This is a genomic window from Paenibacillus filicis, assembly GCF_038070315.1.
Taxonomy (GTDB): Bacteria; Bacillota; Bacilli; order Paenibacillales; family NBRC-103111; genus Paenibacillus_G; species Paenibacillus_G filicis.
Genome location: NZ_JBBPCC010000020.1, coordinates 1 through 56723, shown reverse-complemented (window position 1 = coordinate 56723; position 56723 = coordinate 1). Strand labels below are relative to the sequence as shown.

Genomic DNA, 56723 nt, shown 5'->3' with positions numbered 1-56723 from the left:
GTCGACCTGTGGCTGCGCCACTATAAGGTATCCGTTCGCTAAGCTGGTGGGATGAGGAGTCGCAGCGCAGCACAAATAGCGTAAACCGGGCTTATCCGGTTACGCTATTTGTGCTGCCAATTTAAAATGATGCATCCATTTATAGAGACTGGAGCTGCGCAGAAACTTTAAACCCGCTCCGCCTCTTCCAGCTCCGCCCAAAGCTTGCGAAGTGCTTGTCCGCGGTGGCTGATCGCATTTTTTTCTTCCATCGTCAGCTCGGCCATCGATCGTCCAAGCTGCGGCACATAGAACAATGGGTCGTACCCGAACCCCCCTGCTCCGCGCGGCCCGTCCAGCACCTCACCTGGGCATTCGCCCTGCACCAGGGCAATCTGCTTGCCCTCGGCATCGACGAAGGCGATCGAGCATATGAACTGAGCACCGCTGAGCCGGACCGGCTCTCCGCTCCCGCCCGCTGCGCCGCGGTCAGGACCTGCCTCACCTTCGGAGTCCGTGCTTGCCGGGCCCAGCCGCCGCAGCTCTTCGAGCAGCTTGCGGTTATTGGCCGTGTCATCGCAAGGCTCGCCTGCATAACGGGCGGAGTACACGCCCGGAGCGCCGCCGAGACGATCTACCGCGAGACCCGAATCATCGGCGATCACCGGAGCGCCCAGTATGGCCGCCACGGCTCTCGCCTTGATCAGGGCATTGGCGGCGAAGGTATCTCCATCCTCCGGAATATCCGCGATGTCCGGGTAATCCCTGAGGCTGCGCACGACGATTCCCTGCGCACCGAACAACGCTTCGAACTCCTTGACCTTGCCCGCATTTTTAGTCGCGATGACGACCTCCGTCACCTTAGGATCGTGCAGACGCATGAGATCCCCTCCTGATCCGCTCCGCAATCGGACCTAGCGCCTTCTCCTGCTCGGCAATCATGGAGCGAATGCCGGTTTCCGCGAGCGCCAGCAGCGAATCCAGCTCCTCACGGGAGAACGGCGCGTCCTCTCCGGTTCCCTGAACCTCGACGAACTTCCCTTCCCCGGTCATCACCACGTTCATGTCGACCTTGGCCTTGGAGTCCTCCTCATAGTTCAGATCCAGACAAGCGGCCTCCTGCACGATGCCTACGCTGACCGAGCCCAGAAAGTCGTGAATCGGGAAGCGGCTCAAATTTTTCTCCCGGGCCACCTTGTCGATGGCAATCGCCATCGCTACAAAAGCGCCCGTGATGGACGTCGTCCGTGTGCCTCCGTCGGCCTGAATGACATCGCAGTCCAGTGTGATCGACCGCTCTCCCAGAGCATCCAGATGCACAACGGACCTAAGCGCCCGTCCGATCAGACGCTGGATCTCCATCGTCCGTCCGCCGAGCTTGCCCTTGGCGGATTCCCGCTGATTGCGCACAGCTGTTGCCCGCGGCAGCATCGAATACTCCGCCGTGACCCAGCCCTTGCCCTGCCCCTTCATAAAGGGAGGAACCCGCTCCTCAACCGTGGCCGTACAGATCACCTTGGTCTCTCCGACCTCAATCAGTACGGAACCTTCAGCATGCTTCGTATAATTCGTCGTAATGCGGATCTCTCGGGTCTGATCGGCACTTCTCCCGTCGCTTCTCATATGAGTCATTCGTCCTCCTTTTACCTCATCCGTACCTCATTGTACCAAAGGGCCTGTGGAAAACCAAACCTTTGTTCAGACTTTGCCCGCGCAAGAAGGAGCTGGCGTGGTCCGCCAGCTCCTCTCGCTTTGCCGCCTATAATTTATTGGGGTTAACCATGGATGGACGGGAGACGGGCTTCGCGTAGCTTACATTGTCCGTCGCGCTGACCTTGGAGTCCCCATTGACAAGAATCTGCACTTTTTTACCGGTTCCGGCATTTTCGGTAATCGACAGGACGACGGCCTTCAGCGCCTCTGCGGGAGCCTTGTGGTCGGGACCGAGCATTTTATCCGAGAAATTCACGGTGATCACTTCATCCGAACTTGTAATATTCAGCAGCTCGCTGCCTGCATTCAGCACGGCCGCCAGCCCCTTGTGCTGGTCCGGACCGACGATCAATTGCTGAATCACCGCCTCGGCCACTTGATCGGTCCGTTTAATGAGCCGGGTCACCGGCACATAATATTGATAGTCCTCCTGATTGTGGCTCAGGAAGTACAGGGTCACCGGGGTAGCCTGGCCGTACTCGACGCTCTCTGGCTTCTCCAGGTTGATACCCATCGTCCGGGACAGCGGCTCGTCGAGCGGAGTTCCGTCGACAGGCATTTCCTTGATGGCCGCGCCCTCGACGCGGATTTGCACCTTCTCCACGGTCGGATAGCCGGTCAGCGTCCAGGTGACAGCTTCCAGAATCTTGCGCTCATCCTGCGCGTTGTAATCGTTGAATGCCTTGGAGAAATCGACGATTGCCAGCTTTTGATCCGAGATGACGTTGATGCCCTTCACCTCCGTGCCTTTAGGCAGCAGAGCCGTGAAGCCTGCCGGCATCCGTCCTTCCGACGGTCCGCCACTGACCATGTATTCCAGCGCTTTCTTGGCCGTGTCGACCGCCTTCTCAATCTGGACAGTCACCGGAGCGACGAAGCCACGCTCGTCCTTCGCGTACACCGTCAGAGACATCGGATTGACCAGCTCCGGGACGGTCACCCGGGCCCCTGTCGCTTTGGCTTCCACACCACCCTGCGGAGGATCGATTTGCTTCGATTGTTCCTTCGTTTCCAGGATGGAGCAGCCCGTCGTCATTACCATGATCAGGCCCGTAACGGCGGCCCACCGGATCGGCTTATTCAGTTTCATATGCTTGTTCCTCCTTGGTTTGGGAAGTTGTCCGTTTACTCCTATGTATACGGCAGCCAGACAAGTTTATGCCTGCTGTTTGTCCATTTCCGGCAAGAAATGAATTTGGTTCTGGAGATACAGATTTTCTTGATTTCACCAGTACCAACAGCCTATAATAAAGAGGTGTTTTTCCAAAAAGAGGTGATTGCCAGTGGAAAACCGTATGCACGACTTTTTCCCCGACCGAGTGTATCGAGCCGTCGTACGGCAATCGCCCGATTGGCTTTGGATTCTGAACGACGCCGGCGTTCCGCTAGGCGTATCCCCCGCTCATCAAACCGGACAAACTCTATTCGCCATCGTACACGAGAGCGACCTGCCTGACGTGCAGGAAGCCTGGTTTGCCCTTTGGCGTGAGCGGCGCCCTTTCATCTTAATGTTTCGCTCTGTCATGCCTGACGGCTCCCTCCTATGGCTCGAAGCCAAGGGGTATCCCGTTCATTCCGATGAAGACGGTGTCCATGCCGCCATATCCGCACGCGAGATCACCCATTACAAGCAACAGGAAGAAAGGCTGACCCGTCTAGCCTATTACGATCCGCTGACAGGCCTGCCCAACCGGCGGCTATTCCAGGACCGCTTCATGCAAGCCATGCATATCGCCAAGCGATACCATCATAAGCTCGGGGTCATTTATCTGGATCTCGATGACTTCAAGCGCATCAACGACCAGTACGGCCATTCCATCGGCGATGAGCTGCTGAACGCAGCTGCCTCCAGGCTGTCGCATTCCGTCCGCGACCCGGACACGGTATGCCGGATGGGCGGAGACGAATTTGTCGTACTGGTCCAACAGTTCGACCAGCCGGAGGACGTGGCCAAGATCGGGAGGCGGATCAGCGATGCGCTGAGACAGCCCTTCGATATCGGCGGTAACCAGATTCGGATTTCAAGCAGCATTGGAGCGGCCTTCTACCCGGATGACGGCATGGACGGGGAGGCATTGCTTCAATGCGCGGACAATGCCATGTATGCTTCCAAGCAGCTCGGCAAAAACCAGTTCCGGTTCTTCGCGAACCTGGAAGGAGGACCCTTATGAAATATAGCCTGAACAGCAAGAAAGTCGCAGATGCAGCCCATGAATGGCTCATCAACCGGGGCGTTCGGACCCTGGATATCGCCGAGATCACGTATACGCTGCAGCGTGAATATTACGACTCCCTGACCATCGAGGAGTGCCTGGCGAGCGTCGAGCAAGTCCTCTCGAAGCGTGAGGTGCAGAACGCGATTCTGACTGGTATTCAGCTCGATCTGCTGGCCGAGGAAGGCAAGCTGCTCTCCCCGCTGCAGGAGATGATCGAGAACGATGAGGGACTCTACGGCTGCGACGAAATTCTTGCCCTCTCCATCGTGAACGTATATGGAAGCATCGGACTGACGAACTTCGGCTATATCGACAAGCTCAAGCCGGGTATCGTCAATAAGCTGAACGATAAGTCCGGACCGCATAAGCACACGTTTCTGGACGACATTGTAGGCGCCATCGCCGCGTCGGCCAGCAGCCGCATCGCCCACCGGAAGCAGGAAGAGATCGAGAAGAAGGGCCTGATTCCCCCTTCCTCCTGACATCCCTTTCCTCATGATGAGGGATGCCTTTCCATCCACCGGGGTCCATCCAAAAACGGCCTGGCTGCGGACATCATCGTCCACGGCCAGGCCGTTTTGGGTGCTAGGTTCTTCTCACTCTTCTATCCAGGCATCTAGGCATAAGCAGTGCCGTAATCTCAGCGCTGCCGCTGTAGGCAGGCTCGACAGTGCGCAGCTTCTTACAGCGCCCCGAGCGAGTCCGCAATCGCCTCAATGTCCGAGTCCGTCAGCTTCTGCAGCGAACGAAGCGCCAGGTACGTATCCCCCCGCTTCATATACAAGGCGGTTTGACCGCCTGCAGTCACCCACTGCCCATTCCCGTTCTTGAGCTTCACCTGCTTCTCATTTTCTACCTGTCCGGATGGCTTAATCTCCTGTGACGATTCGATCAGTTCCATGTTCAGATATTGAAGAGTGAAGGCCTTCTCCATGCCTTGTATTTGCGAGATCCGGTCGTCCTGCGCCCCCAGCTTGGGGACGTAGACGGTTTTAATCCCTTGAGCCTTGGCCGAGTCCAGCAAGGTTTGTCTGTACATTTCCGTGAATTCCAGCGGTACAAGTTTCACGGGCTCTGCTGGCTTCGCGGCGTCTCCACCCGGCGCGGGCTGACCTGCAGGAGACGATTGCCCGTTGCCCGAAGGTGTCTGCGGGTTATTGTCCCCTGTGGAAGCAGACGGGGGCGCCGGATTGCCCGGCTCGGCGGGCGCTTTTTTCGAGCAGGCGGTTGCGAGCAGCGCGGCAGCCAGCATAGCGGCTGCGGAGAGCAGCAGCTTTCGTTTCCAGTTCGGATGAGGTGCAGTTGTCATGATCGTTTTACCTCCACAAGATGAGTGTCAATATTCCATTCGATATCAGCTCTGGTCCAGGAGCTTCGCCACCTGTCGGCACTCCAGTATCCCGGGAATTGAGCTCGGGTTGCTTCGCCCCAGCGCAGCGGATCGACTCCGAGCTGCTGCAGCCGGCCGATCAGGGCTATTGCCTGTCCTTTCAGCCTTTCCTGGTACAGGGCAGCCACCGGCTTATCCGAACCGGGAGGCGCCGTATAACGGCCCTTGACGTGCAGGGATATTTTCAAGCGTGGACGTTTCCAGTCGCCATTGGCAGCAACTCCGGTCCGGCAGGAAACAGCCTGCCAGGTGACCGCCCCTGTATCTGCATCGGCCCCGGCAGCATACAGCGAATCCTGCCTCATATCTCCTCCCCGTAGGCAGGCGAGCACAATCGTTTCTTCCGCGGTCAGTCGTCCGACAAGCTCCTGTTTCTTAAACAGTATCGTTTGCACCGAAACAGGGGAATTTTTCCCATCCGCCGTCATCGACAATCCGGCCGGAAACAGCGGCAGCGCCTGGTCCGCCTCATAATCCGTTCTTGCCTCACGCAGCGAGTCCCGGACCATACCGTGCCGCTCAACCGTGTAGCTGCCGATCATCCCCGCGTCCGGGCGGCGGATAAAATCTTCCGCCGCGCCCTCCACGACGGCCACGGCAGGCGGCGTCCCCCCGCGCAGACCCAGCCGCCGTAGCTCAGCCGCCCAGGATGCGGGAAAGCCGTGCCGGGCCACCCAGCTCTCGCCGATCACGACGAGCCGAGGAGGCTGCTGATTCCGCCATGGCGCAGAAGCATCAGCCAGCGAGACGAAGGAGCGGGAATCCACCGTGCCTGCAGCAAGCATACGAATGCCGGAGCCTGGCCGGGCGGACGCCGCTCTCAGTGCGGTAACGCGGATGCCTCCCGGGCCTTCATCGATTCCCGCCATAGCCAGCTCCCTTCCGTCCAGGTTTATGGACAGGGAACGCTCCCCAGGCCCCCCCTCCGTGCAGCCCGCACTGCCCCATGCGATCAGGACTACCAGTCCGATCAAGACACGTTTCCTGCTTCTCGCTTGCCATCTATGCATGCTCCGTCCTCCTCGCTGCATCCTGCCTGGATCAGGCCGGCATGTAAAAACCATCTGAAATTATCCTTGAATTCCTACTATTTCCACACGAACCCGCCATTATGCACACGCAAAAAACGCGCCGCTCCGGTTCATCTCCCGGAATGGCGCGCATGGGGACGGCTGATGGCCGCCGCTTATCTATTTTTCACGTAATAAAGAATGTCCTGCCGCTCCTGCTGCACCGCCCGGCCCGCCTTTTGCAGCCAGACCAGATGAGCCAGCGTCTCGGCCAGAGCGAATCTGAGCTGATGGAAGCTCAGACGGTCGCCGAACACCGCCCGGCATACCTCATAAGCGGACAATGGCTCCGCGAGCAAAGCCTCCATCGCCGAGAGCCGCTCCTCATGATGCCCAATCAGCTCGCGGGCGCGGTCTGCGAACCGGGAGAACGGCTCCCGGTGACCGGGATAAGCGAAGCTCACCTCGTACCGGCTGACCTCCTCCAGACTATGCAGATAGCTGGATAGCGGATTCGCATCGATGTCCTCGGACAGATAGCTTACGTTGGGCGAGATTTGCGGCAGCACATGGTCGCCGCAGAACATAACCTTCGTCTCCGGCTGATAGAAGCAGAGATGACCGGATGCATGGCCGGGCGTATGGATCGTCCGGTAGGATTTTCCACCGAGCGGTACCATCTCTCCTGCTTCCACCAGCGTCACCTCGGGCTGAGGCGACACAGCCTCGACGAAGCCGTCCATATGCTCGCGCATGGGAGTGGTCAACTCCTCCGGCAACCCGTGCCGGCGGAACAGCGTGAGCAGCCGCTCCGTGAGCGGCGTATGCTCGCCCCAGAGCAGGCGGGCCTGATTCAGACCTGCCTGCGACAGCAGCACCGGGGCATCTATCAGCTCCTGCAGCCAACCTGCCAGTCCATAATGATCCGGATGATGATGCGTCAGCACGATCCGCTCGATCCGACTAGGGTGCAGGCTCAACTCAGCGAAGACATGCTGCCATACTCCCTCCGCTTCGGCTGTGCGCAGTCCCGGATCCACGATCGTCCACCCTTCCGGTCCTTCCACGACGTAGGCGTTCACCCAGCGCAGCGGGAAAGGGAGCGGTACCTTGATCTGGAACGCATCTGGATGCTTCGTGATCACCGCCGGTGGTCCGGGCCTGTTGCTATTCAAGAGCCTCACCCCGTCGGCCTACGAAAATCATCCGCTTGGACTCAGCAGCGGAATACCCCGAGGCGTCGTACCCTCCATAAACGGCATCCACAGTCAGCCCGGACCGCTCCAGCATCCCGCGGAATGACTCTAGGTCGATCAGCTTGACCTTCTCCTCATAGATACGTTTATCTTCTGAGCCCGCCTCCTGTAAGACGATCGTTTTACAGACGTAGCCGTTCTCGATGCGACGTGTCTCTTCGATCTGCAGCCCATCCTCCATCCGCACGGAATGAGGAACGAGATGACGGCACACATAGTCCGGGTTCAGGAAATCAATAATGAACTTGCCGCCCTCACGCAGCATACGTCTAATCTCGCCCAGCACCCGCTCATGCTCCGCATCCTCGTCGAAATAGCCGAAGGATGTGAACAAATTGACAACGGCGTCAAAAGGTCCCTCTAGCGGCACCTGCCGCATGTCGCCCCGAACCCAGACCACCTCTTCCTTGGCGTCTAGCCTGCGGGCCTCTGCCAGCAGCACCTCCGATAAGTCGACACCGGTCACATGAAAGCCGAAGTCCGTGAGCGCCATCGAATGACGTCCCATCCCACAGCACAGGTCAAGCACATCGGAGCCCTCCGCCAGCTCCAGCCACTCCATCATACGCCTGACTTCCTCATAGGCCCCTTGCATATCACGATGCTTATAGACGATCAGATAATCGTCTCCGAAACTTTTGGTATACCAACCCGACATACGATTCTCTGCTCCTTTATCCTGTAACAAACTATGCTTATTCTACCAGATTGCGGCTCGCAAAATCTATGGTGAACCTTGTCCCGCTGTAGTATAATAAATGATTGATAAAAGCCCTTCCTGATGATGGAGGAATTCCCATGAACCGAATAAGCGTCGAGCAACGGATTAACGGACGCAAAGCCAAAGAAATTTATGAACATATCCGCAAGCACGGCGTTGTGTCGAAAATCGACCTTCTCGACCGCAGCGGTCTGACGGGCAGCACCTTGACCCGTACATTAGAGGAACTGACCGGGCAGCAGCTGATCCTGGAGGCCGGATTCGGCGAGTCCACGGGCGGAAGGCGGCCGATTCTCTATACGATTAATTCCGATTATGCCTATGTGTTCGGATTGGATATATCCCGAATGCACTCCAGACTGATGCTCTTCGATCTGAAGATGAACCCGCTCGAAGCGAAGCGATGGGTGATGGATGAGGAGATGACGCCGCAGAAGCTGCTAGAGGAAATTGCTGCGGAAGCGGAGACGATGCTGGCACAGCGCGGGCTGGACAGCTCCCGGGTGCTGGGGATCGGGATCGGCGCCGTCGGGCCGCTGGACCGCAGCTCCGGGGTCCTGCTGGAGCCGCTGCACTTTCCCGCACCGGGTTGGACCCAGGTGCCACTCACCGCATGGCTTGAGGAGCGGCTCGGGATTCCGTGCACGCTGGACAACGGCGCCAATGCGGCGCTGATCGCCGAATCCTGGTCGGTGCGGGAGCAAGATTACCGCCATCTGCTGTATGTACACGTGGGTGTCGGGCTGCGCTCCGCTATGATGACAGGCGGCCAGGTCGTCTACGGGGCGGTTGATATGGAAGGCTCGCTCGGTCAGATGATCATCCAGACCGACGGTCCGCGGATGTGGGGACAAGGCAACTTCGGGGCCTTGGAATCTTATGTATCGATCCATGCTCTGGAGCAGCAAGCCCAGGCACGCCTCAAGCAGGGCCGGGACAGTGTGCTGCTGCGGCTGGAGCCGGACCCGGAGAAAATCCAGTTCGCTCATCTCCAGCAGGCCCTGCAGGAGAATGATCCGCTAACCGTGGAGCTATTTACCCAAGCGGCCACCTACTTCGGGATCGGCCTTGCCAATCTGCTGAACATTCTTCATCCCGAGAAGGTCATTCTCGGCGGAGCCCTGATCAGCAGCCATCCGGGCTTTTTCCATACGGCGACCCGGACCGCGATTCAGCGGGCCTATCACTACCCGAAATACCAGGTCGTTTTCAGCCAAGGCACACTGGGCGAGGATGCGCTGGCAGCGGGTGCAGCCCTGATGGTCATCAATCGGCTGACCGCACAATAAGGCCAGGCGCAAGTGCACTAAGCGTAGGGCGTCCGAGTGGACTTCCCCCGGTTCGTTCGGTTCGATCAGTCCGGTCACTAGACTTAGCGCCGGGCTGCGTCTCACACCAAAGAACCTCCCACTCCACAGAATCGTGGAATGGGAGGTTCTTGGCGTTCCGACCGCTTGGCGGGGAGACCGGATTCACCATCGTGCAGGCAGACGGTTCCCTCCGCTCTGCGCGTCAGGCCGTCGCTTCATCCTCTGCTGCCCCCGACCCGCCATGCAGCTCCTGGAACAGCTGCACGAGACGTCCGTGCTTGCGCAGCGACTTCTCGTGAATCAGGTTCAGCTTGCCGTTGTCGAGCAGGCCAAACCGCTCCACCAGCAGCACGTTCTCCTGTGTCCAGTCGAAGCCCTCGAAGATCTTCAGGCAGGACGTCCAGTTCTTCGTATATTGTCCATCGGTGAACAGATAGCGGTTAGCGAACAGCCCGATACTCTCCTGCATCGCCCGGGCCGAAGAGCTGTACTGAGGCAGTCCCGGCTGCTCCGGCATAAGCGGCAGCAGCGTCGTATAGAACTGGTGCAGAATTTCGATATAGGCGCTCGGGTCCTTCCTGATCTTGCGGGCCAGCTCGTAGGACGGCTGCATTTTGCCCGTGAACAGCATCGTCGCTGTCGAGTACAGCCAGCTGAACGAGGTGAAGTTCTTGTTGTAAGCCGTCAGATTCGCCCGGCGCTCCACCCCGGCTCCCTTGAGGAAGACATTATGATCGACCACCTGCTGAATGACCAGATTGAGCGGATCGATCGAATCGAATGAATGGCCGAGCTCCTTGCTGACGAGCTGTACCTTAGAGTTGATATCTCCGAACAATTGCTTTTCCTCTTCCTCGCTGAGGCCGATGTAGATCTGGACCCCGAGCTCGCTCTCCATCAGCTCCAGCCTTCTGCGCTCCAGCGCCTCCAGCTGTCCGCTCAGCAGCTCCAGCTCAGTGGCCGCCTCGCTGTTGCCTGGCTCCTTGCGCATCACGACCTTCAGGGAAGCGAGCTTGCGCTCCAGCCGCCGGGATTCCTTCAGCAGCTGCTCGTTCACATAACCGAGCGCCAATATCCGGTGCTGCCCGTCGAGAATGCTGAGCTTGGAGCCGGGACGCAGCGCAACGCCTTCGCCCGACTTAGCCAGACTGACCACATCGCGCAGGGACAGCGTTACCGGTCCGAAGAACACTCGGTCGAGATCGCGTTCCTGCAAGTAGTTCGCAATCTTGCGGCGCTGCCCCCCGCTCAGCTTGCGCTGGACCATCGGATCGATCGTCGTGTAATTCAACAGATCCTGTACCTGAATCGGTACCGTTGCTAGTCCATAGCTGTCACAGAACGGGTGAATCGTCATCTTTAGCCGTAAGCCTTCCATTACCCGACATCCTCCTTCGCATCCAGCTCTTCCAGCATCGCATCCATCATATCCGACTCCCGGATGAGGAACAGATGATGCTCTTCATAGAAGCTTTTCACATACGTATAAGCTTTCATAATCCGGGAGCGTCTCGGCAGGCGATCCTTCTCGTCTCCGCTGTAGATCCCGTTCCAGTCCAGATGGGGCAAGATGTTCAGCGCATAATCCAGCGCATATTTATTGAAGCTGGCACTCTTGGTCGCCTCGCCGTGGAAGAACATGGCTAGCGCGATCTGCAAATTCTCGGACCAGCTCAGTTCGCCCTTCTCTGGAGGCGGGAGATGCCGCAGCAGCCCCTCCAGGTAATGCTCAGCCACCTTCATCTGTTCCTCAACATTATGATCCTCGAAGTAGTAACCGTTTCCGCGCGAAGCGGATTTGAGGCGTCCCTCGAACAAGCCGATCAATATCTCGATCAGCAGATGGTACGAGAATAGAAACTCCGGTCCCTTGCCTCGCTCTGTGTACATGTCTACAGGTAGCCGCTTCATGACCGGCGATTCGTCGACCAGCTTGGTGGCGAGCACATGATAGAACCGCCGCTGCTCGCGCAGCACGGCCAGATTGCCACCGATCTTGCGGGGAAGCTTGTTGATGTCCGAGAAAAGCTGCCGTTCCTGTCTGGCATTAATGTCCAGATAAATCATCGTAGACATCGGGAACTGGTACAGCTTGCTCAGCTTCTTGCCGATTTCCTCCATCCGGTCGTATTCCCGGCGGTCCTTGGCACGGGCCATCGCACTTTGCAGCGTTTCCATCAAACGGCGGAATGCCGCCAGCCGGTGCTGCCCGTCCACGACATACAGCTTCTCGATCGCCTGCAGACGGTATACCCCGGACGCCTGGTCGTACTCGCCCGCACCACGTGCAGACAAAATCAGGCCCGGGAAGTAAATCCCTTGCCCGTGATCCAGATACAGCATGATGTAATCCATCATCCGCGACAGATTCTGAGGGACGATCGCCCGTTGAACCTCCAGATCCACTTCGTAAATGGCAAACAGCTTGCTCATCGGAAGCGTGGTCGACATCGTGGCCTGACCGAACGTTCTGGAGAGGGGACCGGGAATTTCGATAAAAGACGAAGCCTTCTGGACTGACAGCAATTCGGATAATGATGAGATTTGATCCGTCATAGAGTTGAACTCCTCCTACCTGCGAAAAAATAGGTTCATATACTTCCAGTATACACCTAATATTCCACATGCATTCAAAATCGTCCTTTATTTCCTTCATAAATTTTTCGGCCATCCAGCTTGTATTTTCCGGTATACGAATCCCCTATTTACTGGGCTGCACGCTTCTTTCCTTGTCTGAGGGATGACACCCCCCATAATAGCAGCGGAATCAGCACCATATTGACCGGAAGCACGTAGCGGATCCAGTTCTGCTCCATCAGATGGCCGGAGGGCGGATGCGACACGATACTCAGTATGCTTAATATAAAGCACATTACCGCCAACGGTACGATGAAATACTTCCAGCTTCGCGGCTTCCCCACCCATTGGGCCATACCATAGCTCGCTATAAATAAGTAAACCGAGATCTTGATGAAAATATTGACCAGCCAGATCGACATGACCAAAATATCCATGTTCTGAATGAACTCCATCAAGTACACCAGCTTGACCATCTCGAAGAAGGGGAACCGCAGCTTGGCTGCAATCGCCGGGCCGAAGGTAAAGAGAACCCACACCGCTCCGATCAGAAGAATGACCGAAGACACCATAACTCCCCACAGCGCCGCACGCTGTGTCTCCTTGCCCGGGTTGTTGATGAAGGGAAGAAGCATCATGAGCAGCACCGATTCGCCGAGCAGGGAGGTTGGAGCGAGAGCTCCCCCCAGTATGGCCATCCCCCCCGTGTCCGCATAAACAGGAAGCAGCATCTTCCACTGCAGATTGTTGGCCGTCAGGATAAATACGATCAGCAAGGCGACCAGCAGGAGCGGCCCCCATAATTCACTGCAACGTCCGATCGCTTCGATCCCGCCCACATAGACGGTGTACACGATCACAATCAGCATAGTGCCGAGAATCAGCCACACAGGAGTTCTCGGCAGTACATTCAGCCGGATAAATATATATTGATCGCGGAAAATCAGACTGATGGCCCAGATCCATTGAACGAAAAACGGGAGGACAATCAGCTTGCCCGCCCATTTGCCCAGTATGGCCACCGCATACTCCATCAGCGTCTTGTCCGGATAACGGAGGCTGACCTTCACCGCCACATAGGTTATCAGAAAGCTGACCAGGCCGGCGATCAGGTAACAGATCCACACATCCTGCTGTCCGTACTGAAACGCAGCCGTGATCGAGACGAGAAGATTGGTTCCGATCTCCAGCATAAGCATCATCCAGAACAACTGAGGGTTCGTTATCTTCATAGCAGATGATCTCCATCCGCAACGTCAGGCACCAGCGACTTGCCGGTGGTTCCGGTTCCCGTCAGCTTGAACTTGACCTCAATGTCGATATCGGATTCCAGGAACAATTGCGGCCAGTCCGACTTCATCTGCTTCCAATGATACGGGTGGCGCTTGTGAAGGGCATCGCCAAACCCGAATACATCGCATTTTAATTCCTTCTGCGCCTTCGTGACGATTTTCTTCACCTGACGCTGGATATGGCGGCTCATCTCCCGCTGGATCTGCTCGAGGCTCTCCGGCTTCGACAGATCAAGTCCCGACTCATTCTCCATGACAACCCCGTAGCCCTGCAGCTGCACGTTGAAGGACACTGTATTTCCCTTCACCTGTGGGATGACTTTGTTTTCGAAGTGGTTGACACTGACAGTGACTGTCTCGCGTGGACCTCCGACCGGGTACGTGAAATCCCGTTTGCGCAGCGTTCCGGTGAGCCATAGCCGTACCCAGAACTCCTCGCTCCCCAAATACCCTGCCAGCTTCAGCTGCTGATCGAACACGGCAGCGCCGATCAGCTCCAGCGTCGTCTGGGGAGGGTTATCCGTCGGCTTCTCTTTCTTATTCTTAGACTCCGAAGGAGCGACTCTCAGCGCCGGCATCACGCCGCAGCTCCCGCCATTGACCATCATGAAGAAATCGAGCAGCGACCGGCTGATCGGAGCGCCGATCTTTTCCTGGATTTTCTGCACGGCGGTTGACGGGTTGGACTCGAGCTGATAGGACAGGCTCATCGCCTTCTGCGCCGTAGCATCCTTCACGACGAAAATATTCGTCCGCGGCCTGACGGACGGATTACGGCTGTATTCGTCCAGCACTTGCGCCACGCCCGCCTCGGCCAGTTTCTCTCCGATAAATATATTGCGGCGGTGTCCCGGGAAAAGGATGCGTGACAGCTTCCTCTGCATGTTCTGGGTCGCATCGAGATTGTCCTTGCCATAGGCGCTTTCCGTCAGGAAGCCGGTTACGCCTCCCGGTTCTTCTCCCTGGCTCCCTGTCGTCTTGGAGGCCAGCGGTACGACGATATTGGCTGTAGCCATATAGGTGCCGTCATCGGCCAGATCCATGCCCCAACCGAGTATAATCGCCCGGTCGTTGAGCTCCAGCCGGTCCCAGCAGCCGGTTAGCAGCAGAGAGAGGCTGAAGGTAAGAACAAGCAGGCCTATCACTTTGTTCCGCATGACCTTGCCCCCTCCATCACCTATTTTTTTACTTTGGGAAACCGCTCCACGTTGCGGCCGGCCAGCCAGCGCATCCGTTTACGCATGTTCCCCTTGGGCGCCCTGACCAGGACATCCTTCAAATTATCCGGGATCATCGGAGCATACGGAGCCATGTAGGGAACGCCGAACGGCTTGAGCATCACCAGATGCACGCTGAGCGCAATCAGGAACATGACAATGCCGTAAAAGCCGAGAACGGCGGCTATGATCAACAGCGGGAAGCGCAGCATCCGGTAAGCCGTCCCGGCATTGTACAGCGGAAAGGCGAAGGATGCGATGCCGGTCAGCGATACGATGATGATCAGGGGCGTCGAGACAATTCCCGCTGCCACGACGGCCTGACCGATCACGAGCGCCCCCGCGATGCTGACGGCCGGGCCGACCTGCTGCGGCAGCCGGATGCCGGCCTCCCGTAAACCCTCGAAGATAAACTCCATAAGCAAAGCCTCAATGACCGCCGGAAAAGGAATCCCTTCCCGGGCCGATGCAAAGCTGATCACGAGCGGGGTCGGGATCACCTGCGGATGGAAGGTCGTCAGCGCCACATACAAGGATGGCAGCAGCAAGGACACATGCACGAACGTATATCGGACCCAGCGGATAAAGGTTGCGTACAAATAATGCTCGGTGTAATCGTCGGCGGCCTGCAAGCCGGACCAGTACGTCATCGGCAGGATCAGCACAAAGGGCGTATTATCGACAAGAACTGCTATTTTCCCCTCCATCAGCGAGGAGACGACCACATCGGGACGCTCGGTATTCTGAATCTGAGGAAAGGGAGAGATGATATCCTCTTCAATAAGCTCCTCGATATTGCCCGAATCGAGAATACCGTCGACTTCTATGCGCGCAAGCCGCCTTCTCACCTCGTCGACAAGCTCTTCCTTCGCTATGCCGTCCAGGTAGACGAGCGCCACGTCTGTGCGGCTCAATTCTCCTATGGTCAGCGACTCTACCTTGAGCTTCGGGGTCCGCAGCCTGCGCCGGATCAGCGTGATATTGGTGCGAAGAGACTCCAAAAATCCGTCGCGCGGACCACGGACAACCTTTTCCGATGAGGGCTCTTCCATAGAACGTTGTTCGATGCGGACCAGATCCGCGATGAGTGCGTAAGCTTCGCCTTGCAGCAAAATAACGGTTTCTCCCCGGAGAATCCCCTGGAGTATGTCCTCCAGCCGGGAGGACTTGCTGATCTGCATAGTCGGGATAAATAAATCACCGGATTCCGGCACGTCCTCAGACGCTTCCGATTCGGCTTGCCGGCGGAAATAATCCATCAAGGGCTGAAGTACAGCCGTGTCCAGCACTTGAGTGTCGCACATCCCGTCGATATAGATGATGACCGCCTTCATCTTCTCTTCGATGCTGCAGACGCGATAGACCACGTCCGAGCAACGGGCCATCTCCTGCTTCACTCTTTCCAGATTCTGAAGGAGATCACGATCCAATTGTTCTTGCGTAGCCGGCTCTTGGGAAGGCTGCTCCGAATGGTCCGGAGCGGGTGCGGGCGAATTCCCGCTGCGGGTAAACCATGGCACTGGCGATCACCTCATCTGTTGGTATTTGCCATGGATGGGGAATTTATGTATCGGCGGCTTCTTTTCCAGATATTAGTCTTAAAAAATCGGAAACAATGTTATATATTATTACACAGCACACATCAATCTCTTGTCAGCAAGGAGAGAACCCGTATGACGATCGGATTTCGCACTATCAAAACAGCCGTTGGCGTCAGCATCGCCATCTGGCTCGCCCACTCCCTCTCCTTGGAATTTTATGCGTCCGCCGGTATCCTGACCTTGCTGTGCATTCAGAAAACACGCAAGCAATCGCTGGCGGCGATCTGGGAACGATTTTTGGCCTGCCTCGTCGGGATTGCCTTATCCGGCGCCATGTTTCATTTTTTCGGGCATCACCCGCTTATCTTTATCCCCTTGTATATGATCTTTATCCCGATCTGCGTCAAGCTGAAGCTCCACGGGGGCATCGCCAGCAGCTCGGTGATCATCATGCATATTTTCATGAACGGAAGCCTGGATCTTGCATTTCTGATCAATGAGCTGGGGATTATCCTGATCGGACTTGGCATCGCGTTGATCGTCAATGTGTATATGCCCGGAATCGACAAGCAGATCTACCAGTACAAGGAAGAGATCAACCGCAATATGTCCATCATTCTCTGCCAGTTCTCGAGATATTTGATGGAGGGCTACGGGCTGTGGGACGGCAAGGAAATGCTGATTCTCTCCAAGCAGCTGGAGCAGGCGAAGAACCTCGCTATTCTGGAAGTCGAGAACAATATGACCCACCGGGACAATCCGTTTTACTTCTACTTCGAGAAAAAGCAGCGTCAGCATCAGATTCTGGAGCGCATGCTAGCTCTCGTATCCCGGGTGGATACGACCCTGGAGCAGGGAATCCGGATCGGACGCCTGATCGATGAGCTCGGACGCGATCTTCAGGTCGGCATCAACCTCACCGACTACCAGGACAAGCTGAAGGCGATCCGCGAGTATCACAAGCAGCTCCCCCTGCCCTCCACGCGGGCGGAGTTCGAGAATCGGGCACATTTATTCGCTCTGGCCAACGAGCTGGAAACCTTCATCGAGGGCATGTAGCCCAATTTCAGTGGGCAAGTATCCATACCGCCTCTGCCCATATGACTGACAGCAAAACCCATGATGGAGGTGATGGGGCATGGCTATCATCACGACGCCTTCCCCGTACGGCACTTACCCGGGCTATCCCTATGGAGGCTACCCCTACCCGTATCCTTATCCATACCCTTATCCATATCCCTATGTAAAACCTTATTATCCCGTTCCCTATCCTTATCCCGGTGGCTGGCACGGACACGGACACGGTGGACCTGGGCATGGACATGGACCTGGTGGACCGGGTCATCACCGCAAAGCGCGCACTTAAGCCTGATTAGCAAAGAATCCTCCGCCCCCACTCTTGGCTTATGGGAACGGAGGATTCTTTTTGTGCAAGGCGGCGGCATTAGCGGATCACGCTAGACAGCACATCCTCAATCATCTTGGTATTGGCAATCGTACCGGTGTACAGCCAGCTCTTCTCGAGTCCGAATTCGTAAACCTGTCCTTTTTGCACGGCGGGGATGTTTTTCCATAGCGGCCTCTGCAGCTCTTCAGAGGCATCCTTGCCGTTGCTATTGACCAGAAAGATATAATCCGCATCCAGCTTGGCCAATTTCTCCAGCGACAAGGCGATCCAGTTGTTCTTGCTCGTGCCGGACAACTCCTTGATCTCAGCCGGAATGCTAAAGCCCAAGTCCCGATACAGCACGTCGCCGCTCGACATGTTCTCATTGACGACGTAGAAGTTTTTCTTGGAATGCCAGATGGCCACAGCCGATTTGGTGCCGATGGACTTTTGCAGCTTTTCTTTGGCTTCCTTCACCTTGGCCTCGTACTGGTCCAGCACCTGCTGGGCTTCGGTGCTTTTATTCAGCACCTTGCCGATTTCCAGCAGCTCCTGACGCCAGTCATTGTTCTTGTCCATGCCTACCGTGTAGGTGGGCGCAATCTTGGCATACTGCGCGTACTTGTCGCCCGCTACGATTTCCGCAGAATCGATAAGGATCAGATCGGGCTGGAAGCTGGTCACGGCCTCGAAGGGCAGGTCGGAAGGAATCAGCGGAACGTCCTTGAGCGCGTCCTGCAGATAAAACTGCACGTTGGTCTGCTTGACCGACCACTGGGCTACCGGCTTGATCCCCAGCGCAACCAGATGATCCTCCAGATAAGAGCCGATAATGCGCTGCGGCTTAGCCGGCACCTTCACCTCATGGCCAAGGCTGTCGGTGAGCGTCCGTTCGGCAGCGGCGGGCTCCGGTGTCTGACTTGCCGCCGGAGCCTGATTGTTCCGGGCGGCATCGGGATTAGCTCCGCAAGCCGAGAGCAGCAAGGCAAGACTGAGCAGTAAGGTTAGCGCGGTCATTCGTCTGGTACTGCGGTTCATGATCGTTACCCCTTCACGTCTGTGTTGATAATGATTATCATCGTTACCAGTATAGGGGTACCGTCTCCCCCGGGCAATGGACGTTCCTGCCATTGCTAATGGAGAATTCGGACGTGCCTCGCCTCCGGCCTGCTTATACCGATGCGGGGCCATGCCCGTATGCTTTTTAAACATCCGGCTGAAGTAGTATCGGTCCTGAAAGCCTGCTTCGACAGCAATTTGCTGCAGAGAAGCGTCCGTATGCAGCAGCAGCTCCTTGGCCTTCTCCACACGCTGGCGGATGACGTATTCAATCGGACTGTATCCGGTCCGGCTCTTGAACATCCGCGACAGATGCCGGGGGCTGCTGTCCAGCAGCTCGGCCAAACCTTCCAGCGTAATCGGCTCGGACCCGTGCTCCCGGATGTAGCTGATCGCCTGAGCGACCTTGTCAGCCTGAACCATAGGCACCGCCTGCTCATGCATCTGACGCATCAGCTCATAGACAAACTGATGGAACAAGGTCTTGACATGCAGCCGCTCCAATGCCCCCTCCTGATGCCAGTCGCGGTCCAGCAGCTCCAGCTGGCGTGCTAGGGCCAGCGGATGCCGGGGAGCGAAGCCATATTGGCTTTGAAAAGGATTGCTTTTCTCCAGCATCAGGCGAATTTCCGGAACCCGCAACGGAGGAAGCACGGCTTTATAGAAAATCATGTAATATTCGAAGCGCTCATCCCCGGCTGCGATATCCAGACAAAAGCCCTTCCCTGCATGGAGGACATGGAACTTCTTCACGGCATAGGCCGTGCCGTCGAGCCGTACCTGCGCGGACCCGCTAACGGCAAATACGAATACGCTGGCCGGACAACGGTAAGCATCCAGCCTATCCCCCGGTTTCATGCGGGTATGCCGGACATCCAGCACCTTATGCGAGGCGTACGCCCACAAGCGGATATGCTCGTCCAGCTTCCATTGATGGTCCATCGGTTCCTCCTGTCTGACCTGCCTGGCAGCCGTTCTGCTATGAGAATGATTCTCGCCTTCTACTTTATAGCAAATGACCGCCGTCTTCAACCTGCTCAGACGACAAAAAAGCCTGCGCTCCAGACGCAGACTTTACAACCTTCATATCCCCGGCCATCCCAGCTGACGGGAAATATCGGCCGCCGCTGTGCGGGTTTCCTCCGCAAGTGCAGGCAGATGGCTTTCATGGAAACGGTAATTCGGACCGGCTACGGACAAGCTGGCTACGATCCGCTGTTGCTTATCGAGAATCGGAGCGCCAACGGCGAACGCATCCGGGTCAAACTCTCCGTTCGTGTAGCTATACCCCTGATGCCGGATACGCTCAAGCTCCTGCCGGAGTGCCTTGGCGCGATCCGGGCTCTTCTGCGCAACAGCCTGCCCGATGAGAACCTCGCTCTCATAGGCAAGCAGCACCTTACCGGAAGCCCCGCTATCCAGCGGCAGAACACGCCCGTTCTCCAAGGAAACGCTGATCAGCTTGCGGCTTTTCACATGCTCGATGCAAATCGCATCCAGTCCAGAACGGATAAAGAGTACGGACGTTTCATCGGTCCGTCGTGTAAGCTCCTCCATGACCGGACGGGCCATGATCAGCAGCTGCCTGTCGATCTGCCCGCTCAGGCTTCGCGCCAGATCGAAAATCCGCAGGCCTAGTGTAATCCGGCCTTTTCCCTTGCGCTCGACAATTCCGTGCTGTTCCAGCGTCTGGATAAACCGGTAAGCCGAGCTCTCGGGAATCGCCACCCTTTCTGCAATCTCGCTCACGGTCAGCGTCGTGCCCGCTTCAGCGAGTACGAACAGGATGTCAAGAGCTCTGCCCAATGCCTGCGTTCCATTCATCCCTACACCTCAAACGGACCGCCTTACGAAAGGACGATCCCCATTCATATTATTGCGGATGCCCCCTGATGAGGCGGACTTCCGGCTCGGTTTCCCGATCCCGTGCCGCTCAGCGCTGCAGCCGCTGCAGAAACCGGCCCAGCCGCTCGTCGCCCTGTCCGCTGAACAGTTCATCTGGACGGCCCTCCACCGTGATGCGGCCCTTCTCCATGAAAAGGACACGGTCCGAAACCTCACGCGCGAACTCCATCTCATGCGTGACGACCAGCATGGTCATCCCTTCGCGGGCCAGCCCCGTCATCAGCTGCAGCACTTCGCCGACCGTCTCCGGGTCAAGCGCCGATGTCGGCTCATCGAAGAGCAGCACCTTAGGCTCCATCGCCAGCGCACGGGCGATGGCTACCCGCTGCTGCTGCCCGCCGGACAGCTCGACCGGCATGCTGCGACGCTTGTCGGCGAGGCCTACCTTCTCCAGCAGTGCCTCCGCACGCTGGACTGCAGCCTGACGGGAGAGCCCCAGTACAGAGACCGGCCCTTCGATCAGATTGTCCAGCACCGTCTTATGGTTCCACAGATGAAAATGCTGGAAGACCATACCGACGCGGCTCCGGTAGCGACTCAGCCTGAATCGTGAGGCGAGCGTCAGTTTCTCACCTGCATGGACTTGGTAAGGAACCGGCTCCCCCTCCAGGAACAGCTCCCCTTCGGACGGCACCTCTAGCAGATTAATGCAGCGCAGCAGAGTGCTTTTGCCTCCGCCGCTCGGTCCGATAATCGAGATGGCCTCGCCCTTCTCCACCTTCAGGTTGACCTGCTCAAGGACCGTTTGTCCGCCGAATGCCTTCGATATGTTTTTTAACTCCAGGACGCTCAAGACGCCTCCTCCTCCCGGCTGACGGGACGGTCAGCCCTGTGTATGCTCCTGCCGCTGCGCTAGTACAGCTTCTGCGACACCTTCAGCTTCTTCTCCGACCAGGCCTGCAGCACCATCAGCAGGCTCGTCATCACCAGGTAGATGATACCGGCGGTGCCGATCGTCTCCATCGCCCGGTATGTGCTGCTGAAGTGGGACTGAGCGCGCAGCATCAGGTCTGGCACCGTGATGACGGATAACTGAGCAGAGCCCTTGAGCAGTGCGATGGAGTTGCTGATGTAGGTTGGAATGACGACGCGCGCCATCTGCGGCAGACGTATTTTCCAGCTGACCTGCCACGGATTCATGCCGATCGCCTCTGCCGCCTCGATCTGCCCCTTAGGTACGGCGAGCAGTCCGGAGCGGAGAATCTCGGCCTTGTAGGCAGCCGCATTGAGCGTCATCCCGAGCAGCCCGGCCTCGAAGGCCGACAGCTTGATCCCGAGAGGCAGCGCGTAATAGACGCCAAACAGGATGATGAGGAGCGGCAGCCCGCGGAACAGCCACGTATAGAAGAAGGCGATGCCGCGCAGCACCCGGGAGTGGGACAGGCGCATCTGCGCCAGCCCGAAGCCGAGCAGCGTACCCAGCAGGATGGACAATAAAGAAAGCAGCAGCGTGATCCCCGCCCCGGCCATGAGGTCGGGGAAAATGGTTTTTACGGTTGTCCAATCCATTCGAAATTCACCACTTATTTGTCAAATGTGAAGCCGAAATGCTTCTTCGTCAATTCTGCGTAAGTACCGTCCTTCTTCTTGTCGGCAATGACCTTATCGATCAGCGCTTTCAGCTCGGCGTTCTGCTTGCGGATCGCTACGCCGACTTCCTTGGTGTCATAAGGCTTGCCGACAATCTCCAACTCCTTGCCGAACGGCGAATTGTTGATGTAATCTACAGCGGAGATGCGGCCGATCGCCACAACGTCCAGACGGCCTGCGATCAGGTCCGTGAAGCTTTGCGGAGCGCCCGGATAAGGCTTCAGCTCCTTGTAGCCGCCGATTTTCTTGACAGAGGCTTCGAAGGCCGAGCCCGCGTTGGCTCCGACAATCTTGTCCTTAAGATCGGAGACGTCCTTGACGGCGCCGGAGCCCTTCTTGACGACAGCTACTAATCCATCTTCCGAATACGGTGCGGAGAAATCGATGGTCTGCTTACGCTCATCGGTGATATTGACGCCTGCCAGGACGATATCGAACCTCTTGGAGGTCAAGCCGGGAATCAGTCCGGCGAACTCGCCGGTGACGAATTCGGCCTTGACGCCGATTTCCTTGGCGATCAGATTACCCCAGTCGATGTCGTAGCCGACCAGCGTGTTGTTATCCATATAGTTATATGGCCGGTAGTTGCCTCCTGTTGCGATCACGAGCTTGCCAGCCTTCTTGATTTGCTCCAGCGTATGCTCATCCGTGTCCGTTTTGGCCGCGGCCGGAGCGGTGCTTGCCGGAGGCGTCTCCTTCTGCGGGGAAGCGGGAGCGGGAGTCGGCGTTGCTCCGCAGGCACTGACGAGGAACAGGGTGAAGACCAAAGGAAGCGACAGCAGCGATTTTTTCATGTGAATTCTCTCCTTGTACGTGGGGTTAGATGTACTGATGAGGGCCTACGGCCCAGTTGACAACATATTCGAACTTCTCCAGCTGCAGCGCATCCGCCAGCAACCGGTCCAGCTCACCGGACGATTCGCGGGCCGGCCAGCGGGAAAACTTGTCCAGCAGCCTCTCCGTATCCAGCGGCCGCTCTTCCCCGCCGCTCGGAAACTCGACGAGCGCCTCATAGGCTTCGCCGCTCCGGAGCCGTACCCGGACTCTGGCTGCACGAACCGACGGCAACTGGGCCGTAAGCTGCAGATCCTCGCTCACCTGTACGCGGCCGGCCCAGTCCAGCAGGCGGCTGTCGCGAAGCAGGGGATCGTCCTCCTGCAAGTAAGGGCCGTAGCCCCAGGCCGTCAGCGCCAGCAGGAACGGGATTGAGAACATCGCAGCCAGCGGATTAGGCGGGGCCGCCGTCTTCATATCCATCGCCAGCCGGTGGGTCTCCACGAACACCTCGGCCACTTCGTCCGGCTGCCACCGGTGGGTGTGCAGCAGTTGCTGCAGTGCCTCGATCGGCGCATGGGCGAACCGGCAGGACGGGTACAGCTTGAAGTAATTGCGCTCGACAAGCAGCGGAGCTGCCAGCCTGTCTAGCAGCCGCCCTTCCTCCAGCCGTTCGGCAATGAGGCCGTTCCACACCTGATGCACAACATCCGGGTGGCTGCGAAAGCCATCCCGGAACAGCTGAAACGCCTGCAGCGAACTCCAGCCGCTCCAGCCTGCGTACAGATTGCGCACGCTGGCACCGGTTCCGTTGGCCGCAGATGCCGAGGCGAGGGGCAGTGAAGCCGCCAGCAACGCGGCGCCGACGATATCCTCGTCGGGCGATTCGTATAACAGCCCTGCGGCCAAGCAGCCGCCTACCGCTCCCCATGTGCCATGCGCATGGAAGCCGGGCTTCAGCTGCGCTGCATAAGCGAGGCGGGCGGCGGCCTCGTAACCGAGCACGAAGGCGCGTATGAAGGCTTCGCCGCTGCTGCCCGCCTGCACCGCCGCGGCCCAGGCTGCGGGGAATACGTGGGCGCCGGGATGCCCTTTGGCCAGCGCGTTGCCCTCTTCCATCTCCAGGGCAACCGTCGCCGTGCCATGGTATAATGCGCTGGACTCCGGTGCCGCGAAACGCGATTGACCGAGCAGCGGCACTACTGCAACCGCCGTCTGTTCGGCTTGTCCGATCCGGCCGGCGAGCTGGCCCAGCTCGGAGGTTTGCCCTCCCAGCCAGGCGCAGCCGGCGAGATCGGCCAAGATATGCTTAGCCCTTACTATAGCGGACTCAGGCAGCGGAGCGCTTCGCATGGCCAGAATAGCGCGGATAAACTGTTCAAAGGACGGGTTAGCTATACCGATCACCTTCTGGATATTATTGATAATACATTACCACATAGTGATAATATTAGTTTGTTGAAAACTACTTTATCACGACCGACAACCGTTGTAAATGATTATTTTCATAATTCCCATGCGTATAGTCTGATTTAAGAGAATCATGACAATCTCCTGAACATTCCGTTCTGACTCCCGAACAAACCAAAGAGCCCCCAGTCACACTCTCCTCCTAAGAGAAGGCGAACAGGAAGGCTGAATGCGATCATTCATTCCGTTTGCGGATAGCAGGTCAGATCGTCAGTTCCCCAAGCTTGATTAGTTCTACTACGGCTTGAGAACGTCCCTTTACATTGAGCTTTTGCATAACATTAGAGATATGATTCCTGACCGTCTTCTCACTAATAAACAGCTGCTGCGCAATGTCTTTGGTCGTTTTGTCCTGTACGAGCAATTCAAATACTTCTCGCTCGCGGTTGGTAAGCAGAAATTTGCTCTTATGATCGTTGCCCATCAAAGTGTCACCCCTCCTTGCTCGGGTTTTTGTATCAATACAAGGTCTAGGGATACAGTCAAATCCAGTGTATGATGAACGCCGGGGTCTGGTGCGGCAACTAGACAAAAATAGGCGGCTGCCCGCTAGGGGCGCCGCCAATCCAGATAAGGCAGAACGATGGGATCACTAAGATTGCATGGCCGGAAAACCTGACTTGTACGGATGCTTGTCCTCCGGGGAGTCGTTAGGACGCAGAGCTTGTTAGGCTCGTCCCTCCGCATGACCGCCGACGACCGCTGTGCAATACTTGCAGCGGGAAGCTTTGACGGGAATCTCAGACAGACATTCGGGACATTCCTTGACCTCCGGCTTAGGTGCCGGCTTGGGCTCTTCCTTCTTGCGGAAGCGATTCAACTGCTTGACCACCATGAAAATCACGAACGCCACAATCAGGAAGTCAATCAAGGTGCTGATGAACTGTCCGTAGTTCAGCGTAGCGACTCCGGCAGCCTGGGCATCTTTAATCGTGTTGTAATGATTGCCGTCCAGACTCAAGAATAAATCCTTGAACGGAACCTTGCCCAGCAGCAGCCCGATCGGAGGCATGATCACATCATTGACGATCGACGTCACCACTTTGCCGAAGGCGCCGCCGATGATCACCCCGATTGCCAGATCGACCATATTTCCCTTCATCGCAAATTCCTTGAATTCCTTCATCAGCTTGCTCAACACGATCATTCCCCTCGTTTGGACATACGTCCTATCATGTCGATCATTGTACAACAAACAAGCCCTGGGCAAAAGAGCCATTTTGCCCGGGCTGTTCTGCAGACGGAACCATCCGAGGGGAACGGCGCCTGCGCTTGAAATCCGTTCTATTTGGCCTGCCTGCTGATAAACTGCTGGGTGAATATTTTGCCGCACTGGCCTTCTGCGACAATTCCTATCCCAATATGTGTGAACTCCTTGCTCAGGATGTTTGCCCGGTGAGCCGGGGAATCCATCAGCTGCTGATGCGCCGCATTCACACTCGGGCTGCAGGCAATATTCTCGCCCGCCGTCCGGTAGCTAATGCCGAACTGCTTCATCATATCGAACGGAGACCCGTAAGTCGGCGACTCATGAGAAAAGTAGCTCTTGCCGGCCATATCCTGACTCTTGAGACGAGCCACCTTGGGCAGGTCGGCATCCACCTCCAGCGGCGCCAAGCCGGCTGCGGCTCTCGCCTGATTGACCAGTCCCACCATCTGCCGTTCCTCAGCAGAAGGTTCATGGGAGGAAGGCTGCGGCGCATTCGGCGCTGGCTCAGGGGCTGCCTTCGGGACGGGAGCAGGCGCAGGTTCAGGGGCCGGGGCGGGAATCTTCTTCTTTTGAATTTTCGCATGGCCATAAGCCCATAAGATGGATTCCAGCGTCCTGTCGTCGACGGCGCCGGTTACTCGCAGCCCATAGGCTTTCTGAAACAGCCTCACTCCGTGCTCCGTTTCCTTGCCGTAGTAACCGGTGATGCTGCCCGAGAAATAACCGAGCGACTTCAGCATGCCTTGGACCGCATAAACGTCAGGACCCTTCACTCCTTTGCCGAAGGCGAGGGCGCTCCCCGACACCGTGAGGCTAAGCAGCAAAACAAGGAGCAGCAGTAAGTTTTTCTTGGAACGCAGCGGGTTTGACATCGGTGATTCCTCCTGATTGCTAATGAATGGCTCGGCTGCCATCGCTTAGTTCCAGCATCCCCGTTTGCCCGGCAAATTATGAACGTTCCCGCATCCGCAAGCTCAAATCCCCGGAACGAAAAAAATCCGTCCCTGCCGGATCGGCGGGAACGGATCAGTGTCTTACTTCTTGCGGGTAAGCGAAACGAGCAGCGATGCGGCGCTCAGCACGACTGCCACGATCGACAGAATCGTTGGCAGGCTGGAGCCGCCTGCGGATGACGCAGGGGCTGCTTCCGCTGCCGTTCCTGCCGCTCCCGGTGCTGCAGTATGACCATGGCTGTCCGTAGATGAGCCCGCAGGCTTCGGATTAACCTTGGTCACGGATGCAGGCTTGTCGGAGCCGGCTGCTCCGACCCACTCGACGACACTGCCGTCCTTGTACGTCTGATAAGCCTTCCACGAGATCGAAGTCGCCGCATCGGCTACTTTGCCCTGCATGTAGAATTCTCCGAACTCCGTAGCTCCGAGTCCTTCGCCAGTAGCCGTCCAGGTGACCCCGGTGATTTTGTCTCCATCCTTGGTCAGCTCATAGCTCCAGCCCGGCTTGGGCTCGAAGCGGGAGATCGAGACCGCGTCCAGCTGAAACTTCACCTCGACCTTAACCGTAGGGATCGTTTTCTCGTTCGGCACGCGAACCGCGAACTTCTCATAGCCCCCTTGTGTGACTTCGCTCGGCAGCACCGTTACATGAGCGCTCGCGACGCCGGACAACAGTAAAGATAAAAATAGCACAAGTACAAAAGTTCCGTACACGGGTTTCAATGTCTTCATATGAATTGACTAGCCCCTTCCTGATCTATAGCGGTAAGTATGTCCAGTTCTACTGTAACGCAAACCGCTAACGGAAGGCATGACTCAACTGGGCTATTTTTCATCAGGTTTTTGGACGTTTTGTGTCAAGCCGTGCCGGACCGCATAAGCGGTCAATTGAACCCTGTTCTCCAGCGACAGCTTCGCCAGAATATTCTTGATATGATTCTTGACGGTGTTCTCTGTAATGAGCAGCGCCGCAGCAATCTGCCTGTTGCTCTGGCCGGTAGCCACATAACCGAGAATCTCGCTTTCACGCTGCGACAGTACGCCGGGGGCTACATCTCCCTCCGTCCCCGATCCAGTCCGGCGGAACGACTGGAACAGCCGGTCCGCCATCCCGCGGGAGATCTCGCTATTTTCGTCAAGCAGTCCGCGCAGATAATGAATCCAGTCCTCCGGGTCCATGTTTTTGAGCAGGTAGCCCTGCGCCCCGTGACGTACCGCCGTGAACAGATCGGCGACATCATCAGAGACCGTCAGCATGACGATCCGGATATGCGGGTAAAGCTGCTTGATCCGTCTCGTGGCCTCCAGACCGCCGAGACCCGGCATCCGGATATCCATAAGTACGAGATCTGGCAGCAGAGTCCGGCATAGCTCCAGCGCTTCTTCCCCGCTCGACGCTTCCCCGATCCATTCGAAGTCCTTCTCGCCCCCGAGGAGCGTTCTGACCGCTCTGCGGGCTAACGGATGGTCATCGGCGACCAGCACACGATACTTCATAGTTTCCCTCCCTCCCGCTTGGTCTCTCCTGTCAGCACGAGCTCCGTACCGCCTCCGGGCGGCGATTGCAGTTGCAGCTCTGCACCGAGCTCTAGCGCCCGCTTGCGCAGCATGACCAGCCCATACCGGCCGCCCGAAGCACCACCGGCCTCTTCAGGACTGCAGCCTACACCGTTATCCGCGATGCGCAATCGCCAACGCACGCCATCGGCCGAACGCCCCAGCTCGAAGAAGGCCTGATCCGCCTGAGAGTGCTTGCGGATGTTCGTGAACGCTTCACGGACGATGGAGAACAGCGCGACCTCCGCCGAAGGAGGAATCGTCTCCCCGTCCAGCACCAGCACAGGCTCGACGGCGATGCCTGTCAGTCCGCTCCATTCCTCCAGCCAGGCGCGGAGCCGGCTCTCGAAGGTCGCGCCCTCCTCCGGGGCGGTACGCAGATTGAAGATGGCCTGCCGCAGATGGTGATCGATCTCCGACACGGCCTCGCGCGCCTCGCTGAGCTGTCCCTTCGTCAGCTGTACATTCAGGAAGAAGAGCACCTGAGCAATATTGTCGTGCAGCTCCTCGGCCAGACGCTCCCGCTCCTCATAGACGGCCCGCTTCGCCTTCTCCGCGGCGATCGTTTCGTTCATCGTCTCGATCCGGCGGAACATCCACGTGCCGAAAATATACGACAGCAGCAAGGTCAGCAGCGTAATGTACAGGTTGCCTGTCTCCATAGACAACAGATGGAGCATAAAATCATGGCGCACATACTCGAAGCCCCCGATGATAACGGGCGGCAGCAGAATCGTGCACCATTTCAACGTTCTCATGGACATTCGGATAGAGATCACACGCTTTCCAGTTCGTAGGATTCCGTTCTGCCCGAAGCTGCTCCGGTTACTATCAGCCGCGCAAGCTCGGTTTCTCCGTCAATTCCCTTCAGCCGCTCGCGGAAAAATTCAACATCCGGCCCGTATATGTCGAGCAGCTCCTGCACACCGGGACGGAGTGTGCATTCCCGGCTGACAACAATATCTCCGCCCCGGCTCAGCCCCTGCGCCCGAGCGGCCAGATTGACGGTACGGCCGAAATAATCTAGCACATCGCCGCCATTGACTGCAATGGCCGGGCCGTTATACAGCCCCAGCTTAATGACGACCTGCTCCTCCTCAGTCTGCGTCTGGACACTAGTTTGTATATCGAGCGCAGCCCTCACGGCTTTCTCCGGCGACTCGAAGACGGCCATCACCGCGTCGCCGATCGTCTTGACCAGCGCTCCTTCGTTGGCCGCGATATGGCCGATTAGAAACTCGAAATGCCGCCGGACCTGACTGTATGCCTGAGCGTCCCCGACCTGCTCATAGAAGGCCGTAGAACCTCGCAGATCGCTGAACAGCAGCGTCACGCTCTCGATGCCGATCTGCTGGCCGGGAGCCAGCACCTCGGAGGAGAACAGCGTCCGGAACTCCTGCATCGCAGTCACCTTTGCCGCCGTCACGGTATCACCGCTCCAGTCGGAGCGCTCCAGCGCCACATGGATGGTATCCGGACTGCGGTTGGTCAGCCGGAGCACCGTACCCGGCGGCGGTTCCGCCGTTGCCGCGACGCTCCACTCTCCGTCCGCACCGTATTCGAGCTTCCAGACTTCCCCGTTCGTACATGGGTCCGTCTGCCAGGACCCGGTGCCGCCTCCGTTCAGCGAGACCATGCGATTCATTCGCAGGACACGCAGACGCATCGGCGCTTCTCCGCCCGGATAGACGAGCTCGCCGGACGCGCCCGAGGCCAGCTCGAGCTGGGTATGAATATGCGGCGTGATCATCGGGCCGCCGATGCAGTACACCTGCTTACTCGCGCGCCGGATATGCGGATGCACTGAGAAGCACAGCTCGACATAACGGTCGAAGCTGGCCTCATAATCGATTCCGCACATATCGCAATGATACTGCGGCGTAATCGCGGACAGCCGCTCCGCACCCAGCTTGGACACTCGGCAGTTCGGGCAGATCAGCTGCCAGCTTAAGTTAAGAATGCCGGAGCGGGTCGCATACAGGAATAGGCGCAGGACCACATCCCGGTTCATCTGCCAGGCATCCGCGAGCTGGAACGGCCTCATGTCAATGACGCCGTCATCACCGGAACTCTCCAGATGCTCGCGGAGCCGCCCGAGCAGAGCCGGTTCGAATCCGTAAAGGCTTAGCCCGCCGATCAGCCGGTCCAATTCACGGCGATTCACCGGAAAATGCGCTTTGGTCTGCGGGAGCAAATAAGACTTGGCAATCGAAGACAGGCGTACGCTCTCCTGCAGGAAATCCATCGTCTTATGCATCGCGCGCACGCCGATAAGCGGAATAGTCGCGAGTCCCAGGATATGGGCCGGCGTAAACTCAGCAAACAGTGTCACTAGCGTCGCCGGGCTGCCGTCCTCAAGCATCTCCTGCGCATCCTGCAGCAGAATCCCCCCGACGAATTTGCGCAGCGGTCCCCCGTCATATTCGCGGACAACCGAATACCGCTCTAACGCCACCCATTCGAAGGGATGCTCACGCCAGCGCATAGGCACAACGCCGAAGGCCTTGGCCGTCATGTCCTGCAGCACATGGCTGCCTTGGAAGCGCGGCACACGCCTTACGATCGGATACAGACCGATAACGCGATTCAAATGGTCCGTTCTGCTGAGTAGCTCCCACACCTTGCTGCGGGGCAGAGGAATTAAGCGTTCTATCTTATGATGTTGGGGTGACATGGAAACCCGCTCTCCTTCTGCATGCACTCTTGGTACAGAGCGCTGACCTCAAAATAAGTGCCGCTTGCTTATGTATAAACCTGTGTCGGGCTTTCATAGGGTATGTCCAGTATAAGGGACAAGGACAGCCCCTCACAACAAGAAGTCCTTACGCGGGGGCCGTTTTTTTCAGGTCATTCCTGTTCACGATGACTGGGGAGTTCAGGCTTTGCCCAAACCGAAAAACACCGCTTCATCCTGGTACGTGAAAGCGCCGGGCTTCCATATCAACCAGAGAAGAGGTGTGTTCCAGCAAAATCAGACTGATGCCGATTCATTCCGAAGAACGACGTTCTCCTAACGATCGGCTGCCCACTTCCTTTTCCTTGTACCGATCAGCGGAAATTCGCCGATGCGCAGGCGTGCGCTGCCGTAAGGCACGAGCGTCAGCTCTATCCATTCTTGTCCAGCCACATCCGGATGCAGCGGCGGCGTTCCGGCATTATTGCCTTCCATCTTCCAGCCCCGAACCAATTGTCCGGAGGCCTTGAGCCGCACAGGAGCCTGCTCCGCATCAAAGGGCTGGTAGGGCACATCCGATTCCTGGACTTCGTAAGCAAGGTCTGCACGCAGACCGTATTTCCAGGGCGACCCGGGGTAAACTTCCCAATCGTGGAACTTCTCCCGCTTGGTCAGCAGCTGCCAATTCTCTTGAATCGGCAGCACATAGACGAGCGGTCCGCGCTCTACACTGATCGCGCACAGGTTGCGGGACGTTGTCTTCACTTCCATCGGCAGCGTCAGAATCAGTTGGTCCCCGTTGTTCCATTCGCGGTCCACCCTGGCATATCCATGAACAGCATTCAGCGGAACGTTAACGCCACCAATCGCAAGCGTCGGTGCCTCGCACCAGACCGGAATCCGGAAGGAGATCGCGAACGATTCGCCAGCGCGGTCCAGTTCTATATCGAGGACGACCCTGTCGCGGAACGGATACTCACCGCTCACCCGGATCGTCGCGGTAGCACCGCTGCCCACCTGGGCGCTCACCGTACTCGGCGCATAGGAAACGGCCGCCAAGCCGCCGTGACCGTCGCTCATCCACAGATGAGCCGTCAGCTTGGGCCAGCCCTGGTGCATGTTGGACGTGCAGCAGCCGAAGTTCGGCGCAAGCCCGAACACATTCGCCTCAGGTCCGTTGCTCCAGTCGCGGGGCGCGACATTACAGAGAATCTGATTGACCTGCTGATCGTATTGATGGGAAGTCCAGTCTGCGGAGACGGTCCCGGGCAGCGCGTTGAATGCGACCTTCTCCAGAATATCACCGAACCTGCCTTCCCCGAAGATCCGGGTCAGCTGCTCCATCGAAAACATGTATTCCACTACGGCGCAGAGCTCTACGCCCTGACTGGGGCTCGTACCGGACAGCCACTCGTCGCCGGAGAACATTCCATGCGCCTGACCGTGGTACGTCATCAGACTGTCGATACCGCGATGAACCGCCGCGCGCTCCACGTCGTCGCCCGTCAGCTCGTAGCGAACACCCGGTGTCTTAATCCCCATCGCCACGTTGACCACATGCGTCGTCCAATCCCATTCCTCTACCTTACGCCAGTAGGGGAAATCATGGAAGATATCCGTCCAATCCGTCGTCTGCTCCGCTACGTGATTCGCCAGAGTGACCAGGAAATCGTCCCCCGTGCGCTTATGCAGCCACAGGATGCTGAGCATCATTTCGGCTCCGCGCGCCTTAGCCCAGCCTTGGAGCGGATGCGCTTCGATCGAACCCTGCACATAACGGAAAAATCCCGTCAGAAACGGAATCACCCGTTCATCGCCGGATGCCTCAGCATATTGCGTGAACACCTTCAGCATGATCATGTAGTGCCACCAGTCCTGCTTCTTGTCCAAATCCTGATTGACGGTTTGAATGGGACCCTGCGGGCCAAAATTACCGTCCTCTCGCTGACTTGCGAGCGACCACTCAATCCAGCGCTGCGCCTTGGCGATCAGTCTCTCATCCTCCAGTAGATAAGCCAGCGGCAGCAAGCCGTCTACATAATACGGTCCGCGTTCCCAGCTCTCGCCCTTGCCGCCGATCCAGCCATTATCCGGCCCCACGTCGCTCCAATGCTCCTCCAGATGTCCGGTCAGCCCGTCGGCCTGGATACGAAGCTGATTGCACAGCCAGCCTGCAGGTTTAATCGCACCAAGCGGCAGTGCCTGGAAGGCTGTTTCCATCAAATTCCTGGCCATGATCTCCAATATGATCGTCTCCCTTGTCAACCGAGTGCCCTGCTCTGAGACGACTATAGCATGCTTAGGCGGGAGGAAACGATAGCCGATAACAACCTGTTTTTGACGGATTACAACCTATGACTCTCGAAGAATAACTAGCAGTTCCGCTTCTATATGCTTATGATAAAAGGAAATCACAATCAAAGGAGAACTCCCCTAATGTTCCGATTCACCTCTCCGCCTATCCCTCATTATCTGACTTCCGGGGAAGACATCTATCCTGCAGGCGGCAGACATGCCGACCGTTCCAGCATCGGCGTATTCGACCTGCTTGCCGTGACCGGAGGATGCCTGCATATGGCCGAAGAAGGACTGCCGCTCACGATCCCTGCCGGACACTTCGCCATCCTCCGGCCTGACCGTTCTCACTGGACCACAATGCCCTGCAGCGAAGAGACCCACTTCTATTGGCTGCATTTTCAAACACCAGGTAATTGGAGCGAAGTGACGGAACGAGGGCCTTTCGTCACGCCCTCGAGCTCCGACCCTTATCTGCAAATCGAATCCTTCGTGTTCCACGTTCCGCGAATCGGGGAACTGCGGGCCAAGGAAATGGCCTACGCTAGGCTGCGGGAAATTCTTCAGCTCCGTGAGAGCCCGGAAGCTGTGGCACGATTCCGGCAGCAGGGCCTGTTCCAACAGCTGCTGCTTCATCTGCAGGAGGAAGGCAGCCCCGCACCCAACGACCCTCAGCTGGCGCTGGCGGACGCAGCCGCAGCTTTTTTGCGTCTGCATTACAGAGAGCAGGTGAGCTATAAGCAACTGTCGGAGCAGCTGCATTTTCACGCCAATTATATCGCTCTCTGCATGAAGAAGGCATTCGGCTGCACGCCGCTCGATTATCTCACCCGCTACCGGATCGAGCAGGCCAAGCAGCTTCTCATCCACACCAGCGAGCCCATCGGCCACATTGCGGAGGCTACGGGGTTCGTGACGTTTTCTTATTTTGTCCGCTGCTTCAGCAAGCACACAGGCACTCGCCCGACGGCGTTTAGGTCCGAATACCGGTGAACGCTTATGCGTCTACCCTAGATGCTGAGCAGCCTCATCCAACTCACGACAGAAGCCCAGCTATCTGATGAATTTTTTTGCTCAAATCAATCTGACACCATTCAATGACGGTTGACATCTGAAACATTCCCACTATAATTAGTACCAAGTACTAATATCAAGTCATGGAACATACTCATAATTCATGCGAATGATTTCGATTCCTTCTTCCGAAAGAGGTGCTTCTTGATGATTAATGGATCTTTTCCCCTGACAAGCGCACGCGCCTTCCAATCCCGGCTGACCGGTATCGGAAGCTGCCTGCCCGATCGCGTACTGACTAACGCCGATCTGGAACGCATGGTTGACACCAACGATGAATGGATTGTACAGCGGACGGGTATTCGCGAGCGGCGCATCGTGTCGGAGACGCAGTTCACTAGCCATCTGGCCATAGGGGCTGTGCAAAATCTCGTCGATCGCTACGGCGCCGAACTCAAGGACGTCGATCTGATCATCGTCACCACGAGCACGCCGGATTTTTCATTTCCCGCCACGGCCCCCCTGGTGCAGCATCACTTCGGTATCGCATCTCCGCTGGCCTTCGATCTGAGCGCAACATGCTCCGGGTTCGTCTACGGCCTGCAGGTCGCCGATGGCATGATCGGCTCCGGCTTATGCAGGAAAGCGCTCGTTATCGGAGCGGAAACCTTGTCCAAAATTACGGACTACACAGACCGCACGAGCTGCATCCTGTTCGGGGATGCCGGTGCAGCCGTTCTGCTGGAACGGGATGAGGCTCCGGATGCGCAGCCGCTCTTCCTCGCGTACACGGCGGGAAGCGATGGCTCCGGGGGCAAGCATCTGTACCGTACGCTCAATGCTTCCGTTCTGAACGGAGAGGAGCTGAAGGGAACCGGCAAGCTGGTCCAGAATGGCCGAGAGGTATACCGCTTCGCCGTCCAGACGATTCCGGTAGGTGTGAATGCGCTGCTGAGCCAAGCGGGCTTGTCCGTCGAAGAGCTCGACTGGTTCATTCCCCATAGTGCCAACCTGAGGATCATCGAATCGGTCACCGAGAAGCTCGGCATTTCTATGGAGCGGACCCTGCACACGATCGAAACGCTGGGCAATACGTCGGCGGCAACGATCCCGCTTGCTATGGATAAGGGCGTACGGGAAGGCCTGTTCCAGCCCGGACAGCGCCTGCTGCTGTTCGGCTTCGGGGGCGGGTTCGTGCATGGAGGACTGATCATGAACTGGAAGGGGCTCTAAGGCTGCTGGCTCTGGCGATCCATTCCGGCAAGCGCCACTCCCGGCACCAGGCCACTAGGCGAATTGAAACTGGGAAGCTTCGCTCCCGTTCAATTCGCCTGGTCGGCGTATGCCCCCACCTTATCTCCTATACCGTGCGGCGCCGCTGCAGGACGACGACTGCTCCTGCGGAGCTGCCTGCCTTGCGTCACGTTCCCGTTCAACCAGGGAGCGGCAGGAACCCCGCTGCGCAGCTTGCGGATACGGATAAGACCGAGCCGCTCTGCCATCGCCCGTTGATAACGGCCCAGCGCCTCCAGCTGAGCCAGCCATTCCCGGGCTAACGGTGCATGCGCACCCCCTGCCAGGTCTTTGGCTGCTGCTGCAGATGGCCGCCCTTCTCCCTCTGCCCTGGAAGTAGACGTCTCCTCTGCCTGCTGGCCATCCCCCTCGGCTCCCCCATACTCGGTCAGCCCGGCCATACTTTCGAGCATACGAGTAAGCGCCCGCTGACTGCGTGCCAGAGAGTTGAGCATATGAAGCTTCGCCTTGTTTTCTTTCTCCGCCCAACTCATTTGGAATCGCCGAACGAGAAGAAGTCTCCCGCCTCGCCTCCGCTGTCATCGGACCCCCCGTCGCTGTCCGGCTCGCCTAGCAATACGGATAAGTGTTTGGCAAGCGCCCGTTCCATTTTGGTCATGCCGTCAATGACCTCCAGCAGCTGGTCATGGATGTCGACCGTTCCCTTCAACTGGTCGCCATGGTTTTCGAAGTGTTCACCGCTCACGTGCCCGCAGATCCATTGACAGGAGCGCTCTGCTTCGACCGCCTTCGCTTCAAGAATCAACGCGATATTATGCTGGAATTTGGCTGCTGACATCAGCATACGGTGATACGCATCGGCTCTGCTCACGCTCTTCCCTCATTTCCCGTTGTCAAAATAATCCCGTCCCCCGCTTACTCCTCGCCTGCCGGAATCTGCACTTCCTTCATAATATAGGTGAGATTATCAGCCAGCGCATCCTCCAGATCGGCCAGACTATTCAAATACCCCGCAATATTTTTCGTCACACTCATCGCATTCTCCGTCAGTGCCTCCACACCCTCAAATCCGGGATATTCTGGCGGAATGGCATGGACGAGTTGGGCCATCCGCACGGCAACCTGACGTTTGGCTTCCAAGATACGGACCATTTCTTCTTGAGACGTGGCCATATGATGCATCATGTTGGATACTTGCCTTTGCATGTAAGCTTCCTCCTCTCGCTGGAAGTACGGCCGATCAGGTTCAGGTTCGCTAAATCCCGTCCACCTTGTACGGCTCTGCCGGCTTCCGGATGCTTCGGCGACACTTCTCATCGTTACTTAGCAATATATGCGAGACGGCATGTCTTCAACTGGGCGGATGCCCATCCCCATTAGATAAAAGAACGGGGGTCAATGTGCCACTTCGCCTTAAACTTCTCCCTGTTAACTCGGATCAGCTCCTGCACCTTCCACGAATCCTGCTGCTTGAAGCTGGCGCTGCCGTGATGATATACGAACGAATCTCCCGCGATCAACAGCCGGTACCCCGCCTGACGGGCCCGGTAGCAGTAATCGTCATCCTCGAAATGCCCCGGCGAGAATTGCTCGTCGAGCAGGCCGATCCGGTCCATCAGTCTGCGACGGAACAGGAAGCAGAGGCCAACGATCCGTGTCGTCTCTTGCCAGGCGGCAGGATTCGGCACGTTGATCCGGGCTGCCGTCTTGTCGATCGTCGTGAAACGCTCCTTCATCTGCTGCCTGCCGCTGGCATAATTGGTCATTGGACCAACGATGCCGATGTCAGGACTACTATTCAAGCAGCGGCGAAGAGACTCCATCGCCCCCCGGGTCATCAGCGTATCGTTATTGAGCAGCAGCAGCTCATCCCCCGCAGCCAGCTTGAGGCCCAGATTGCAGGCCACAGGAAATCCGCGATTATCCGGCAGGGCGATCAGCTTGACATCATAGCGGATACTGACATTGACGGAATCATCCCTCGAGCCATTGTCCACAACGATGACCTCATGGGGGCAATGGACATATTGGCGGATCGACTTTAGACAAGGCTCCAGCATAGCCGCCCCGTTATAGTTGGGAATAATGATGCTCAGCATCGCCATGAGCATTCCCCTCCTCCCTCTGCAGCCGCTTACGCTGCTTATCCGGAAACCTCAGCCGCGCTCCGGCCTGATCGACGGCAAGCTTGATCGCCTCCAGATGATCGCCGATAATCAGCTTCGCCACGCGGTTCAGATTCCCCTGATTGCTTCGGCGCCGCTTGTTCCGGCGGATGACGTTCACACTCGCCGAAACACCGATGCGCATACCCTGCAGAATGGCCGCCGCCTGCGCTTTTGGGGGCACCATCAGCAGCTCAGGCCCCAGCCTCTCGACGGCTTGACGGGACATCGCGTGAGGCACTGCCGTTAGCGAGTTGGCCTGCAAATCCCGCCGGCCGAGACTGACATTGAGAAATTGCTTCATGTGCGTAACCTGATCTCGGCGGCCGAAGGTGCCCAGATACGGCCCGATGTCATTCAACGCGATATCCATGCCCCGAGAGACGGCACGGACGAAAGCAACCAGCCGTTCGGCGGGAATGGGGATGTCCCCGTCCAAAAACAGCACGATGTCCGATTTCGTCAGCCGCGCCCCAACAGCGCGCCCCACATCGTGACCAAGCGGGTGCGGGTAATGGACCACCTGCGCCTCAGGTTGCTTACGGGCAAGCGGCAGGGTGCGGTCCGTTGAGCCGTTGACGATGACGATCAACTCGTCTACCCCCAGACGCGCAGCCTGTCTGAGCGTCCGGCTGATCGTCGCCTGCTCGTTCATCGCCGTCACGACAACTGCCACGGATTGCTCCACGGGCATCAATACCCAATCCGGCACCGGCTCCTGGCGGGCGGAGAAATATCCGCGCAGATACCCCTGACTCATCGCGCGGGACCCGGACAGCTTGCTCCCCGTCTCCTGCAGGGAGCGAAGCCGCCTGGCCAGGCACCGGTTCAGTGCGCTGTGCAGCTTGCCGTCTCCGTCCTCCGGCACACCTGCAGTTCCATCCTCGCGTCCCATGCGGTACCCGTCCCGGAAGGCCGGCTTGCTCCGCAGCGAGGCCAAGCCGCGCTTGGGCGCCGCCGTTCGGAGACCTCTCCGCACGGGAGACTTGCTGCGTGCCCGGACCGCTGCTGGTCGTGCTGAAGGCCTTGCTATAGGCCCTGCTGCAGGCAGCACTCGCGATATACTTGCCACTGCAGTCCTGCTCCGCTCTGGGGAAGCAGCCTCCTTGTGGGAACCGCCACCCGCACCTGCCACCTTCCCCGTTCGGGCTGGCGCCCGACTGACGGGTGCAGAGGCTATCTGGGCCTCCCGCTTGCGTCTCGGTACGGCAGCCTCCTTGCGAGAACCGCTGCCTGCACCTGCCATCTTCCCGGACCGGGTTGGCGCCCGACTGACGGGCGCAGAGGCTATCTGGGCCTCCGAACGCTTGCGTCTCGGTACGGCAGCCTCCTTGCGGGAACCGCTGCCTGCACCTGCCACCTTCCCGGTCCGGATTGGCGCCTGGCTGACGGGCACAGAGGCTATCTGGGCATTCCGCCGCTTGCGTCCCGGTACGGCAGCCTCCTTACGGAAATTGCTTTCACCTGCCACCTTCCCGGTCCGGACTGGCGCCCGGCGAACGGGCACAGAGGCTATCCGCACGTCCCGCTTGCGTCCCATTAAGGCAGCCGATTCAGGCTCATCCTTCGCCTTGATACCGAATCCCCTCTTTCCGCGGAAGACCGGCCACTTATCCGGCCTCCAGACGGTTTGCTGTTTTAGTTCCACTCTCCTCATATCGGTTCACCTGCCGTTTCCCGTCTCCGGATTCGGTCCTTATAAATTCCCCGGCTCCCAGACTGTCCCAAGTACCAGTGGAGAGCCTCCAGATGATCGCCGACAATCAATTGGCCCACCGCATCCATGCCTTGGCGGGATTTGCGTCTGCCCCGCAGACGGTTGACCCGGCCAATATTGACCAGATGCACCGCCCTGACCTTCAGCCTGCAGCATATCGCCATCGTCTGTGCCAGCGGGGGGACACTAAGCGCAGGCGCCCCGACGGCATTTAGCGCCTTGCGGCTGATCGCATGGGGAACCGTTGTCATGGAAGCCCCTTGCAATCCTGACATGCCCAAAGCTGTATTTAACACGTGTTTGGCCAGGACGACGGGGTGGGTATGTCTGCTGCGCACCGGGCCCAAATATCGGTTCAGCGCCACATCCGTTCCTCTCTGCACAGCCCGGACATAGGGCCGCAGCTGTGCTGCAGGAACCGGAGCATCTCCATCAATAAACAGCAGGATGTCCCCGGTCGCATGCAGCGCCCCTACACTACGCCCTACATCATGCCCGAGCGCCTCCTCATACCGGACAACCTTGGCGCCCATCGCTTCCGCGATAGTCCCCGATCCGTCGGTAGAGCCATTGACGACGACGATGATTTCCACACGGCCGGGAGATACCTTAAGGGCTTCGCGGATAACCGCCGCCAGCGTACGGCGCTCGTTCCTGACCGGAATGACGACAGATATTCGTGCCGCTCCCAAGGAAGCTCTCCTGGAGCTGCCGGCGGCTCCCTTTGGTGATTTGCGTAAACGTCGCATCTCTCCATTCCCCCTCCCGATCCTGGTTAAGCCTTCGTCCTGCAGGGCATCCGGATGATTTATCCTATGCAAGTCCGGGCCTGATGCCACAGTGAAGCTATCCTCCATGCCTGCGTGCATACGCGTCCAGCAGATGCCGGTACTTGCCGCGCACCCTGGCCGTTTCCTCGGCGATGGCCGGCCGATGCAGTTCCGTCCCCATCGCCGCATGCCACCGGTATTGAACGAGCGGGCTGTGATAATAGTGAAAATGAACATCGTTCAGCATCAGCCTGATCCACATATCGTAATCCTGGGTGTACGGCAGGTTTTCGTCGAATAGCCCGAAGCCGATCAGAACATCCTTGCGGGCAACAACGGTGCAGCCATTGACCGGGTTGGTCTCGATCATCGCCCTGACTAGTAGGCCGTAATGTGGAAATTGCGGGACCGCATGATGGAGAGTGACCCGGTTGTAAGCATCGATCTGATCGAACGAGGAGAAGCTGACTGCCGCCCCGCGCTCCAGCATGAACGGGATCTGCGCCATTAGCTTATGCGGATAAAATAGATCGTCGGAGCTCAGCCAGGCAATATAGTCCCCGGAAGCCATACGGATGCCGTGATTCAAGGCACTTGCCGTTCCCCCGTTAGCCTTGGACAAATAACAGATGCGATCCGCATATAGGTGGACGATGTTTGTATACACCGTCGAGCCGTCGTTAACCAGGATCACTTCCACATTCGGATAGGTTTGTGCCAAAGCGCTTTGAATAGCCTGCCCGACATAAGGATCATTGTAGAACGGAATGACAATGGAAACCTTCGGATACATGCTTACCCCCCTTCCTTTCCCTTGATCTGCCCGGCCTGCCGGTGATAGTCCAGAATATCGGCAACGGACTGATCGAATGCAAGTTCCGGCGCCCAGTCTAGCGAGCGCATCGGCCCCAGATCGACGGCCGAGGCCCCGGCTCCCAGCCGCTCGTCCTCTGGATCCGCCAGTCCCGACAGCCGGACGGGCAGCTGTTCACCTATGAGGTCCGCGGTAGTGCCGATACGCCACTCCATTTTAACCCTAGCCTGCCTCTCGAACTCCCGGGCGATGCCGCCCAGCGTACGCACCTTCCCCGAGCCTATCGGATACACCCCCCCTGGCTCCCCCCGCTCCAGAATGAGCCCGTAAGCGCGCACCGTATCGCGGACGTCGATATAGTCCCGTGGCTCCTCCAGTGAAGTCAGGCGGAACGGGGGAGCTTCCCCCTCCTGCTCCCGCTTCGCTACATGCGCTCCGATTAGCCCGCATATGCCGTTGGACGCCCCAGGACCGATCAGATTGGACGGCTGTGCGATGCAAACCGGCAGGCCGAACAGATGACCCCAGGCCGAGGCGGTCAAGGTTTGTAGCGTCTTGCTCAGCCCATAAGGATGGGCAGGCCTGGGAGGCTCATCGTCGCGCAGCCTGCAGCCCAGCATGGAGCCCGCGATGAGCGTCCGGCAGCGTGTCAGACCCAGCAGGCGGAGTCCGTCTAGCAGATAAAGCGTGGCCATCACATTCAGCTGCATATAAGCCACAGGCTGCTCCCAAGAGCCGCCGACTGCATTCAATCCGGCCATATGGAGCAGGGCGTCCGGCCTTTCCCGGTCCAGGAGCTCTATCACAGCCGTCCTGTCGTTCAGATCAATCACATGCTCCCGGATCACGTCTCCCCCGTCGGCGGTGCTGGCTAGGATGGAGTCCATCGCGCCGGGTCGGCGAAGAACGGCCACCACCTCGTAACCTAGCCTCTCAAGATGGGAGCAGGCGTGAAGCCCTGTAAAACCCGAGGCGCCGGTGACTACGATCTTGCGCCGGCTCATGGGTGCATGTGCATCCATTCCCTCAGCTCATTCAGCATCGTTTCGTAATCCGGCGTTTCATAGTCCAGATCCTTACGTGTGCTCAGCAGCGTGCGGTCCAGCACGATCGCATCATCTTGGTGAACGGTCACATCCGACTTTTCGAATATGCGGCGGAACAACAGCAGCAGGTCATGCTTGCTCACGATCTCAGGTGCCGTAAGATGCACAATTCCTGTCATAGCTTCCGCACGACCCAACGCATGACGGATAAATTTGGCCAGTTCCAGCGTAGTGACCCCATTCCAATGCACACGGGTGAAGCCCTTGATTTCCCCCTTCTGCCTGAGGAACCACTGCAGCAGCCCAACGCCTTCCTTGCGGATCTCCGGGCCGATGATGGACGTGCGGGCAGTCAGATGGGGAAATGCGCTCACTTCCCCCAGCGCTTTGGTGCGGGCATAGACGGACTCTCCATTCGGCACATGCCGCTCTTCGTACTTCCCTCGTTCTCCGTTGAATACGCAGTCGGTGCTGATATGAATCAGCCTCGAACCCAGGCTCTCGGTCAGACGGGCGAGCCTGTGCGGCAGCATCCCGTTCACTTCATAGGCTTCTACCTCACGCTGACGCGCGCAATCGTTCAGAATACCGGCGGCATTAACGATAACATCCGGCCGGACGAGCTGCACGGCATGCGAGACCCGTTGCCAGTCTGTAACATCCACGTACAGCCGGGCACCGGGAAGCTCAATGCGCCTGTCGTCCTCAGGTTCGGCCAGTACAGGCCGAACCGTGTAATAGAGCTCATGAGCAGTCGATGCCGCCAAGTAACGGAGCAGCATATGTCCAACCATGCCATGACCCCCGATAACCAGCACCTTCATCACAGAAAACCGCCTTTTCGCAGCATCTGATGAATTTGCTCCTTGTTCATCAGTGAGTAGGCCGAGGAGTATTCATCGTCCCCTACCCTGCGGCAATGCCCGTAAGCCTCCTTAAGCCTGGGAGTATCCACCGTCGGAAGCACCACCACATAATCCTCGTCAAATATGACTGAATTTTGCGCCTCGAATTCCGTATACAGAATTTCATGCAGCTTCTCGCCGGGACGGACCCCGAGCTCCTCGAAGTCCAGCTTGGCGACCCCGGCATGATCAGCAAGCACCTCAGCGAGATCTGAGATTTTACAGGTCGGCATTTTCATAATAAAAATCTCGCCGCCTACGCCTTCTATGGCCGCCTTCAACAGCAGAGCGATGGCCTCCTCCACCGTCAGGAAAAAACGCGTCATCTCCTTGTGGGTAATACCGACCCGGCCGTTCTCCTCAATTTGCTTCTTGAACAGGTGAATAACGCTGCCATTGGTGCCCAGCACATTGCCTCCCCGTACACACACGAAGGTCGTATCCGAGCGAAGCAGATTCGCATAGATGATGAGCTTCTCTCCAATCGCCTTGGTCATCCCGTAGAAGTTGGACGGATTGGCCGCTTTATCCGTGGAGATGTTGATGACTTTTTTCACTTTATTCTCCATAGAAGCCTCGATAACATGTTGTGTACCTACGATATTGGTCTTCAGCGCCTCATAGGGCTGGTCCTCGCAGACCGGGACATGCTTCAGAGCAGCCAGGTGAAACACGTAATCCACACCGCGTGTTGCCATGATCAGCGCTTCCTTGTCGCGAACGTCGCCGATACAGAATTGAAGACGGGAGTCGTTGTACTGCCGCTTCATCGCGACCTGCGTGGATTCGTTTCTTGAAAAAATGATCAACGACTTCGGATCGTACTCGAGCAGTTGGGAGACCAGCTCTTGCCCCCAGGACCCGGTTCCTCCGGTCACTAATATCGTGCTTCCTTTAAACATGTGGCTTTCCTCCCAGTACAAATTTGACGACCTTGGACGAGACATCGCTGTCCGTATACCCTTCCGGGAACACCCAGTCCGCCGGCATCCGGGTCATCAGCTTCACGGCCTCTGCGATGAGTCCGGCATCTAGTCCGGTCACCACATTGCTGCCGCAATCTACTGTCTCCGGCCTCTCCGTCGTATGACGCATCGTTACGGTAGGCACGCGGAACAGGCAGCATTCCTCCTGTACGGTCCCGCTATCGGTCAGCACGCATAGCGCCTCCCGCTCCAGACGGACAAAATCGAAAAAGCCGAACGGCTCGTGAAACTCCACCAGCGGATGGAGGTGATGCTCGGCGAGGGCGGCTATGCGGGAGCGGGTCCGGGGATGAATGCTGCAGATGACACGGCGGTTATCGCGTGAGGCAATATCATTCAAGGCCTTCAAAATTTGCTGCAGGTGCTCCGGTACATCCACGTTCTCCGCGCGGTGAGCCGTCACGAGGTAATAGTCTTTAGTCGTTAGCCCAAGGCGCTCCAGAATAAGGCTGGATTCAATGCGCGGAGCATAGGTCTGAAGCACCTCATAGATCGGATTGCCAGTCAGCACGATTCGGTCTGAAGGAACGCCCTCACGCAGCAGATTCTGCTTGCTTTGCAGCGTATACGGCATGTTGATTGTGGATACGGCATCGATAGCCTTGCGGTTCTTCTCCTCCGGCACGCGGAGATCGAAGCAACGGTTGCCGGCCTCCATGTGCATCACCGGAATCCCCATACGTTCCGACAGAATGGCGCATAGCGCGCTGTTCGTATCGCCGAGCAGCAGTACTTTATCCGGTCGCTCGCGCTCCAAAATATCCGCCACTTCACCGAACATCGCGGACAACTGCACTCCGAGCGCAGGGCTTTGATGTCTCAACACATAATCGGGAGAGCGCAGGCCAAGCTCCTCGAAGAACACATCGCTCAGGCTGTGCGTAAAGTTCTGCCCCGTATGAACGAGCACATGGCGGTCGGCCAATTCATCCAGCCTGTTTATAATCAAACTGAGCCGGATGATCTCAGGCCTCGTGCCCAGAATCGTAACGATCTTCATACTCATCACCTTTCTCACGGAATGATTGTCCGTGCCACTTGCTTCAGCCTGTATTTCGGCGGGCACGTCTTCGTGCGGATCGTCTGGTCCCCCCTCGAGACACCATTCGGGATGAGCGGTGCCGGGCCTTGCCTACCCGGCGCTTGGCTTTCCCTGTATGGCGAGTCCGGAGCGTCCGCCCTCCTCGGCTCACACGGCCGGATCGCAGCACCCGCTTCTCTTTCCCTAAACGGCGTCTCAGAAGCCGTCTGCCTTTCCTTGCACGGCGGGTCCGCTGTACCCGCTTCCCTCTCCCCGCTGGGCAGGCCCTAAGAGGTTCGCCCAGTGGCAGCTGAAGCAGTTCCTCGTCAGGCAGCTGTACCACTCGATCCGGCGAGTAACCCCGCTGCCGCATCGCAAGCGCGGAGGCGAACACCTGCCTCCTTTGATGCGAAAGCAGGTAGACAGCAGGTCCAGAGCCTTTCGCCAGCATGGCGAACGGACGGTTCGCAACGGACGGAGGCTTATGCCGGATCTCCGCACCCGTAAGGATCGTAGCCAGCAGCGCATCCGGAACCTGCCGAACATCTCCCCAGCCGTACCGGTAAAAGCGCAGCGTTTCCTCCGAGGCGAACGGGCGCTTCTCCCCATGCTCCAGCAGGAAGACGGCTGAGCTATGCTCTCCTTTGACCAGAAACCGCGGGTCAAGGAACCGGATCGGTTGCGCATGCAACCGGTCGCGCCATTGCTGGACGCCCCCTTGAAACTGCGTAACTAGAAGCTTCAGCCGCTGCCGATAAGCCTCGATTCCATAAGCTGCCTCGATGGATGCGCGGTTGGCGGCTCTCCGCTCCTCGAGCCCTGCCGCACCGGAATCGAGGAGAGCTAGGACACGTACGGCCAATCCCGCTGCATCGCCCTTCTCGACAAGGCCTGAGTCGTTGCCGATGGTGAGCATGATTTCCTCCAGACCTCCGGCCCGGTAAGCCACGACGCTGATGCCGAACAGCAGCCCTTCGGCCGCTGTCAGCCCGAAGCCTTCGTCAATCAGACTCGGCACCACCAGAATATCCAGCGCCGGGAACAATGTATCGATCCGGGGGTCGAAGCCTTTCCAGTGGAAGCGGTTCCCGCAGCCGGAGGCTTTGATTTGCTGCGAACAGCGGTCAAAGTATGCCTTATCCGTCACATTCCCTACAATCAGGAATCGGCTGTGGGGATGCCTCAACGCCACCTCGACCGCCATCGTCACGAAGTGCTCGAGACCCTTCTCTTCATGCAGGCTGGAGGAGATGTAGCCGATCAACTGCTGCTGGGTGCGAATACCCAGCTCCAGCCGTCTAACCTCCCGGTGTTCCGGCCAATTGCCCGGACAAAGCTCCTCAAGCAGCCAAGTCGGCGGGAGCAGATGCACCTTGGCCCCGGACTCCGCCAAATGAGTGCGGATAGGGCGAAGCGTCGTTTCGGAGATCCCGATGATCCAATCGGAGTAACGATTCATGAACCCGACAGTCAAACCGGTCCAATCGTTTTCCGTAATTTTCTCGGTAGCGAACCAGCCGACCGGCAGACCCAGGGTCTTGGCTGCTACAGCCGGGAGAGCATTCAGGCAAGTATTGACAATCACCAGATCGGGCTGATGCATATGAAGCAGATTGATGATACCCTTATGTTCACCCTGATTGAGCTTCGCCTCCACGTCCCTCACTAGACCAGGGCCTGGATTGAACATTTGCCAGACTACGGGAACCTCATGGATGACCGTACGGATGCCTGCGGCCTTGGCCGCTCCTGACAGCAGCCCCTCCTCCGGAACGACCAGCGTGCAATCTGCATACCGGCCCAGCTCCCGTGTCAACAGCAGCAGGTATTTCTCAGCACCTGTGATGATCCGGCTTCCGCCAATATGCGAAAACAGCATGATTTTCATAGGAAATCGCCTGATGCCTCTCTCGCTTGACGCGATGGGCACGACGCTCACCTCCGGCATTCGATCTTTGCTTGTTCCCCTACGAATCTTGTGTATGCGCTCATCTTCTAGGTCCCTACCAATATATTAGGGGGACAACTGTGACGGCACGTCATTTAACCCCCGTCCATTCGTACAATTTGACAGGGACATCCATGGATCTTTAGCGTGTAAGCCGCAAAACATCAAAAAACGACCGTGAGTTCCCGGCCGCTTAAACCTTAACTATTATTGCTCACCTGTATATATGTAAGGAAAACAGCCAGCAATGGCTATAAGATTGCCAATTTACCATACATCTCCAGTTGTGCAGGATCGGGACCGGGCTTGTCCCAGGCTCCAGACTCGAGCTTTCTCCCAAGGACCGGTCGCCCGGGCATGCGATCCCGCTCTGCACGAGTGAGGCGGCTGCTGATACCTTAAGTCCCAGCGGCCGCCAAGCGGAATACTAGGGGATGAGGTGGTTAGCCCTGAAGCTGCCCATCCCTGATTCCCTGCTCCATTCCAAGGCGAAAGCCCTCGTTGTAAGCCTTGTTGAATGCAGCGCGGTACGCCCTCGAATAAGTCCGTCCTCTGCCTCGCCGCACGGCGCGGACTCTGGTCCTCCTCCTGCGCCGGACGACGGTGCGCACGCCTCTGCGCCGTTTTCTGAGCGCCCTTGCCGCCCGGCGGACAGCCGGTTTCCTCAGGCCCTGCAGCTTGCGCCGTCTAATGGCCTTGCCCACACCTCTTGACTTACGTTTGACCCGCGTACCGCGGGGACTTACAGCAGCGCGTCGGGCGCGCGCACTGCGTATTTTTCGCTTCTTCATATCCGGTGCCTCCTTCAAGCATGCGCATCCCTACAGCGTATGCATGAAGAACGCCCGGTGCCCGGGATGTGCGCCCATTTTACCCGAACAGCAGCCGCAGCATCTGGGCCATCCGCTGCGAATACGTGTGCTCCGTCATCGTGCGGCGCAAAGCGTTAAGCGCAATCGTTCTCCGCTCTTCCTCATGGTGCAGGTAATAATCGATCTTATACTTCAGTTCCTCAGGCGATGCATAGGTGACGATCTCATGGTCCGGGGTGTAGAAGCGGGCCAGATCGCTGCGCACATCCGTGAGCTGCAGGGTACCGCAGGCCGCAATCTCGAACGTACGCGGGTTCGGCGATACAGCTCCGATCAGCCTGCTGTTTTTGTTGAAGCTCTCGTCAGCGACGGAGCGGTGCAGATTGATCGAGATTTTCATCCCGTTGTAGTAAACCGCCGTCTCTTCAGCTCCCATCCACTTGCCCAGCTCGATCTTGTTGCTGAGCAGCTTGTAGTTTTTGAGCCGATCCCACCATATCCCGGAAATATACGTATGCCGCTTGGCTAGAAAAGGAGCGACCTGATCGAAGAAATAGGCGCGGTTCCAATATGCGGAGCCGATGAAGCCAATATCATAGCGGAACTCAAGCGGAATTGGCTTGGGCCGGAAAATGTTCGGATTGGCCGCAAAGGGCAAATAATGAACCTGGGCGGAGCCATTCTGACGATAAAGATCCACGCATTCCAGCTCGAGCGTGAACACCGTATCGTAATGCAGCACCATAGGCAGCGTGATATCCGTGTAGTATGGATCATCTGTCAGCCAGACGGCCGTACGGATACCCATTGCTCGAATCGCGTCGATCCGCTCCACAGCGTAGTTCATACCGTCTAGAACGATCACGATATCCGGCCGGATCTGCTGAGCGGTAGCTACAATATCCTGGACGGGCGTAAGTACAATCAATTCCCTGACCAGTTCGCGCAGAGCCTCAATAATCGAAGCATCCAGCGGTGAGTATGGAAAGCCCTTGCCTGAGGAAACGTACAGTACCCGGACGTCCCACCGCCCCTCCGCCCGCTGCGGCACCTGGCGCATGATCGCCTCGCAGCGTCCATAATGGTAGCCGTAGGCGAGGCCGAGCTGCAGACCTTGCTCGCGTCCATGCTGCCGGCCGAGAGCTGCTCTCGAATTCCGTTGAAGCGCTGTTTTCGGCATTGGCCGTTCCTCCTCTTGACTATTTGTTATTGGTAACCTAGCAAGCCCATCAATTGGCCGATACGGCTCATAAACGAATGCTCCGTTATCGTCCGGCGCAGTCCATTGCAGGCCATCGTTCTCCGTATATCCTCATGCTTCAGATAATAGTCGATCTTGTCAATCAGTTCCTGAGGACTGCTATATACGTCCAGATCGACACCCGGCGTATAATAACAGGTCAAGTCATCCCGCACATCCGTCAGCTGCAAAGTACCGCAGGCCGAAATCTCATATGTCCTGGGATTCACAGACAGAGCAGGCACCCCCTGCGCATTTTTATTGTCGGTCTTGTGATCATGTCCACGGTGAAGGTTAATGACCAGTTTGGCCCCGCTGTAGTACATCACCGACTCCTCGACAGGTATCCAGCCGGAACGGACATGGCGCTTGACCATCCGGTAATTGGACATGCGGTCCCACAGCCCTCCGCCGATAAATACTTTCTTACCCCGCAAGTAAGGGGCGAGTTGGTCGAAGAACTGGACTCGGTTCCAGAAGGCCATCCCGATGAAGCAAATATCGCTTCGGTAGGCAGGAGGCACAGACAGAGGACGGAACAGGCCCGTATCCGCCGCCAGCGGCAGGTAATGCACCTGAGCACAGCCGGCCTGCTCGTAGAAGGGCACACAGCTCTGCTCGTGAGTGACGACCGTATCGTAGCGCTGTGCTATGGCGGCCGTGAAATTCGTGAAGTACGGATCGTCGGCGAACCAGATCACCGTCCGTATACCCAGACTCCGTACACAGTCCACCTGCTCGAGATGGTCGCCTGGAAACACGTGAAGACCGTTCAATACAATCATCAGGTCCGGTCTATGCATCTCGGCGAGCTCCGCCATCCGCTCCGGCGTACCGACGATCAACTCCCGTACATGACGGCTCAGCCCGCCCGCCACGCCTTGATCGAGGGCCTGAAATCCTTGAGGAATAAACAATACTTTCAGATTATGAAGGCGGTCCGGCTCCGGCGGTGCGACGAGCGCTCGGATCGCTTCGCAGCGGCCGTAATGGTACCCGTGCTCATAGCCCGCCGCACGCCCTTCCTGCAAGCCGGCCTGCGTCCCCCTCCTCGCTGCGCTTGTGCGCCGCTTGTTAGCCTGCACTTCTTATCCTCTCCCTAACAAAACTTGAATCATTCATTCCATTCCGGTCAACCCGTCAGACAGACCCAGTCCGGTCATCCCTTCAGCAGATAATCGCTGTCGATGAAATGCTCCAGAGCGGATTTCCAGTCCCGCATCCGCGGGATCCCCGCCCGGCGAAGCCCCCTATCAGCGAGCGCCGAATTCTCCGGCCGCTGGGCAGGCAGGACGAATGCCTCCGAGCTGGCCGGGTTCAAGATGACGTCATGGCGGCCGGCCGCAGCGAGGATCGCTTCGGCGAACGCATAGCGCGAGCAGAAGCCGCGATTGGCTACATGGTAGGTCCCATAAGCTTGCGTCTGCAGCATCCGGCCGATGCAAGAGGCCAGATCCACCGTATAGGTGGGAGATCCGAATTGATCGTCCACGACAGTCAACTCCGGCCTCTGGCCGGCGGCCGCCAAGATTTTGGTCACGAAGTTGCTGCCGTCCCTTCCGTACAGCCATGATGTTCTAATAATGAAGTGGCGGCTGCTGAGTTCTCGGGTCAACTGCTCGCCTGCCAGCTTCGACCGCCCATACGCTCCTAACGGACTGACCGGATCTGTTTCCAGATAGGGCGTGCCTTTCTTGCCGTCAAACACGTAGTCCGTACTTACATAAACCATGGCGGCACCAATTGCCTCCGCTCCCATCGCCGCATGTCCCGCACCGACCGCATTGACCCGGAATGCCATCTCCAGATCCGTCTCCGCCTGGTCCACCTGGGTGTAGGCAGCCGCGTAGATGACGGCATCGGGAGCAATCGAGCGGATCCGCCCGCTTAAAGCGTCGCCGTCCGTTACATCCAGCTCCTCCCGGGTGAGCGCATAGCAGGTATGCTCAGACTCCAGCACCCTGACCAGGTCTCGGCCCAATTGCCCGCCTGCTCCGGTGATCAGCAGCTTCATGTCCCCTCCTCCCTCTGCAGCCAGCGCGTCCACCAGGCGGTATGTCCGCTGTACCATTCGACAGTCTGCTTCATCCCCAGCTCGAAGGTATACCGGGGCCTCCAGCCTAGTTCACGCCCGATCTTAGAAGCGTCGATCGCATAGCGCCGGTCATGGCCGGGCCGGTCCGGCACAAAACGAATCAGCGATTCCGGCTTGCCCAGCTCAGCCAGTACAGTACGGACTACCTCCAGGTTGGTCCGCTCGTTATGCCCGCCGACATTGTAGACCTCTCCAGGCACCCCCTGTGTGATAGCCAACGCGATAGCCTCACAGTGATCCTCTACATGGAGCCAGTCTCGCACGTTGCGCCCATCCCCATACACAGGGATCGGCTCATCCCGGAGGGCCTGAGTAATAATCGTCGGCACCAGCTTCTCCGGATGCTGGTAAGGGCCATAATTGTTGGAACAGCGTGTGATCACCACAGGCAATCCGAAGGTTTCATAATAAGCCCGGGCGAGACAGTCGGAGCCAGCTTTGCTGGCTGAGTACGGGCTGTTAGGTGCGAGAGGCGTCGTTTCGGTAAAATACCCCTCGTCGCCCAGCGAACCGTATACTTCATCCGTCGAGATATGCACAAACTTTCGTACCTGTCCCCGCCTCGCCGCTTCCAGCAAGCATTGAGTGCCGAGCACATTCGTTCTCACGAACGCTTGAGGATCTGCGATGCTGCGGTCTACATGGGACTCGGCGGCAAAGTGCACCAGCGTGTCGATCGACTCCTCCACAAACAGTTGATGGATCAATTGGGCATCAGCGATATCGCCATGGACGAACCGAAAATGAGGCAGGCCGGATACCGCAGCCACGTTCTCCGTATTGCCGGCATACGTAAGCGCATCGAGCGCAACCACCCGGTCATGAGGATGCTGCCTCATCCAGTGAAGAACAAAATTACTTCCGATAAAGCCCATGGCTCCCGTCACGAGAATGGCGGCCATTACTCCTCCTCCTCCAGTAGACGGGCCCCGGCTTCCAGCAGAGACCGGTGAGTCCCCGCATCGGTCCACCAGCCCGCAAGATGACTGTAGCTGAGCAATCCTTGGGCCGCATATGCGTTGTTGACATCGGTGATCTCCAGTTCTCCCCGTGCCGAGGGCCGGAGATGACGGATAATGTCAAAGACGGCCGAGTCATACAAATAGGCCCCCGTAACCGCATAGGAGGAAGGCGGCTGCTCGGGCTTCTCCACCACTCGGGTAATCAGCCCTGCAGCTATCTCGGCTACTCCATATCTGCGGGGGTCTTCGACCTGCTTCAGAAATACATGCGCTCCTTTGCCACTGACGGCAAACGACTGCACCGGATCACGAAACGATTCCTCGAATAAATTATCACCAAGCAGCACTAGCAGCTTCTCTCCGGGATGTACGAAAGCTTCGGCCAGACCTAGCGCCTGTGCGATGCCTCCGGCTTCCTCCTGAATACCGAACCTGACTTGCAGCCCCCAGGGCTGACCGTCTCCGATATAGTCGGCGTAGAGTCCTGCGGACTGTTTGCCGGTAATGAGGAGCACCTGCTCAATCCCGGCTTCCGCCATTTTTACCAGCGCGTAGTGGATCATCGGGTATTTGCCGACCGGCAGCAAATGTTTATTGACGATACTTGTGAGCGGACGCAGCCGGGTGCCCGTACCGCCCGCCAGTATAATCCCCTTCATTTGCGTGTCTCCCTTCTAAGGCTCAGATATTGATCGACCTAGAGTCATGCTGGTATGATATGCACCCTCCCCACATGTCTAGTGGACGAATACCATGAACCTATGAAAATTGGCTCCCGCCCGTTACCTGCAGGCCTAAGCCAATGTACCTCAGTCCACATACGATATGAAAAGGCTGGTCATCCAGCTGAAGGAAGGAGGATACACGGAAGATGAAAGCAATCGTAACGGGAGGGGCCGGCTTCATCGGCTCTCATCTGGTAGATGCGCTGATTGAACGGGGGGCTCAGGTCCACGTGCTGGATAACTTGAGTACGGGTCATCTCGGCCAGGTTCACCCCCAGGCTCTGCTGCACCAGCATGATGTCGAGAGTCCCGAGGCCAAAGCGCTGGCCGTCCGTCTCAAGCCTGATCTTGTATTCCATCTGGCCGCACAGGCGGATGTGCAGCAATCCGTGAAGCAGCCGGGCTACGATGCCCGGGTTAATGTGTTAGGGACACTGAATATGCTCGAAGCCTGCCGGGAAGCCGGCGTGCGCAAGCTTATATTCGCCTCCACTTCTGGTGTATATGGAGATCTGGAGAAGGAACTTATCGAGGAAGGCGATCCCGTATCCCCCATCTCGTTCTATGGGCTATCCAAGCTGGCCGCAGAGCAATACATCCGCCTGTTTCACCGCTTATTCGACTTGTCCTACACGATCCTCCGCTATGGCAATGTCTACGGTCCCCGTCAGCAAGCCAAAGGGGAGGGCGGCGTTGTGGCGCTGTTCACCGACCGCCTGAAGCAGGGCCAGCCTATCCGTATCTTCGGAGACGGAGAGCAGACCCGGGACTTTGTCTATGTTCGGGATGTCGTGCAAGCCAATCTCGCATGCATAGTCGAGGGCGGACAGCAGACATTCCACGTCAGCACAGGCCGGCCCGTAACCGTGAATACCCTAGTACGCGAGCTGGAAAAGCTGAGCGGAGCATTGGTAGAGGCCGACTACTTGCCCTCCCGTCAGGGAGATATCCGGCATAGCTGCCTCGACAACCGCAAGATCCTCGCTGCACTGGCCTGGCGCCCCGCCTATGACATTTCCTCAGGTCTCCGGGAAACCTACGCCAATGCGAGTTCTCCTCCCTAACTGGCCAGGGGAGCGCTGAGGCTGTAGGCGCATGTCCAATCCTCTCCTTCACGTTGTTCATATAATGGAAATATCAAGGTATTGGAGGTTTGCTGACCATGGCTCTGTTCTACTTGTCGTCCGATGTTCATACGCCGATCAACTCCCTCCCAACATGTAGAGTCATTCAATCTGTACGTGCATAATTTGGACGGAAGAGAATTCGATCTGCTCGTCTAAGCGTCCCATCCCGAGCGGATGCTGCTGCTTGAGCTTCTTCATGTGTATGGATTCGGACAAAGTCACTCGGTCTATGCGGCCTCTAACATCATCACCGGCTTTCAGCCGTTCATCCTGCAAATCGCCACGAATATCCGCAATCGCAGCACGCTCGGCATCCATCTGGAACTTCTGCAGGGAGGAGTCGTCGTTGCCCGCATTACCCATGAGCATGCCGAGCTAACGCAGCTCGAGTAAACAGGAAGTGTGAGTCTATATGAAGGTTCTCTTTGTATTCTATGTACCGAGCGGCGGGGTCGAAACGTTGAACCGGCAGCGGTGCAAGGCCCTGCGGTCTGTCGGTATTGAGGGCCATTGTCTGTACTACCGTCCGGGCTCCGGGATGCAAAATTTCGGAGACATTCCCTCCTTCCTCACGAATGACGATACTCAGATCCGCCAGCTGCTAAGTGAACATGCCTATGAGGCTGCGGTCATCGTTTCGGACTATTGGGCGCTGCCCCGGTTCCGCAGCCTCGGCTTTACCGGAAGTCTCATCTTAGAAATTCAGGGGTTGGGCTCCCACGCTGCGACGAGAAGCATACTTACCGAGGCACAGCCTGTTGTAGCTAAGTATGCCGCCGGCTTACTGCATCCTAGGACACCCCATATCTCCGCACTGTTTGACGAGCTTTACCCGCAGATGCCTCAATTTCAATTCAATAACTGTCTGGACACCGCCGAATTCTCTTACCGTCCCTCCCGTCCCTCTGCCCAGCCTATACTGGGGTGGCTGGGACGACTGGAGGACAACAAGAACTGGCGCGAGTTTCTGCAGATCGGCCGCCTGCTGATCGCACAGCAATTCCCCACTCTGCGGCTCTGGATGTGCGAGGACGCCGAGCTCTCCGAGCAGAGTGAACGGGCCGACTTCCGGCAGCTTGTCCATCAATACGGCCTGGGAGGCAATCTCAAGCTGTTCTCCAACGTTCCTCACTCCAAGATGGCTGCTTATTTCTCGATCATCGGCGATTCCGGGGGGATGCTGTGCTCAACCTCCAAAACCGAAGGCGCTCCCTACTCGCTGCTGGAGGCCATGAGCTGCCGCTGTCCGATTGTGTCATCGGATACCGACGGGGTTTTCCAGAGCATTCTTCACAACCGGACGGGCAAATATTACCGTCTTGGGAACCCGGAACATGCAGCCGAGCAAATTACCAAGCTGCTGAAGAACAGGAGCCTGCGCGAACGTATCCGCACAACAGCCCTTGAGCATGTGCAGACGAATTTCTCCCCGCAGGCTTACGCCCGGAATTTTGTAGGAATGCTTCAGCAACTGAACGTCATGGCGTAATCAAGTTTTGTCAGGCTGCCTTTGTTACTTGCCGAACCTACAAGGCAAAGAAGCTTCCAAATTCCAGCGGACTGACCTGGGCTTGAAAGCTTCTTTTGAAGTTATCGCTGTTAAAGACCTGTGAATCTAACCGTCATCAAATCGATGGACCAGCTGGCCAGAGAACCGTGAATATGAGAAAAGCGAGAAGAACATCCGCCGGACCACCGGGGACGTTCCTCTGCTTAACTGATTCAATTTGCTGCTGCAGCCTGCACGCCGATTCCGATCCAGTTCACCAATCCCAGGAGCTTTGCCGAGGACTTGCTGCGAACGATCGTGAACGTAGCTCCTTCCGTGCGCTTCTCCTTGATCACCGCGTAGCAATGCGGGTCTGTGACCGTCGCGACAAGTGCATATTGTTCATTCGCATAGGCCGTACCGAAACAGATCATGATGTCCGCTTGCTCCTCCCCTTCCTCCAATTCAAAGGAAGCAAGGCCGAACTGCTGGCTTACCGGCTGCGGAGAAACGACTGTAACGGGTTCAATCCTTGGAGCAGATGCCTCCAGCAGGATAGGCTCTTCCTCCAGATACAGCACATCTGCCGGTTCAGGCAGCACGGGCGGGATGTCGAGTACGAAGTCGGCTTCTTCATCCCCGTCCTGTATCCGGTCTCCAAGCTCTGCTGTATCAGCCAAGACAACTTCAATTTCTGCGGCAAGTCCGCAATCCTGTGAGGTACTTTCTTCTAGGTTGCTTTCTTGCAGATCCGATTCCAGCAGAATGCTTTCCTGTAATCCGCTCTCAGTATGGTCGATCTCTTGCAAGCTGCTTTCCGGCAAGTCGATCTCTTGCAAGCTGTTTTCCGGCAAATCGATCTCCTGCAAGCTGTTTTCCGGCAAATCGATCTCCTGCAAGCTGTTTTCCGGCTGGTCGATCTCCTGCAAGCTGTTTTCCGGCTGGTCGATCTCCTGCAAGCTGTTTTCCTCGAAACTGTCCTCTTGCTCGCCGATCTCCGATCGTAGGGAAGCGTTCAAAATTTCATGAACCCGCTCCTTCAGCAACGCTTGAATAGAAGGCTCGAGATGAATCAGCGAGATACTCCCCGGCAACAAATGATAGCCGGAGATCGACTCCTGCTTGATATGCAAGCTGTCGATGGCTTCGAAATCAATATGTCGGCCGCTCACGGACATCTGCGCAAGTTTGTCGCCGGTGACGGCCCCTTGCGCCAACTGCTCCTCTTGTACCGCGCCGGACGATAGGTGCTCCGTACTTACGGCTCCTTCGGCCAGCTTCGCTCCTGTTACGCTCTGGTCCGCCAACTGGTCGGACTGCACCGCGCCGGACGACAGATGCTCTGTGCTTACGGCTCCTTCGGCCAGCTTCGCTCCGGTTACACTCTGATCCGCCAACTGGTCAGACTGCACCGCGCCGGACGATAGGTGCTCCGTACTTACGGCTCCTTCGGCCAGCTTCGCTCCTGTTACGCTCTGGTCCGCCAACTGGTCGGACTGCACCGCGCCGGACGACAGATGCTCTGTGCTTACGGCTC

General features: G+C 57.6%; 57 protein-coding genes and 1 pseudogene (1 of these 58 running past the window's edge). 12 read left to right on the top strand and 46 right to left on the bottom strand.

The window, feature by feature from the left end; all coding sequences use genetic code 11:
• A protein-coding gene (asnB, locus tag WMW72_RS25705; protein WP_341418441.1) for an asparagine synthase (glutamine-hydrolyzing) crosses the window boundary here: on the top strand, positions 1 to 42 show its final stretch. 1803 nt of this gene lie to the left of the window's left edge; the window shows 42 of its 1845 coding nt (coding positions 1804-1845); the start codon falls outside the window, past its left edge; the stop codon is at positions 40 to 42.
• A gap of 125 nt (positions 43 to 167) precedes the next feature.
• On the opposite strand, the gene WMW72_RS25700 is transcribed toward asnB, so the two are convergent.
• The 3 genes from WMW72_RS25700 to WMW72_RS25690 form a co-directional block, all read right to left on the bottom strand.
• Positions 168 to 860 (bottom strand): non-canonical purine NTP pyrophosphatase, encoded by a 693-nt coding sequence (locus tag WMW72_RS25700; protein WP_341418440.1) that lies wholly within the window; start codon positions 858 to 860, stop codon positions 168 to 170.
• The gene (gene rph, locus WMW72_RS25695; RefSeq protein ID WP_341418522.1) at positions 841 to 1602 is read right to left on the bottom strand and encodes a ribonuclease PH; all 762 of its coding nucleotides are present in this window, start codon (positions 1600 to 1602) and stop codon (positions 841 to 843) included. The genes WMW72_RS25700 and rph overlap by 20 nt, the downstream gene beginning before the upstream one ends.
• 136 nt (positions 1603 to 1738) lie before the next feature.
• A complete protein-coding gene (locus WMW72_RS25690) occupies positions 1739 to 2782 on the bottom strand; it encodes a GerMN domain-containing protein (RefSeq protein WP_341418439.1) in 1044 nt (347 codons plus the stop codon).
• A gap of 193 nt (positions 2783 to 2975) precedes the next feature.
• On the opposite strand from WMW72_RS25690, the gene WMW72_RS25685 reads away from it, so the two are divergent.
• Together WMW72_RS25685 and WMW72_RS25680 are read left to right on the top strand one after the other, a co-directional pair.
• A complete protein-coding gene (locus tag WMW72_RS25685; protein ID WP_341418438.1) occupies positions 2976 to 3863 on the top strand; it encodes a diguanylate cyclase domain-containing protein in 888 nt (295 codons plus the stop codon).
• Entirely contained in the window at positions 3860 to 4390 is a 531-nt protein-coding gene (locus WMW72_RS25680; RefSeq protein ID WP_341418437.1) for a phosphatidylglycerophosphatase A family protein, read from the top strand. Before WMW72_RS25685 ends, WMW72_RS25680 begins: the two co-directional genes overlap by 4 nt.
• Before the next feature lie 200 nt (positions 4391 to 4590).
• On the opposite strand, the gene WMW72_RS25675 is transcribed toward WMW72_RS25680, so the two are convergent.
• The 4 genes from WMW72_RS25675 to WMW72_RS25660 form a co-directional block, all read right to left on the bottom strand.
• The gene (locus WMW72_RS25675; protein WP_341418436.1) at positions 4591 to 5217 is read right to left on the bottom strand and encodes a hypothetical protein; all 627 of its coding nucleotides are present in this window, start codon (positions 5215 to 5217) and stop codon (positions 4591 to 4593) included.
• Positions 5214 to 6308, bottom strand: a complete 1095-nt coding sequence (locus WMW72_RS25670; protein ID WP_341418435.1) for a Ger(x)C family spore germination C-terminal domain-containing protein — start codon at positions 6306 to 6308, stop codon at positions 5214 to 5216. Before WMW72_RS25670 ends, WMW72_RS25675 begins: the two co-directional genes overlap by 4 nt.
• Before the next feature lie 176 nt (positions 6309 to 6484).
• Entirely contained in the window at positions 6485 to 7453 is a 969-nt protein-coding gene (locus tag WMW72_RS25665) for an MBL fold metallo-hydrolase (RefSeq protein WP_341418434.1), read from the bottom strand.
• 22 nt (positions 7454 to 7475) lie between these two features.
• Positions 7476 to 8222: a class I SAM-dependent methyltransferase gene (locus WMW72_RS25660; protein ID WP_341418433.1), complete on the bottom strand. Its 747-nt coding sequence runs from the start codon at positions 8220 to 8222 to the stop codon at positions 7476 to 7478.
• A 140-nt stretch (positions 8223 to 8362) separates the two neighbouring features.
• On the opposite strand from WMW72_RS25660, the gene WMW72_RS25655 reads away from it, so the two are divergent.
• Positions 8363 to 9574 (top strand): ROK family protein, encoded by a 1212-nt coding sequence (locus tag WMW72_RS25655; protein WP_341418432.1) that lies wholly within the window; start codon positions 8363 to 8365, stop codon positions 9572 to 9574.
• Positions 9575 to 9797: 223 nt separating this feature from the next.
• Here the strand turns inward: WMW72_RS25655 and WMW72_RS25650 are convergent, their stop codons facing one another.
• The 5 genes from WMW72_RS25650 to WMW72_RS25630 all read right to left on the bottom strand — a co-directional run bounded on the left by WMW72_RS25650 (position 9798) and on the right by WMW72_RS25630 (position 16201).
• Positions 9798 to 10973, bottom strand: a complete 1176-nt coding sequence (locus tag WMW72_RS25650) for a DNA sulfur modification protein DndB (protein ID WP_341418431.1) — start codon at positions 10971 to 10973, stop codon at positions 9798 to 9800.
• Positions 10973 to 12151, bottom strand: coding sequence for a DNA sulfur modification protein DndB (locus tag WMW72_RS25645; protein WP_341418430.1), 1179 nt, complete (start codon positions 12149 to 12151; stop codon positions 10973 to 10975). The genes WMW72_RS25650 and WMW72_RS25645 overlap by 1 nt, the downstream gene beginning before the upstream one ends.
• Positions 12152 to 12300: 149 nt before the next feature.
• Positions 12301 to 13404 carry a GerAB/ArcD/ProY family transporter gene (locus tag WMW72_RS25640; RefSeq protein ID WP_341418429.1) on the bottom strand — a complete coding sequence of 368 codons (1104 nt, stop codon included), beginning with the start codon at positions 13402 to 13404 and terminating at the stop codon, positions 12301 to 12303.
• Positions 13401 to 14621 carry a Ger(x)C family spore germination protein gene (locus WMW72_RS25635; protein ID WP_341418428.1) on the bottom strand — a complete coding sequence of 407 codons (1221 nt, stop codon included), beginning with the start codon at positions 14619 to 14621 and terminating at the stop codon, positions 13401 to 13403. The genes WMW72_RS25640 and WMW72_RS25635 overlap by 4 nt, the downstream gene beginning before the upstream one ends.
• Before the next feature lie 20 nt (positions 14622 to 14641).
• Positions 14642 to 16201, bottom strand: a complete 1560-nt coding sequence (locus tag WMW72_RS25630) for a spore germination protein (RefSeq protein ID WP_341418427.1) — start codon at positions 16199 to 16201, stop codon at positions 14642 to 14644.
• A 153-nt stretch (positions 16202 to 16354) separates the two neighbouring features.
• Here WMW72_RS25630 and WMW72_RS25625 point away from each other — a divergent pair, with 153 nt between their 5' ends.
• The gene (locus tag WMW72_RS25625; RefSeq protein WP_341418426.1) at positions 16355 to 17281 is read left to right on the top strand and encodes an aromatic acid exporter family protein; all 927 of its coding nucleotides are present in this window, start codon (positions 16355 to 16357) and stop codon (positions 17279 to 17281) included.
• A 79-nt stretch (positions 17282 to 17360) separates the two neighbouring features.
• A complete protein-coding gene (locus WMW72_RS25620; RefSeq protein WP_341418425.1) occupies positions 17361 to 17588 on the top strand; it encodes a hypothetical protein in 228 nt (75 codons plus the stop codon).
• Between the two features lie 78 nt (positions 17589 to 17666).
• Here WMW72_RS25620 and WMW72_RS25615 read toward each other — a convergent pair whose 3' ends face one another.
• The 13 genes from WMW72_RS25615 to WMW72_RS25555 form a co-directional block, all read right to left on the bottom strand.
• Positions 17667 to 19610, bottom strand: a complete 1944-nt coding sequence (locus WMW72_RS25615; RefSeq protein WP_341418424.1) for an ABC transporter substrate-binding protein — start codon at positions 19608 to 19610, stop codon at positions 17667 to 17669.
• Between the two features lie 141 nt (positions 19611 to 19751).
• Positions 19752 to 20492: an IclR family transcriptional regulator gene (locus WMW72_RS25610; protein WP_341418423.1), complete on the bottom strand. Its 741-nt coding sequence runs from the start codon at positions 20490 to 20492 to the stop codon at positions 19752 to 19754.
• Between the two features lie 109 nt (positions 20493 to 20601).
• Positions 20602 to 21366 (bottom strand): amino acid ABC transporter ATP-binding protein, encoded by a 765-nt coding sequence (locus WMW72_RS25605; protein WP_341418422.1) that lies wholly within the window; start codon positions 21364 to 21366, stop codon positions 20602 to 20604.
• A 59-nt stretch (positions 21367 to 21425) separates the two neighbouring features.
• On the bottom strand, positions 21426 to 22082 hold the full coding sequence (locus tag WMW72_RS25600) for an amino acid ABC transporter permease (protein ID WP_341418421.1): 657 nt from the start codon (positions 22080 to 22082) through the stop codon (positions 21426 to 21428).
• Between the two features lie 14 nt (positions 22083 to 22096).
• A complete protein-coding gene (locus WMW72_RS25595; RefSeq protein ID WP_341418420.1) occupies positions 22097 to 22957 on the bottom strand; it encodes a substrate-binding periplasmic protein in 861 nt (286 codons plus the stop codon).
• A 25-nt stretch (positions 22958 to 22982) separates the two neighbouring features.
• Positions 22983 to 24344, bottom strand: coding sequence for an MmgE/PrpD family protein (locus WMW72_RS25590; protein ID WP_341418419.1), 1362 nt, complete (start codon positions 24342 to 24344; stop codon positions 22983 to 22985).
• Positions 24345 to 24609: 265 nt separating this feature from the next.
• Positions 24610 to 24834: a helix-turn-helix domain-containing protein gene (locus WMW72_RS25585; RefSeq protein ID WP_341418418.1), complete on the bottom strand. Its 225-nt coding sequence runs from the start codon at positions 24832 to 24834 to the stop codon at positions 24610 to 24612.
• A gap of 240 nt (positions 24835 to 25074) precedes the next feature.
• Positions 25075 to 25536: a large conductance mechanosensitive channel protein MscL gene (gene mscL, locus WMW72_RS25580; protein WP_341418521.1), complete on the bottom strand. Its 462-nt coding sequence runs from the start codon at positions 25534 to 25536 to the stop codon at positions 25075 to 25077.
• Positions 25537 to 25691: 155 nt separating this feature from the next.
• The gene (locus tag WMW72_RS25575; protein WP_341418417.1) at positions 25692 to 26489 is read right to left on the bottom strand and encodes a CAP domain-containing protein; all 798 of its coding nucleotides are present in this window, start codon (positions 26487 to 26489) and stop codon (positions 25692 to 25694) included.
• A gap of 162 nt (positions 26490 to 26651) precedes the next feature.
• Positions 26652 to 27302 (bottom strand): YcnI family copper-binding membrane protein, encoded by a 651-nt coding sequence (locus WMW72_RS25570; RefSeq protein WP_341418416.1) that lies wholly within the window; start codon positions 27300 to 27302, stop codon positions 26652 to 26654.
• Between the two features lie 93 nt (positions 27303 to 27395).
• Entirely contained in the window at positions 27396 to 28067 is a 672-nt protein-coding gene (locus WMW72_RS25565) for a response regulator (RefSeq protein WP_341418415.1), read from the bottom strand.
• Positions 28064 to 28891 carry a sensor histidine kinase gene (locus WMW72_RS25560; RefSeq protein ID WP_341418414.1) on the bottom strand — a complete coding sequence of 276 codons (828 nt, stop codon included), beginning with the start codon at positions 28889 to 28891 and terminating at the stop codon, positions 28064 to 28066. The genes WMW72_RS25565 and WMW72_RS25560 overlap by 4 nt, the downstream gene beginning before the upstream one ends.
• An 11-nt stretch (positions 28892 to 28902) precedes the next feature.
• Positions 28903 to 30801 (bottom strand): DUF5939 domain-containing protein, encoded by a 1899-nt coding sequence (locus WMW72_RS25555; RefSeq protein WP_341418413.1) that lies wholly within the window; start codon positions 30799 to 30801, stop codon positions 28903 to 28905.
• A 208-nt stretch (positions 30802 to 31009) separates the two neighbouring features.
• Between WMW72_RS25555 and WMW72_RS25550 the strand changes: the two genes are divergently transcribed.
• The gene (locus WMW72_RS25550; protein WP_341418412.1) at positions 31010 to 31141 is read left to right on the top strand and encodes a hypothetical protein; all 132 of its coding nucleotides are present in this window, start codon (positions 31010 to 31012) and stop codon (positions 31139 to 31141) included.
• Here the strand turns inward: WMW72_RS25550 and WMW72_RS25545 are convergent.
• Complete coding sequence (locus tag WMW72_RS25545) at positions 31138 to 33021, bottom strand: beta-L-arabinofuranosidase domain-containing protein (RefSeq protein WP_341418411.1); 1884 nt, start codon at positions 33019 to 33021, stop codon at positions 31138 to 31140. The genes WMW72_RS25550 and WMW72_RS25545 overlap by 4 nt on opposite strands.
• A 216-nt stretch (positions 33022 to 33237) precedes the next feature.
• Between WMW72_RS25545 and WMW72_RS25540 the strand changes: the two genes are divergently transcribed.
• Together WMW72_RS25540 and WMW72_RS25535 are read left to right on the top strand one after the other, a co-directional pair.
• Positions 33238 to 34089 carry a helix-turn-helix transcriptional regulator gene (locus WMW72_RS25540; RefSeq protein ID WP_341418410.1) on the top strand — a complete coding sequence of 284 codons (852 nt, stop codon included), beginning with the start codon at positions 33238 to 33240 and terminating at the stop codon, positions 34087 to 34089.
• A 228-nt stretch (positions 34090 to 34317) separates the two neighbouring features.
• Entirely contained in the window at positions 34318 to 35343 is a 1026-nt protein-coding gene (locus tag WMW72_RS25535; RefSeq protein WP_341418409.1) for a ketoacyl-ACP synthase III, read from the top strand.
• 89 nt (positions 35344 to 35432) lie between these two features.
• On the opposite strand, the gene WMW72_RS25530 is transcribed toward WMW72_RS25535, so the two are convergent.
• From WMW72_RS25530 to WMW72_RS25445, 18 genes are all read right to left on the bottom strand, one after another.
• Positions 35433 to 35897: a hypothetical protein gene (locus WMW72_RS25530; protein ID WP_341418408.1), complete on the bottom strand. Its 465-nt coding sequence runs from the start codon at positions 35895 to 35897 to the stop codon at positions 35433 to 35435.
• On the bottom strand, positions 35894 to 36235 hold the full coding sequence (locus WMW72_RS25525; RefSeq protein WP_341418407.1) for an alpha-helical endospore appendage domain-containing protein: 342 nt from the start codon (positions 36233 to 36235) through the stop codon (positions 35894 to 35896). Before WMW72_RS25525 ends, WMW72_RS25530 begins: the two co-directional genes overlap by 4 nt.
• Positions 36236 to 36279: 44 nt before the next feature.
• Positions 36280 to 36570, bottom strand: coding sequence for a nucleoside-diphosphate sugar epimerase (locus WMW72_RS25520; protein WP_341418406.1), 291 nt, complete (start codon positions 36568 to 36570; stop codon positions 36280 to 36282).
• 170 nt (positions 36571 to 36740) lie between these two features.
• Positions 36741 to 37469 (bottom strand): glycosyltransferase family 2 protein, encoded by a 729-nt coding sequence (locus tag WMW72_RS25515; RefSeq protein ID WP_341418405.1) that lies wholly within the window; start codon positions 37467 to 37469, stop codon positions 36741 to 36743.
• On the bottom strand, positions 37435 to 39186 hold the full coding sequence (locus WMW72_RS25510; protein WP_341418404.1) for a glycosyltransferase family 2 protein: 1752 nt from the start codon (positions 39184 to 39186) through the stop codon (positions 37435 to 37437). The genes WMW72_RS25515 and WMW72_RS25510 overlap by 35 nt, the downstream gene beginning before the upstream one ends.
• Entirely contained in the window at positions 39183 to 39995 is an 813-nt protein-coding gene (locus WMW72_RS25505) for a glycosyltransferase family 2 protein (RefSeq protein WP_341418403.1), read from the bottom strand. The genes WMW72_RS25510 and WMW72_RS25505 overlap by 4 nt, the downstream gene beginning before the upstream one ends.
• 97 nt (positions 39996 to 40092) lie before the next feature.
• Positions 40093 to 40809: a glycosyltransferase gene (locus WMW72_RS25500; protein ID WP_341418402.1), complete on the bottom strand. Its 717-nt coding sequence runs from the start codon at positions 40807 to 40809 to the stop codon at positions 40093 to 40095.
• A 2-nt stretch (positions 40810 to 40811) separates the two neighbouring features.
• Positions 40812 to 41834, bottom strand: a complete 1023-nt coding sequence (locus WMW72_RS25495; RefSeq protein WP_341418401.1) for an NAD-dependent epimerase/dehydratase family protein — start codon at positions 41832 to 41834, stop codon at positions 40812 to 40814.
• A complete protein-coding gene (locus tag WMW72_RS25490; RefSeq protein ID WP_341418400.1) occupies positions 41831 to 42700 on the bottom strand; it encodes an SDR family oxidoreductase in 870 nt (289 codons plus the stop codon). Before WMW72_RS25490 ends, WMW72_RS25495 begins: the two co-directional genes overlap by 4 nt.
• A complete protein-coding gene (locus WMW72_RS25485; protein ID WP_341418399.1) occupies positions 42700 to 43683 on the bottom strand; it encodes a polysaccharide biosynthesis protein in 984 nt (327 codons plus the stop codon). The genes WMW72_RS25490 and WMW72_RS25485 overlap by 1 nt, the downstream gene beginning before the upstream one ends.
• A complete protein-coding gene (gene wecB, locus WMW72_RS25480) occupies positions 43676 to 44767 on the bottom strand; it encodes a non-hydrolyzing UDP-N-acetylglucosamine 2-epimerase (protein WP_341418520.1) in 1092 nt (363 codons plus the stop codon). The genes WMW72_RS25485 and wecB overlap by 8 nt, the downstream gene beginning before the upstream one ends.
• 43 nt (positions 44768 to 44810) lie before the next feature.
• Positions 44811 to 46676: a glycosyltransferase family 4 protein gene (locus WMW72_RS25475; RefSeq protein WP_341418398.1), complete on the bottom strand. Its 1866-nt coding sequence runs from the start codon at positions 46674 to 46676 to the stop codon at positions 44811 to 44813.
• A gap of 503 nt (positions 46677 to 47179) precedes the next feature.
• A complete protein-coding gene (locus WMW72_RS25470) occupies positions 47180 to 47527 on the bottom strand; it encodes a hypothetical protein (RefSeq protein WP_341418397.1) in 348 nt (115 codons plus the stop codon).
• A gap of 79 nt (positions 47528 to 47606) precedes the next feature.
• Positions 47607 to 48728: a CgeB family protein gene (locus WMW72_RS25465; protein WP_341418396.1), complete on the bottom strand. Its 1122-nt coding sequence runs from the start codon at positions 48726 to 48728 to the stop codon at positions 47607 to 47609.
• Positions 48729 to 48754: 26 nt separating this feature from the next.
• Positions 48755 to 49873, bottom strand: a complete 1119-nt coding sequence (locus WMW72_RS25460) for a CgeB family protein (RefSeq protein WP_341418395.1) — start codon at positions 49871 to 49873, stop codon at positions 48755 to 48757.
• Positions 49874 to 49947: 74 nt separating this feature from the next.
• Entirely contained in the window at positions 49948 to 50802 is an 855-nt protein-coding gene (rfbD, locus tag WMW72_RS25455; RefSeq protein ID WP_341418394.1) for a dTDP-4-dehydrorhamnose reductase, read from the bottom strand.
• Positions 50799 to 51785: a dTDP-glucose 4,6-dehydratase gene (gene rfbB / locus WMW72_RS25450; protein ID WP_341418393.1), complete on the bottom strand. Its 987-nt coding sequence runs from the start codon at positions 51783 to 51785 to the stop codon at positions 50799 to 50801. The genes rfbD and rfbB overlap by 4 nt, the downstream gene beginning before the upstream one ends.
• Positions 51785 to 52504 (bottom strand): sugar phosphate nucleotidyltransferase, encoded by a 720-nt coding sequence (locus WMW72_RS25445; RefSeq protein ID WP_341418392.1) that lies wholly within the window; start codon positions 52502 to 52504, stop codon positions 51785 to 51787. The genes rfbB and WMW72_RS25445 overlap by 1 nt, the downstream gene beginning before the upstream one ends.
• 212 nt (positions 52505 to 52716) lie before the next feature.
• Between WMW72_RS25445 and WMW72_RS25440 the strand changes: the two genes are divergently transcribed.
• The 3 genes from WMW72_RS25440 to WMW72_RS25430 all read left to right on the top strand — a co-directional run bounded on the left by WMW72_RS25440 (position 52717) and on the right by WMW72_RS25430 (position 55186).
• Entirely contained in the window at positions 52717 to 53634 is a 918-nt protein-coding gene (locus tag WMW72_RS25440) for an NAD-dependent epimerase/dehydratase family protein (RefSeq protein WP_341418391.1), read from the top strand.
• Positions 53635 to 53871: 237 nt separating this feature from the next.
• Positions 53872 to 54090 (top strand): hypothetical protein, encoded by a 219-nt coding sequence (locus WMW72_RS25435; RefSeq protein WP_341418390.1) that lies wholly within the window; start codon positions 53872 to 53874, stop codon positions 54088 to 54090.
• A 19-nt stretch (positions 54091 to 54109) separates the two neighbouring features.
• Complete coding sequence (locus WMW72_RS25430) at positions 54110 to 55186, top strand: glycosyltransferase family 4 protein (RefSeq protein WP_341418389.1); 1077 nt, start codon at positions 54110 to 54112, stop codon at positions 55184 to 55186.
• Between the two features lie 233 nt (positions 55187 to 55419).
• Here WMW72_RS25430 and WMW72_RS35690 read toward each other — a convergent pair whose 3' ends face one another.
• Positions 55420 to 55620 carry a WIAG-tail domain gene (locus tag WMW72_RS35690; RefSeq protein ID WP_423227600.1) on the bottom strand — a complete coding sequence of 67 codons (201 nt, stop codon included), beginning with the start codon at positions 55618 to 55620 and terminating at the stop codon, positions 55420 to 55422.
• Positions 55621 to 55916: 296 nt separating this feature from the next.
• Positions 55917 to 56123, bottom strand: a pseudogene (locus tag WMW72_RS35685) (hypothetical protein); the annotation flags it as partial.
• Positions 56124 to 56723 lie beyond the last annotated feature (600 nt).

What these genes read in the sequence shown, in the direction of transcription:
- WMW72_RS25700 (WP_341418440.1), bottom strand. Translation starts at nt 860, where the DNA reads ATGCGTCTGCACGATCCTAAGGTGACGGAGGTCGTCATCGCGACTAAA.
- rph (WP_341418522.1), bottom strand. Translation starts at nt 1,602, where the DNA reads ATGAGAAGCGACGGGAGAAGTGCCGATCAGACCCGAGAGATCCGCATT.
- WMW72_RS25690 (WP_341418439.1), bottom strand. Translation starts at nt 2,782, where the DNA reads ATGAAACTGAATAAGCCGATCCGGTGGGCCGCCGTTACGGGCCTGATC.
- WMW72_RS25680 (WP_341418437.1), top strand. Translation starts at nt 3,860, where the DNA reads ATGAAATATAGCCTGAACAGCAAGAAAGTCGCAGATGCAGCCCATGAA.
- WMW72_RS25675 (WP_341418436.1), bottom strand. Translation starts at nt 5,217, where the DNA reads ATGACAACTGCACCTCATCCGAACTGGAAACGAAAGCTGCTGCTCTCC.
- WMW72_RS25670 (WP_341418435.1), bottom strand. Translation starts at nt 6,308, where the DNA reads ATGCATAGATGGCAAGCGAGAAGCAGGAAACGTGTCTTGATCGGACTG.
- WMW72_RS25660 (WP_341418433.1), bottom strand. Translation starts at nt 8,222, where the DNA reads ATGTCGGGTTGGTATACCAAAAGTTTCGGAGACGATTATCTGATCGTC.
- WMW72_RS25655 (WP_341418432.1), top strand. Translation starts at nt 8,363, where the DNA reads ATGAACCGAATAAGCGTCGAGCAACGGATTAACGGACGCAAAGCCAAA.
- WMW72_RS25650 (WP_341418431.1), bottom strand. Translation starts at nt 10,973, where the DNA reads ATGGAAGGCTTACGGCTAAAGATGACGATTCACCCGTTCTGTGACAGC.
- WMW72_RS25645 (WP_341418430.1), bottom strand. Translation starts at nt 12,151, where the DNA reads ATGACGGATCAAATCTCATCATTATCCGAATTGCTGTCAGTCCAGAAG.
- WMW72_RS25640 (WP_341418429.1), bottom strand. Translation starts at nt 13,404, where the DNA reads ATGAAGATAACGAACCCTCAGTTGTTCTGGATGATGCTTATGCTGGAG.
- WMW72_RS25635 (WP_341418428.1), bottom strand. Translation starts at nt 14,621, where the DNA reads ATGCGGAACAAAGTGATAGGCCTGCTTGTTCTTACCTTCAGCCTCTCT.
- WMW72_RS25625 (WP_341418426.1), top strand. Translation starts at nt 16,355, where the DNA reads ATGACGATCGGATTTCGCACTATCAAAACAGCCGTTGGCGTCAGCATC.
- WMW72_RS25620 (WP_341418425.1), top strand. Translation starts at nt 17,361, where the DNA reads ATGGCTATCATCACGACGCCTTCCCCGTACGGCACTTACCCGGGCTAT.
- WMW72_RS25615 (WP_341418424.1), bottom strand. Translation starts at nt 19,610, where the DNA reads ATGGACCATCAATGGAAGCTGGACGAGCATATCCGCTTGTGGGCGTAC.
- WMW72_RS25610 (WP_341418423.1), bottom strand. Translation starts at nt 20,492, where the DNA reads ATGAATGGAACGCAGGCATTGGGCAGAGCTCTTGACATCCTGTTCGTA.
- WMW72_RS25600 (WP_341418421.1), bottom strand. Translation starts at nt 22,082, where the DNA reads ATGGATTGGACAACCGTAAAAACCATTTTCCCCGACCTCATGGCCGGG.
- WMW72_RS25595 (WP_341418420.1), bottom strand. Translation starts at nt 22,957, where the DNA reads ATGAAAAAATCGCTGCTGTCGCTTCCTTTGGTCTTCACCCTGTTCCTC.
- WMW72_RS25575 (WP_341418417.1), bottom strand. Translation starts at nt 26,489, where the DNA reads ATGTCAAACCCGCTGCGTTCCAAGAAAAACTTACTGCTGCTCCTTGTT.
- WMW72_RS25570 (WP_341418416.1), bottom strand. Translation starts at nt 27,302, where the DNA reads ATGAAGACATTGAAACCCGTGTACGGAACTTTTGTACTTGTGCTATTT.
- WMW72_RS25565 (WP_341418415.1), bottom strand. Translation starts at nt 28,067, where the DNA reads ATGAAGTATCGTGTGCTGGTCGCCGATGACCATCCGTTAGCCCGCAGA.
- WMW72_RS25560 (WP_341418414.1), bottom strand. Translation starts at nt 28,891, where the DNA reads ATGTCCATGAGAACGTTGAAATGGTGCACGATTCTGCTGCCGCCCGTT.
- WMW72_RS25555 (WP_341418413.1), bottom strand. Translation starts at nt 30,801, where the DNA reads ATGTCACCCCAACATCATAAGATAGAACGCTTAATTCCTCTGCCCCGC.
- WMW72_RS25545 (WP_341418411.1), bottom strand. Translation starts at nt 33,021, where the DNA reads ATGGAAACAGCCTTCCAGGCACTGCCGCTTGGTGCGATTAAACCTGCA.
- WMW72_RS25540 (WP_341418410.1), top strand. Translation starts at nt 33,238, where the DNA reads ATGTTCCGATTCACCTCTCCGCCTATCCCTCATTATCTGACTTCCGGG.
- WMW72_RS25535 (WP_341418409.1), top strand. Translation starts at nt 34,318, where the DNA reads ATGATTAATGGATCTTTTCCCCTGACAAGCGCACGCGCCTTCCAATCC.
- WMW72_RS25530 (WP_341418408.1), bottom strand. Translation starts at nt 35,897, where the DNA reads ATGAGTTGGGCGGAGAAAGAAAACAAGGCGAAGCTTCATATGCTCAAC.
- WMW72_RS25520 (WP_341418406.1), bottom strand. Translation starts at nt 36,570, where the DNA reads ATGCAAAGGCAAGTATCCAACATGATGCATCATATGGCCACGTCTCAA.
- WMW72_RS25515 (WP_341418405.1), bottom strand. Translation starts at nt 37,469, where the DNA reads ATGGCGATGCTGAGCATCATTATTCCCAACTATAACGGGGCGGCTATG.
- WMW72_RS25510 (WP_341418404.1), bottom strand. Translation starts at nt 39,186, where the DNA reads ATGAGGAGAGTGGAACTAAAACAGCAAACCGTCTGGAGGCCGGATAAG.
- WMW72_RS25505 (WP_341418403.1), bottom strand. Translation starts at nt 39,995, where the DNA reads ATGCGACGTTTACGCAAATCACCAAAGGGAGCCGCCGGCAGCTCCAGG.
- WMW72_RS25500 (WP_341418402.1), bottom strand. Translation starts at nt 40,809, where the DNA reads ATGTATCCGAAGGTTTCCATTGTCATTCCGTTCTACAATGATCCTTAT.
- WMW72_RS25495 (WP_341418401.1), bottom strand. Translation starts at nt 41,834, where the DNA reads ATGAGCCGGCGCAAGATCGTAGTCACCGGCGCCTCGGGTTTTACAGGG.
- WMW72_RS25490 (WP_341418400.1), bottom strand. Translation starts at nt 42,700, where the DNA reads ATGAAGGTGCTGGTTATCGGGGGTCATGGCATGGTTGGACATATGCTG.
- WMW72_RS25485 (WP_341418399.1), bottom strand. Translation starts at nt 43,683, where the DNA reads ATGTTTAAAGGAAGCACGATATTAGTGACCGGAGGAACCGGGTCCTGG.
- wecB (WP_341418520.1), bottom strand. Translation starts at nt 44,767, where the DNA reads ATGAAGATCGTTACGATTCTGGGCACGAGGCCTGAGATCATCCGGCTC.
- WMW72_RS25475 (WP_341418398.1), bottom strand. Translation starts at nt 46,676, where the DNA reads ATGAAAATCATGCTGTTTTCGCATATTGGCGGAAGCCGGATCATCACA.
- WMW72_RS25470 (WP_341418397.1), bottom strand. Translation starts at nt 47,527, where the DNA reads ATGAAGAAGCGAAAAATACGCAGTGCGCGCGCCCGACGCGCTGCTGTA.
- WMW72_RS25465 (WP_341418396.1), bottom strand. Translation starts at nt 48,728, where the DNA reads ATGCCGAAAACAGCGCTTCAACGGAATTCGAGAGCAGCTCTCGGCCGG.
- rfbD (WP_341418394.1), bottom strand. Translation starts at nt 50,802, where the DNA reads ATGAAGCTGCTGATCACCGGAGCAGGCGGGCAATTGGGCCGAGACCTG.
- rfbB (WP_341418393.1), bottom strand. Translation starts at nt 51,785, where the DNA reads ATGGCCGCCATTCTCGTGACGGGAGCCATGGGCTTTATCGGAAGTAAT.
- WMW72_RS25445 (WP_341418392.1), bottom strand. Translation starts at nt 52,504, where the DNA reads ATGAAGGGGATTATACTGGCGGGCGGTACGGGCACCCGGCTGCGTCCG.
- WMW72_RS25440 (WP_341418391.1), top strand. Translation starts at nt 52,717, where the DNA reads ATGAAAGCAATCGTAACGGGAGGGGCCGGCTTCATCGGCTCTCATCTG.
- WMW72_RS25435 (WP_341418390.1), top strand. Translation starts at nt 53,872, where the DNA reads ATGCTGCTGCTTGAGCTTCTTCATGTGTATGGATTCGGACAAAGTCAC.
- WMW72_RS25430 (WP_341418389.1), top strand. Translation starts at nt 54,110, where the DNA reads ATGAAGGTTCTCTTTGTATTCTATGTACCGAGCGGCGGGGTCGAAACG.
- WMW72_RS35690 (WP_423227600.1), bottom strand. Translation starts at nt 55,620, where the DNA reads ATGATCTGTTTCGGTACGGCCTATGCGAATGAACAATATGCACTTGTC.